59 protein-coding genes (2 of these 59 only partly in view) are annotated in these 56004 nt (G+C 47.6%); 31 read left to right on the top strand and 28 right to left on the bottom strand.

The window, feature by feature from the left end; translation table 11 throughout:
* The 3 genes in view from G4O42_RS04735 to G4O42_RS04745 are tightly spaced (each overlapping or abutting the next) and all read left to right on the top strand, a layout consistent with a single transcriptional unit that may run on beyond the window.
* Positions 1 to 214 carry the end of a GAF domain-containing sensor histidine kinase gene (locus G4O42_RS04735; RefSeq protein ID WP_032874255.1) on the top strand. 923 nt of this gene lie to the left of the window's left edge, so the window shows 214 of its 1137 coding nt (coding positions 924-1137); its start codon lies beyond the left edge, outside the window; its stop codon occupies positions 212 to 214.
* On the top strand, positions 214 to 861 hold the full coding sequence (locus tag G4O42_RS04740) for a response regulator (protein ID WP_032874257.1): 648 nt from the start codon (positions 214 to 216) through the stop codon (positions 859 to 861). The genes G4O42_RS04735 and G4O42_RS04740 overlap by 1 nt, the downstream gene beginning before the upstream one ends.
* A complete protein-coding gene (locus tag G4O42_RS04745) occupies positions 858 to 1382 on the top strand; it encodes an NADPH-dependent FMN reductase (protein ID WP_032874264.1) in 525 nt (174 codons plus the stop codon). Before G4O42_RS04740 ends, G4O42_RS04745 begins: the two co-directional genes overlap by 4 nt.
* A 14-nt stretch (positions 1383 to 1396) precedes the next feature.
* Here the strand turns inward: G4O42_RS04745 and G4O42_RS04750 are convergent, their stop codons facing one another.
* Positions 1397 to 1639, bottom strand: a complete 243-nt coding sequence (locus G4O42_RS04750) for a YhdB family protein (protein WP_032874267.1) — start codon at positions 1637 to 1639, stop codon at positions 1397 to 1399.
* Between the two features lie 191 nt (positions 1640 to 1830).
* On the opposite strand from G4O42_RS04750, the gene G4O42_RS04755 reads away from it, so the two are divergent.
* Complete coding sequence (locus G4O42_RS04755; protein ID WP_032874270.1) at positions 1831 to 2154, top strand: DUF3889 domain-containing protein; 324 nt, start codon at positions 1831 to 1833, stop codon at positions 2152 to 2154.
* A gap of 44 nt (positions 2155 to 2198) precedes the next feature.
* On the opposite strand, the gene lytF is transcribed toward G4O42_RS04755, so the two are convergent.
* From lytF to G4O42_RS04770, 3 genes are all read right to left on the bottom strand, one after another.
* Positions 2199 to 3653, bottom strand: coding sequence for a peptidoglycan endopeptidase LytF (gene lytF, locus G4O42_RS04760; protein WP_032874273.1), 1455 nt, complete (start codon positions 3651 to 3653; stop codon positions 2199 to 2201).
* Between the two features lie 179 nt (positions 3654 to 3832).
* On the bottom strand, positions 3833 to 4267 hold the full coding sequence (gene nsrR, locus G4O42_RS04765; protein ID WP_032874275.1) for a nitric oxide-sensing transcriptional repressor NsrR: 435 nt from the start codon (positions 4265 to 4267) through the stop codon (positions 3833 to 3835).
* 132 nt (positions 4268 to 4399) lie between these two features.
* Positions 4400 to 5914, bottom strand: a complete 1515-nt coding sequence (locus tag G4O42_RS04770; RefSeq protein WP_007610307.1) for a mechanosensitive ion channel — start codon at positions 5912 to 5914, stop codon at positions 4400 to 4402.
* 169 nt (positions 5915 to 6083) lie between these two features.
* Here G4O42_RS04770 and G4O42_RS04775 point away from each other — a divergent pair, with 169 nt between their 5' ends.
* A complete protein-coding gene (locus G4O42_RS04775; protein WP_007409274.1) occupies positions 6084 to 7490 on the top strand; it encodes a SpoVR family protein in 1407 nt (468 codons plus the stop codon).
* Positions 7491 to 7527: 37 nt separating this feature from the next.
* On the opposite strand, the gene G4O42_RS04780 is transcribed toward G4O42_RS04775, so the two are convergent.
* The gene (locus G4O42_RS04780; protein ID WP_032874278.1) at positions 7528 to 8907 is read right to left on the bottom strand and encodes an alkaline phosphatase PhoA; all 1380 of its coding nucleotides are present in this window, start codon (positions 8905 to 8907) and stop codon (positions 7528 to 7530) included.
* A 458-nt stretch (positions 8908 to 9365) separates the two neighbouring features.
* On the opposite strand from G4O42_RS04780, the gene G4O42_RS04785 reads away from it, so the two are divergent.
* Positions 9366 to 10190, top strand: coding sequence for a C40 family peptidase (locus G4O42_RS04785; RefSeq protein WP_024085067.1), 825 nt, complete (start codon positions 9366 to 9368; stop codon positions 10188 to 10190).
* A 68-nt stretch (positions 10191 to 10258) separates the two neighbouring features.
* Here G4O42_RS04785 and G4O42_RS04790 read toward each other — a convergent pair whose 3' ends face one another.
* A complete protein-coding gene (locus G4O42_RS04790; protein WP_032874282.1) occupies positions 10259 to 11134 on the bottom strand; it encodes a transcriptional regulator CitR in 876 nt (291 codons plus the stop codon).
* A 109-nt stretch (positions 11135 to 11243) separates the two neighbouring features.
* On the opposite strand from G4O42_RS04790, the gene G4O42_RS04795 reads away from it, so the two are divergent.
* The 4 genes from G4O42_RS04795 to G4O42_RS04810 all read left to right on the top strand — a co-directional run bounded on the left by G4O42_RS04795 (position 11244) and on the right by G4O42_RS04810 (position 16500).
* Positions 11244 to 12347: a citrate synthase/methylcitrate synthase gene (locus G4O42_RS04795; RefSeq protein WP_032875166.1), complete on the top strand. Its 1104-nt coding sequence runs from the start codon at positions 11244 to 11246 to the stop codon at positions 12345 to 12347.
* Positions 12348 to 12426: 79 nt separating this feature from the next.
* On the top strand, positions 12427 to 13296 hold the full coding sequence (locus G4O42_RS04800; RefSeq protein ID WP_014417296.1) for an SDR family oxidoreductase: 870 nt from the start codon (positions 12427 to 12429) through the stop codon (positions 13294 to 13296).
* Between the two features lie 330 nt (positions 13297 to 13626).
* Positions 13627 to 15030, top strand: a complete 1404-nt coding sequence (gene bcaP, locus G4O42_RS04805) for a branched-chain amino acid transporter BcaP (protein ID WP_032874288.1) — start codon at positions 13627 to 13629, stop codon at positions 15028 to 15030.
* 114 nt (positions 15031 to 15144) lie between these two features.
* The gene (locus G4O42_RS04810; protein ID WP_032874290.1) at positions 15145 to 16500 is read left to right on the top strand and encodes a sodium-dependent transporter; all 1356 of its coding nucleotides are present in this window, start codon (positions 15145 to 15147) and stop codon (positions 16498 to 16500) included.
* Positions 16501 to 16536: 36 nt separating this feature from the next.
* On the opposite strand, the gene G4O42_RS04815 is transcribed toward G4O42_RS04810, so the two are convergent.
* Genes G4O42_RS04815 through sigM form a run of 3 tightly spaced genes read right to left on the bottom strand, consistent with a single transcriptional unit; the run spans position 16537 to position 18372 of the window.
* Positions 16537 to 16827, bottom strand: coding sequence for an anti-sigma-M factor (locus G4O42_RS04815; RefSeq protein WP_003155315.1), 291 nt, complete (start codon positions 16825 to 16827; stop codon positions 16537 to 16539).
* Positions 16815 to 17891 carry an anti-sigma factor gene (locus G4O42_RS04820; RefSeq protein WP_087920756.1) on the bottom strand — a complete coding sequence of 359 codons (1077 nt, stop codon included), beginning with the start codon at positions 17889 to 17891 and terminating at the stop codon, positions 16815 to 16817. Before G4O42_RS04820 ends, G4O42_RS04815 begins: the two co-directional genes overlap by 13 nt.
* A complete protein-coding gene (gene sigM, locus G4O42_RS04825) occupies positions 17881 to 18372 on the bottom strand; it encodes an RNA polymerase sigma factor SigM (protein WP_003155312.1) in 492 nt (163 codons plus the stop codon). Before sigM ends, G4O42_RS04820 begins: the two co-directional genes overlap by 11 nt.
* A 238-nt stretch (positions 18373 to 18610) precedes the next feature.
* Here sigM and G4O42_RS04830 point away from each other — a divergent pair, with 238 nt between their 5' ends.
* Positions 18611 to 19210 carry a lysophospholipid acyltransferase family protein gene (locus G4O42_RS04830; protein WP_032874292.1) on the top strand — a complete coding sequence of 200 codons (600 nt, stop codon included), beginning with the start codon at positions 18611 to 18613 and terminating at the stop codon, positions 19208 to 19210.
* 45 nt (positions 19211 to 19255) lie between these two features.
* Here G4O42_RS04830 and G4O42_RS04835 read toward each other — a convergent pair whose 3' ends face one another.
* Positions 19256 to 20590 carry a hemolysin family protein gene (locus G4O42_RS04835; protein WP_007409264.1) on the bottom strand — a complete coding sequence of 445 codons (1335 nt, stop codon included), beginning with the start codon at positions 20588 to 20590 and terminating at the stop codon, positions 19256 to 19258.
* Positions 20591 to 20651: 61 nt separating this feature from the next.
* Positions 20652 to 21077: a Cu(I)-responsive transcriptional regulator gene (locus tag G4O42_RS04840; protein ID WP_007409263.1), complete on the bottom strand. Its 426-nt coding sequence runs from the start codon at positions 21075 to 21077 to the stop codon at positions 20652 to 20654.
* Positions 21078 to 21256: 179 nt separating this feature from the next.
* Here G4O42_RS04840 and G4O42_RS04845 point away from each other — a divergent pair, with 179 nt between their 5' ends.
* From G4O42_RS04845 to G4O42_RS04855, 3 genes are all read left to right on the top strand, one after another.
* Positions 21257 to 22441, top strand: coding sequence for a pyridoxal phosphate-dependent aminotransferase (locus G4O42_RS04845; protein WP_032875169.1), 1185 nt, complete (start codon positions 21257 to 21259; stop codon positions 22439 to 22441).
* Positions 22442 to 22473: 32 nt separating this feature from the next.
* Complete coding sequence (locus tag G4O42_RS04850; protein ID WP_032874294.1) at positions 22474 to 23718, top strand: beta-ketoacyl synthase N-terminal-like domain-containing protein; 1245 nt, start codon at positions 22474 to 22476, stop codon at positions 23716 to 23718.
* A 231-nt stretch (positions 23719 to 23949) separates the two neighbouring features.
* Positions 23950 to 25338 carry a hemolysin family protein gene (locus G4O42_RS04855; RefSeq protein ID WP_007610337.1) on the top strand — a complete coding sequence of 463 codons (1389 nt, stop codon included), beginning with the start codon at positions 23950 to 23952 and terminating at the stop codon, positions 25336 to 25338.
* A gap of 12 nt (positions 25339 to 25350) precedes the next feature.
* Here G4O42_RS04855 and crcB read toward each other — a convergent pair whose 3' ends face one another.
* Genes crcB through G4O42_RS04870 form a run of 3 tightly spaced genes read right to left on the bottom strand, consistent with a single transcriptional unit; the run spans position 25351 to position 26820 of the window.
* A complete protein-coding gene (gene crcB, locus G4O42_RS04860) occupies positions 25351 to 25710 on the bottom strand; it encodes a fluoride efflux transporter CrcB (protein ID WP_032874296.1) in 360 nt (119 codons plus the stop codon).
* Entirely contained in the window at positions 25707 to 26102 is a 396-nt protein-coding gene (locus G4O42_RS04865) for a fluoride efflux transporter FluC (RefSeq protein ID WP_032874298.1), read from the bottom strand. Before G4O42_RS04865 ends, crcB begins: the two co-directional genes overlap by 4 nt.
* Before the next feature lies 1 nt (position 26103).
* On the bottom strand, positions 26104 to 26820 hold the full coding sequence (locus tag G4O42_RS04870) for a glycerophosphodiester phosphodiesterase (protein WP_032874301.1): 717 nt from the start codon (positions 26818 to 26820) through the stop codon (positions 26104 to 26106).
* A 169-nt stretch (positions 26821 to 26989) separates the two neighbouring features.
* On the opposite strand from G4O42_RS04870, the gene G4O42_RS04875 reads away from it, so the two are divergent.
* The 3 genes from G4O42_RS04875 to G4O42_RS04885 all read left to right on the top strand — a co-directional run bounded on the left by G4O42_RS04875 (position 26990) and on the right by G4O42_RS04885 (position 29165).
* A complete protein-coding gene (locus G4O42_RS04875) occupies positions 26990 to 27094 on the top strand; it encodes a YhdX family protein (protein ID WP_003155299.1) in 105 nt (34 codons plus the stop codon).
* Positions 27095 to 27254: 160 nt separating this feature from the next.
* Complete coding sequence (locus G4O42_RS04880; RefSeq protein ID WP_032874303.1) at positions 27255 to 28370, top strand: mechanosensitive ion channel family protein; 1116 nt, start codon at positions 27255 to 27257, stop codon at positions 28368 to 28370.
* Between the two features lie 63 nt (positions 28371 to 28433).
* On the top strand, positions 28434 to 29165 hold the full coding sequence (locus G4O42_RS04885) for an NAD-dependent protein deacylase (protein ID WP_301294548.1): 732 nt from the start codon (positions 28434 to 28436) through the stop codon (positions 29163 to 29165).
* A gap of 32 nt (positions 29166 to 29197) precedes the next feature.
* Here the strand turns inward: G4O42_RS04885 and G4O42_RS04890 are convergent, their stop codons facing one another.
* Entirely contained in the window at positions 29198 to 30046 is an 849-nt protein-coding gene (locus G4O42_RS04890) for a polysaccharide deacetylase family protein (protein WP_032874305.1), read from the bottom strand.
* A gap of 256 nt (positions 30047 to 30302) precedes the next feature.
* Here G4O42_RS04890 and dat point away from each other — a divergent pair, with 256 nt between their 5' ends.
* The gene (dat, locus tag G4O42_RS04895; protein ID WP_032874307.1) at positions 30303 to 31154 is read left to right on the top strand and encodes a D-amino-acid transaminase; all 852 of its coding nucleotides are present in this window, start codon (positions 30303 to 30305) and stop codon (positions 31152 to 31154) included.
* A 41-nt stretch (positions 31155 to 31195) separates the two neighbouring features.
* Here the strand turns inward: dat and G4O42_RS04900 are convergent, their stop codons facing one another.
* Positions 31196 to 31780, bottom strand: a complete 585-nt coding sequence (locus G4O42_RS04900; RefSeq protein WP_014720932.1) for a TetR/AcrR family transcriptional regulator — start codon at positions 31778 to 31780, stop codon at positions 31196 to 31198.
* 108 nt (positions 31781 to 31888) lie between these two features.
* On the opposite strand from G4O42_RS04900, the gene G4O42_RS04905 reads away from it, so the two are divergent.
* Complete coding sequence (locus tag G4O42_RS04905; protein ID WP_032874309.1) at positions 31889 to 32440, top strand: hypothetical protein; 552 nt, start codon at positions 31889 to 31891, stop codon at positions 32438 to 32440.
* Positions 32441 to 32478: 38 nt separating this feature from the next.
* On the opposite strand, the gene G4O42_RS04910 is transcribed toward G4O42_RS04905, so the two are convergent.
* Entirely contained in the window at positions 32479 to 32979 is a 501-nt protein-coding gene (locus tag G4O42_RS04910) for a universal stress protein (RefSeq protein WP_007409250.1), read from the bottom strand.
* Positions 32980 to 33400: 421 nt separating this feature from the next.
* On the opposite strand from G4O42_RS04910, the gene bmrC reads away from it, so the two are divergent.
* Positions 33401 to 35158: a multidrug ABC transporter ATP-binding protein BmrC gene (gene bmrC / locus G4O42_RS04915; RefSeq protein ID WP_032874311.1), complete on the top strand. Its 1758-nt coding sequence runs from the start codon at positions 33401 to 33403 to the stop codon at positions 35156 to 35158.
* Complete coding sequence (gene bmrD / locus G4O42_RS04920; protein ID WP_032874312.1) at positions 35155 to 37176, top strand: multidrug resistance ABC transporter ATP-binding protein/permease BmrD; 2022 nt, start codon at positions 35155 to 35157, stop codon at positions 37174 to 37176. The genes bmrC and bmrD overlap by 4 nt, the downstream gene beginning before the upstream one ends.
* Positions 37177 to 37215: 39 nt before the next feature.
* On the opposite strand, the gene G4O42_RS04925 is transcribed toward bmrD, so the two are convergent.
* The 6 genes from G4O42_RS04925 to G4O42_RS04945 all read right to left on the bottom strand — a co-directional run bounded on the left by G4O42_RS04925 (position 37216) and on the right by G4O42_RS04945 (position 41263).
* A complete protein-coding gene (locus G4O42_RS04925) occupies positions 37216 to 37836 on the bottom strand; it encodes an NAD(P)-dependent oxidoreductase (RefSeq protein ID WP_032874314.1) in 621 nt (206 codons plus the stop codon).
* A 28-nt stretch (positions 37837 to 37864) separates the two neighbouring features.
* Positions 37865 to 37990: a hypothetical protein gene (locus G4O42_RS19925; protein ID WP_007610363.1), complete on the bottom strand. Its 126-nt coding sequence runs from the start codon at positions 37988 to 37990 to the stop codon at positions 37865 to 37867.
* 104 nt (positions 37991 to 38094) lie between these two features.
* Positions 38095 to 38301, bottom strand: a complete 207-nt coding sequence (locus G4O42_RS04930; protein ID WP_003155280.1) for an alpha/beta-type small acid-soluble spore protein — start codon at positions 38299 to 38301, stop codon at positions 38095 to 38097.
* A gap of 225 nt (positions 38302 to 38526) precedes the next feature.
* Entirely contained in the window at positions 38527 to 38742 is a 216-nt protein-coding gene (locus G4O42_RS04935) for a YheE family protein (protein WP_012117190.1), read from the bottom strand.
* A gap of 81 nt (positions 38743 to 38823) precedes the next feature.
* Entirely contained in the window at positions 38824 to 40182 is a 1359-nt protein-coding gene (locus G4O42_RS04940) for a YheC/YheD family endospore coat-associated protein (protein ID WP_032874317.1), read from the bottom strand.
* Positions 40172 to 41263: a YheC/YheD family endospore coat-associated protein gene (locus G4O42_RS04945; RefSeq protein ID WP_025284495.1), complete on the bottom strand. Its 1092-nt coding sequence runs from the start codon at positions 41261 to 41263 to the stop codon at positions 40172 to 40174. The genes G4O42_RS04940 and G4O42_RS04945 overlap by 11 nt, the downstream gene beginning before the upstream one ends.
* Positions 41264 to 41500: 237 nt before the next feature.
* On the opposite strand from G4O42_RS04945, the gene G4O42_RS04950 reads away from it, so the two are divergent.
* Together G4O42_RS04950 and G4O42_RS04955 are read left to right on the top strand one after the other, a co-directional pair.
* Positions 41501 to 42634, top strand: coding sequence for a DUF445 domain-containing protein (locus tag G4O42_RS04950; RefSeq protein ID WP_032874319.1), 1134 nt, complete (start codon positions 41501 to 41503; stop codon positions 42632 to 42634).
* Between the two features lie 85 nt (positions 42635 to 42719).
* The gene (locus G4O42_RS04955; protein WP_014720937.1) at positions 42720 to 43070 is read left to right on the top strand and encodes a YlbF/YmcA family competence regulator; all 351 of its coding nucleotides are present in this window, start codon (positions 42720 to 42722) and stop codon (positions 43068 to 43070) included.
* Between the two features lie 38 nt (positions 43071 to 43108).
* On the opposite strand, the gene G4O42_RS04960 is transcribed toward G4O42_RS04955, so the two are convergent.
* A complete protein-coding gene (locus G4O42_RS04960; protein WP_079891128.1) occupies positions 43109 to 44248 on the bottom strand; it encodes a DNA alkylation repair protein in 1140 nt (379 codons plus the stop codon).
* Positions 44249 to 44631: 383 nt separating this feature from the next.
* Between G4O42_RS04960 and G4O42_RS04965 the strand changes: the two genes are divergently transcribed.
* The 3 genes from G4O42_RS04965 to G4O42_RS04975 all read left to right on the top strand — a co-directional run bounded on the left by G4O42_RS04965 (position 44632) and on the right by G4O42_RS04975 (position 48503).
* Entirely contained in the window at positions 44632 to 45498 is an 867-nt protein-coding gene (locus G4O42_RS04965) for a Cof-type HAD-IIB family hydrolase (RefSeq protein ID WP_007409237.1), read from the top strand.
* Between the two features lie 111 nt (positions 45499 to 45609).
* The gene (locus G4O42_RS04970; protein ID WP_007409236.1) at positions 45610 to 47112 is read left to right on the top strand and encodes a coproporphyrinogen III oxidase; all 1503 of its coding nucleotides are present in this window, start codon (positions 45610 to 45612) and stop codon (positions 47110 to 47112) included.
* 101 nt (positions 47113 to 47213) lie between these two features.
* Positions 47214 to 48503, top strand: coding sequence for a lysine N(6)-hydroxylase/L-ornithine N(5)-oxygenase family protein (locus G4O42_RS04975; protein WP_015417143.1), 1290 nt, complete (start codon positions 47214 to 47216; stop codon positions 48501 to 48503).
* A gap of 26 nt (positions 48504 to 48529) precedes the next feature.
* Here G4O42_RS04975 and G4O42_RS04980 read toward each other — a convergent pair whose 3' ends face one another.
* Genes G4O42_RS04980 through G4O42_RS04990 form a run of 3 tightly spaced genes read right to left on the bottom strand, consistent with a single transcriptional unit; the run spans position 48530 to position 50630 of the window.
* Complete coding sequence (locus G4O42_RS04980; RefSeq protein WP_003155266.1) at positions 48530 to 49744, bottom strand: cation:proton antiporter; 1215 nt, start codon at positions 49742 to 49744, stop codon at positions 48530 to 48532.
* A gap of 7 nt (positions 49745 to 49751) precedes the next feature.
* Positions 49752 to 50249, bottom strand: a complete 498-nt coding sequence (locus tag G4O42_RS04985) for a cation:proton antiporter regulatory subunit (RefSeq protein WP_032874321.1) — start codon at positions 50247 to 50249, stop codon at positions 49752 to 49754.
* 27 nt (positions 50250 to 50276) lie between these two features.
* A complete protein-coding gene (locus G4O42_RS04990) occupies positions 50277 to 50630 on the bottom strand; it encodes a hypothetical protein (protein WP_007610381.1) in 354 nt (117 codons plus the stop codon).
* A 184-nt stretch (positions 50631 to 50814) separates the two neighbouring features.
* Between G4O42_RS04990 and G4O42_RS04995 the strand changes: the two genes are divergently transcribed.
* Positions 50815 to 51582 carry an enoyl-CoA hydratase gene (locus G4O42_RS04995; RefSeq protein ID WP_032874323.1) on the top strand — a complete coding sequence of 256 codons (768 nt, stop codon included), beginning with the start codon at positions 50815 to 50817 and terminating at the stop codon, positions 51580 to 51582.
* Between the two features lie 24 nt (positions 51583 to 51606).
* On the opposite strand, the gene G4O42_RS05000 is transcribed toward G4O42_RS04995, so the two are convergent.
* Positions 51607 to 51792, bottom strand: a complete 186-nt coding sequence (locus tag G4O42_RS05000; protein ID WP_015239502.1) for a YhzD family protein — start codon at positions 51790 to 51792, stop codon at positions 51607 to 51609.
* Between the two features lie 105 nt (positions 51793 to 51897).
* Here G4O42_RS05000 and G4O42_RS05005 point away from each other — a divergent pair, with 105 nt between their 5' ends.
* The 4 genes from G4O42_RS05005 to G4O42_RS05020 form a co-directional block, all read left to right on the top strand.
* Positions 51898 to 52794 (top strand): ABC transporter ATP-binding protein, encoded by an 897-nt coding sequence (locus G4O42_RS05005; RefSeq protein WP_007409231.1) that lies wholly within the window; start codon positions 51898 to 51900, stop codon positions 52792 to 52794.
* A complete protein-coding gene (locus G4O42_RS05010) occupies positions 52787 to 54046 on the top strand; it encodes an ABC transporter permease (protein WP_007610385.1) in 1260 nt (419 codons plus the stop codon). Before G4O42_RS05005 ends, G4O42_RS05010 begins: the two co-directional genes overlap by 8 nt.
* A 111-nt stretch (positions 54047 to 54157) precedes the next feature.
* Positions 54158 to 55381 (top strand): metallophosphoesterase family protein, encoded by a 1224-nt coding sequence (locus tag G4O42_RS05015; RefSeq protein WP_032874325.1) that lies wholly within the window; start codon positions 54158 to 54160, stop codon positions 55379 to 55381.
* Positions 55378 to 56004, top strand: the beginning of a protein-coding gene (locus G4O42_RS05020; RefSeq protein ID WP_032874327.1) for an ATP-binding protein. The gene runs 2256 nt beyond the window's last position; 627 of the gene's 2883 nt are visible here — the first part of the coding sequence; its start codon is at positions 55378 to 55380; its stop codon lies off the right edge, out of view. The genes G4O42_RS05015 and G4O42_RS05020 overlap by 4 nt, the downstream gene beginning before the upstream one ends.

The following is a 56004-nucleotide window of genomic DNA, read 5'->3' on the forward strand; positions in this document are numbered from 1 at the left end:
CGCCGTTAAAAAGCCGGATTGCGCCGAGCTTCACATTAGCGACCGCGGAGCAGGCTTCAGCGCTGATGCGCATGCTGTGCTCCCATCGCTCGGCGTGGCCGGCATGAAAGCGCGGGCTGAAGCGATCGGAGGCCGCTTTACATTGCAATCCGAGCTTGGCGCCGGAACGATTGTCTCCGTTCGGCTTCCGTTTCGGGACAGGAGGTCTGATTGATGAAAATTGTGATTGCTGATGATCATCACGTTGTCCGCAAAGGACTGCGCTATTTCTTCGCCACTCAGGAAGACATTGAAGTTGTCGGTGAGGCGTCCACCGGTGCTGAAGCGCTTCAGCAAGCTGAAAAGACGGAGCCGGACATCATTCTGATGGATTTATCAATGCCTGATACGGACGGCATAGAAGCGGCAAAAATTGCGGCTGAACGATTTCCGGACATCAGTATCGTCGTTTTGACGAGCTATTCTGATCAGGAGCATGTCATTCCCGCCCTTAAAGCCGGCGCAAAAGCGTATCAGCTGAAAGACGCCCAGCCCGATGATTTAGTGAAAACGCTCCGGGAAGTGTATTCCGGACGTTACCGGCTGTCGGCGGATATTGTGCCTCATGTGCTGACCCACATGGTTCAGGATGATCAGGATAAGGAAAAATATTATCACCTGACCCCTCGTGAAAAAGATGTTCTTCAAGAAATAGCCAAAGGAAAAAGCAATAAGGAAATTGCGGCGGCACTGTTTATTTCAGAAAAAACAGTGAAGACCCACGTGTCCAACCTGCTGTCAAAGCTGAATCTTTCCGATCGGACGCAGGCGGCATTGTATGCGGTAAAATATAATGTTTTTGGAAAGGCGGTAAAATCATGAGCATATTAGTGATCAGCGGCACACCGAGAAAAAACGGGCGGACGAGAATTGCCGCTTCTTATATCAGAGATCGGTTTCATACCGATTATATTGATTTGAGCGAAAGTGATCTGCCGCTTTATAACGGTGAAGAAGAACAGAACGAGCTGCCTTCAGTGCAAGAGTTAAGGCGGCAGGTGAAAAAGTCGGCGGCCGTCGTCTTATTATCTCCCGAGTATCACAGCGGCATGAGCGGCGCTTTAAAAAACGCCATCGATTTTTTAAGCAGCGATCACTGGGCATACAAACCGGTGGCAATCATTGCCGCGGCGGGCGGAGGAAAAGGAGGCATGAACGCGCTGGCGAATATGCGGACGGTCATGCGGGGCGTTTATGCAAATGTCATCCCGAAACAGCTGGTCTTAGACCCGATTCACATTGACATGGAGCGCCGGACCGTATCTGAGGATATGGCGGTCAGCCTGAAAGAGATGATCGAAGAGCTGAATATGTTCACAAATACAAGAAATCCCGGCGTCTGACGCCGGGATTGTTTTTATGTCAGCATGGCTAATTGATCTTCATAAACGAGCTCCGCCGCATGATCAATATACCCGAGAAGAGAATACAGCTCTTTTTCAAGCACCGCATGATCATATTCGAAATGATACGCGTGCAGAAAGTGCTCAATACGCTTTGATAATAAATCATCTTTTGTACGAACCATCAATATTAACAAATTGTCCCATTGAGACCGGTGTGTGTAATACAAGGCTTTGTCATAATCGGCATGATCCATCTAACGCTTCTCCTTTCAATGAGAAGTTCTCCGTTAGTTTATGCCGCTGAAGCCCGGATGCAACGGGGGAAAAGTTGGTGTCCTTATCACTGCGGCATAGCAATATGAGGGAGACATAAAATAAAACCGCATATCCGTCTCTTCTTTGGACACGCTAAGATTGACAAAAAACGACTCAGGAGAACATAAAGATGAAATCCCTTCCATTTGCGCTTGCCCTCTTGTTTTGCGGCATTCTCATTGCCTCTATCGCTGAAAAAGGGCATACAGAACACCTTGATCCATCAGTTGAAAAATGGGAGCAGCTCGCATGGAACCAGCTTGAACGTGAATACAAGGGGGCCGAGCTTACCGATTATTCGTACATGGGCCGTACAAAAGTGAACCGGGAACAGACGAAAGATGTGTTTCGCGTAACGGTGCAAACATCAAAAGAAACGTTTTCATCCCGTGCTGAAGTGTATTTCCATCCCGTAACAAAACACGTGATCAGCATTAATATTTTCAGACTGTAAAAAAAGCTGCACAGCCTAATTGAGGCCGTACAGCTTGTCAGATATCAGAAGAAACGTTTTGCGCCGAGGTAGCGCTGTTTCCAATAGGAATTGTTCATGCTGGAAATAACGACACCCGAATCGTTGGCATTAATAAACTGGCCGTTCCCGAGATAAATACCGACGTGGGAAGGTCCGGCTTTATAAGTTGAGAAAAAGACAAAGTCACCGACCGCCGGCTGGCTGACTGATGTCATCGTATTCCAGTAGCCTGCGGCTGAAAGTCTGGATACAGAAGTGACCTTATTGAGAACGTAATAAATGAAACCGCTGCAGTCAAAGCCTCTCGGCGTTGTCCCGCCCCATACATACGGTACGCCCAGTTGAGCTTTTGCGGCATCGATCATTACATTAATCTTCGCGCTTGTTGAACCTGTGCCGCCTGTGTTGCCGGACTGATTCGGTGTCGTGTTTGTCTGCTGCCCGGTAATCGTCAGCTTTTGTCCGATTTGAAGAACATCTGTTTTCAGATTGTTTTTCTCGCGGATCTGCTGGGCCGTCACATTGAACTTTTGGGCGATCACCCATAAAGAATCCCCGCTTTTCACGGTATATGTAGTGGTTTTCCCTGTATCTCCGGACTGGTTCGGAGTTGACGGTGAAGTCGAAGAGCCGGAAGATGACGTTTTTGTCAGCTTAAGCACTTGTCCGACCCGCAGCATGTCTGACGTCAGTTTGTTGATGCTTCTGATTTGCTGAACCGTCATGTTGTATGCGTTTGCGATTTTCCAGAGTGAGTCTCCGCTTTTTACTGTATAAGAGGACGTTTGCGTCTGGTTTTTATTTTGGTTTGAATTGTCTTTTGACGGCGTGTTTCCCGAAGAAGACGTTCCTTTTGTTTTCAGGACTTGGTTTACGTAGATCGTATCCGTTTTTAAGTTGTTTAATACTTTGAGTTCCGCAATGGTCATATTGACGCTGTTTGCGATCTTCCATAGTGAATCGCCGAGTTTGACTTTATACGTCCCGGAAGATGATGACTGCTTTTTGCTGCTGTTTGAGCTGCTGCCCGGTGTGTTTTTTTTCTGATCGGTGCTTGAGGAAACTTTCCCCGTCACTTGCAGCTTCTGTCCGGCGCGGATTAAGTCGCTTGTCAGACCGTTCATTTTTTTCAGTTCCTGTACAGACATTTTAAAATCAGATGCGATCAGCCACAGCGAGTCTCCGCTTTTCACTGTATAAACGCTTTTAGTCGTGCCGCTGTTCTTTGAAGATGGCTTTGAGCTGCCGGAATCTGATTTGCCGTTAGGAATGTTGAGCGTCTGCCCGATAGAAATAACGGTGGATTTTAGATGATTCGCTGATGTAATGGCATCCACGCTTGTATTGTAGTTTTGGGCAAGCTTCCATAATGAATCTCCGCTTTTAACCTTAATCGTTTGTGCTTCTGCCGGTGTTACAGCTAACGCAGACCCGACGATCGCAGATGCAGTCAAACCGACCGCTACCTTTTTTTTCATAATGAATCTCCCTTTTCCTGCGATGATTTTACTATCCCCATTCGTTGCAGCCGCAAGGTGAGGATATCAGTAATGATAATCTTTATATCGGCACTTGTCTGCAATCGTTTATCATATTAATAGAAATAGTCCTTTTTTCTTATGCCGGCATAAAAAAAAGAAGGAATGCGGACATTCCTTCAGCTTCTGAGCAGTCTCATAATCTCCTCTTTGTTTTTGACCAGATCCCTTAACGTATATTTGTCTAAAACGGCCAGGTAAGCTTGCAGGGCTTCATTCAGAAGGTTCTTTAAGTTGCAGGCGGGAGATATGATACAGAGATTTTTTTTGGAGTCAAAGCATTCTACGATGTTAAAGTCGTCTTCTGTATTTCGAACGACTTCTCCAATGTTTATGTCTTCCGGTGTCATTCCTAATCGGATTCCGCCTCCCCGGCCCCGGATCGTTTCGACATACCCGAGCTGGCCGAGGCGGTAAATGACTTTCATGAGGTGGTTTTTAGAGATGGAATAAGTATCTGCGATTTCTTTTATGTTGGAAAGTTCGTCGGAATGTTTGGAAGCCAAAAAAATCAAAACGCGTAAAGAATAATCGGTATAGTTCGTTAATTTCATAGAATGACCTCGGAAAAAGAGATTTTGCTTCTGTTACAGTCTATCATATATGAATCTAAAATGAAAAAAAAGGAATTTGCCCCTTTAACTCAAAAAAAAACGTGCGCTCCTTCTGAGCACACGTTTTTTTCGTTAAGACATCGGCGGCTTACGATCGTCAGCCGATTGATGTTTTTCAATTTTGCGATCCAATTTTGCGAGATAACGGGAGGCAAATTCTTTTCCGCCAAGACCGAATGAAAGTCCGAAGGCAAGCGCGAAACCGCCCAGAATCAGAATAAACGCGGCATTTACGATCGTGTCGGCGACACCGAGCTGATCCAGCGCCATAAAGATTGAGAGAGTGATAATGGTATATTTCGCAAGCGGCGCCAGGAATCTGAATTCCTTTCCGCTCAGCATGCCGGCAAGCAGCCTGCTGACGAGCTGTCCGGCCAAAAGCCCGATTCCGAGAATAAATACAGCGGCCAGAACATTAGGCAGGTAAGCGATAATACCTGTTGCGATAACGACGAGAAATTCGAGATGAACAAGCTGCAGCGCCTCTGCCGTAAAGAGCAGGACGATGATGATCTGAACAATCATGCCGACCGTCTGAGAAAGCGTCAGCTTCGGGGTACCCGCCTGTTCAAAGCCCATTTTACCGAGAAGAGAGTCGAAACCGGCCCGGTGCAAGAGCCCGGATACAATGCTGTTGACCCATTTTCCGATCCAGATGCCGGCGATGATCAGCACGATACCGATGATGATATTAGGAAGCATTGTAAAGACCGTGTGCAGCATGGCTGACGCCGGTTCAGAAATACCCGCCACATCAAGCCGGTCAAGCGCAGAAATGATCACCGGAATGAAAATCAGCACGTAGACAATCGTTCCGATGATTGCCGACAGGCTTGTATCCTTCAGATAAATAGAAAGCCCCATACGTGCGGCGAGCCTTTCCGTGCCGATACTCGCCAGAAAGTTTGTGACGATATCACGGACGAGACGGGCAACAAGCCAGCCGATTAAAACAATCAGCGCCGCGGCGAATACTTTCGGTATAAAGGACAAAACGCTTTGGATCATATTTGTAAACGGCCCTGATACTCCGCTGATTTGGAGAGCGGCCAAGACGCCGGGCAGGAACAAGAGCAAGACGAAGTAGAAAACGATTCGTGAAGCGGCCGTAACGGATCTGCTCATCTCCGCTTCTTCAGACACCATTGTCCATTTTCTGAACCGGCCGTTTTCAGCGAGTTTCATGCCCGCTTTTTTGACGAGATAGCTGAAAAGCGAAGCGGCCGCCCAGCCCAACAGCAGAATCAGGCCGGCTTTTAAAATGCTCGGCACAGCCGCCGTTATCGCTGACAGCATGCTGACAAAAGGCGAAGCCACGGTTGTCAGATGCAGAATGTTAAAGAATAGAATAAAAACGATAATTAATGCGATAAAATAAATGACTTTACTGATGACTTTTTCTGAGGAATAGCGCGCCGGCTTTTTTTCGGCGAACAGCCTGTCGTCAATTTTTGTTTTTTGCAGGCCTTTGTATACGGCTTTTTCAATGATTTTGGCAATGCCCCAGCCGATAAGCAGGACGAGCAGTGCAATGACCAGATTCGGGAGTTTGCTGAGATACGTCGTAAGCATGTCTGCTGTATTCAAGTAGAATCGCTCCTTTTCTTTTTGGGGTATGGTGTGTGTTTTACCCACTTACAGATAAAGCAAACGGCGCGGATGTGCCGAAAGTTTTCAGCCGGAAACCGATCTGTTATTTCATCTTTTGAGAGGAGGGGTCATACATTATAAATAAGTCCAAGTAGGGGGGATTCGGTTGAACGCGGAGGAGACAAAAGGTTTACAGCGGGCAATTGAGGAAATAACCGACATTGCGAAGGGTTTCGGCCTTGATTTCTACCCGATGAGATATGAAATTTGCCCGGCTGAAATTATTTATACATTCGGCGCGTACGGCATGCCGACGAGATTCAGCCACTGGAGTTTCGGCAAACAATTTCATAAGATGAAACTCCATTATGATCTCGGTTTGAGCAAAATTTATGAACTTGTCATTAATTCCAACCCTTGCTACGCTTTTTTGCTGGACAGCAATTCGCTGATCCAAAATAAATTAATTGTAGCCCATGTTCTTGCCCATTGTGATTTTTTCAAACATAACTGCCGCTTTCAAAATACGAACCGGGACATGGTTGAGAGTATGGCGGCTGCGGCGGAGCGGATTAAGCATTATGAAAGAATTCACGGGATAAAAGAGGTGGAGTCCTTTTTAGATGCCATTCTGGCGGTTCAGGAGCATATCGATCCGTCGCTCGTCAGGCCGAAGCTGCTGTGGAGCGTCGATGACGAAGAGGAGGACGAAGAAGAAACCGCGCCATCGCCTTACGATGATTTATGGGGAATGGATAAGCCGAAGCAGGTGAAAAAGAAAAAAGGGAAAAAACCGTTTCCGCCCCGGCCGGAAAAAGATATTCTGCTGTTTATCGAAGAACATTCGCGGGAGCTTGAACCGTGGCAGCGTGACATTTTAACCATGATGAGAGAAGAAATGCTGTATTTCTGGCCGCAGCTGGAAACGAAAATCATGAACGAAGGCTGGGCATCTTATTGGCATCAGCGGATTATCCGCGAGCTTGACCTGACTTCAGATGAAGCCATCGAATTTGCGAAGCTGAACGCAGGCGTCGTTCAGCCGTCAAAAACGGGAATCAACCCGTATTATTTAGGGCTGAAAATTTTTGAGGACATCGAAGAGCGTTATGACAACCCGACAGATGAAATGAAAAAAACAGGAGTAAAGCCCGGTTCCGGCCGCGAGAAAATGTTTGAGGTCAGGGAAATTGAATCGGATATATCATTTATCCGCAATTATTTGACGAAAGATCTCGTAATGCGTGAGGATTTGTATTTATTCCAAAAGCAGGGCAGGGACTATAAAGTGATCGACAAAGAATGGAAGGCCGTGCGAGATCAGCTCGTGAACATGCGGGTCAACGGGGGATTTCCTTATCTGACCGTCAATGACGGGGATTACCTGAAGAATAATGAGCTTTATATTAAACATTGGTATGAGGGAATTGAGCTTGATCTGAAATATTTGGAGAAAGTGCTGCCGTATCTGTACCAGCTGTGGGGCAGGAGCGTGCACATCGAATCTGTTCTTGAAGACAGAGAAGTGATGTTTTCTTATGACGGCAAAGGAGTGCACCGGAGATATCTGTAAAAGAAGAAAGGATGCGGGGAAACCCCCGCATCCTTTTTTATTTTCCGTGTTTCAGGATGTGAAAAATCTTTTTGGCCTGGTCCGTGTTGTTTAAAAGCCCCGTAAATGACTCTCTTCCCGGACCGTATGCGTAAACGGGAACTTCTTCGCCCGTATGATCGCCGGTTGTCCAGCCGCTGTTGGTTTTCGCATTAAAGAGCTTAATGATCGCTTTGTAGACGCTCTTGTCAGCATCCTGTTTTGAGGCCGTTTCGATCTGTTTGATTTCAGCTTTTGACCATTTCAGGTCTGTATAACGCGCAAGCACGGAAGATACGGATTTACCCGCTTTGATTTGGTCAGCCATAAACGCCGGGGTTTTTTTTGCGGCAAGAATCGGTTCAACATGCCAGTTTTTATCGTCATTCGCGCCGATCGTCAATCCGCCGGTGGTATGGTCAGCCGTGGCAACGACAAGCGTATGTTTGTCCTTTTTGGCAAATGCGATCGCTGCTTTATACGCTTTTTCAAAATCCTTCATTTCACTCATTGCGCCGACTATATCATTGTCATGGCCCGCCCAGTCAATTTGGCTGCCTTCGACCATTAAGAAAAACCCTTTTTTATTCTTGTTCAGCCTGTCGATCGCTGCCGTTGTCATGTCTTCTAATGAAGGGACGGCGTTTGAGCGGTCGATTGCTTTGTCGAGTCCGCCATCGGCAAACAGGCCGAGAATCTTCTTGTTACGATCCTTTTTGAGCTCCTGTTTTGATGTCACGTAGCTGTATCCCGCTTTTTTGAAATCCTTTGTTATATTGCGGTCTTTACGGATAAAGTTTGACTTGCCGCCTCCGAGGAGCACATCGACTTTCTGTTTTCCGTTGATGCGGTCATCAAAGTAGCTGCTTGCGATGTCATCCATGTTCTTTCGGGATTTGTTATGGGCTCCGAATGCCGCAGGGGTGGCGTGCGCAATCTCCGAAGTTGCGACAAGTCCGGTGGATTTCCCTCTTTGTTTCGCTTCTTCGAGGACGGATTTTACCCGCTTTCCTTTTTTATCGACTCCGATCGCCGCGTTATACGTTTTCACGCCTGTGGCCATTGCCGTGCCAGCCGCCGCGGAATCGGTAATATTGGAATCAGGATCGTCAGGATAAGTCATCATCATACCGGTGAGATTGGGATCGAATGCTGTCAGTTTCATACCATCCGAAGGCTTTCCTTTGTTAATGACCGAACGGTAGGCGTTCATATAGGGAGCGCCCATTCCGTCGCCGACCATGAAGATGACGTTTCTGATCTCGTTTTTGTCAGGCTGTTTTTTTGCCGCAGCCTGTTCGGAGTGCTGAAGCCCCGCACCCGCAATCAGACCGGCTGTCAGTACGGATACGGCTGCCGCCGGCAGAAGTTTTGATCGAACCTGTTTAAATAGACTCATTCTCACTCGTCCTCCTTTAATCGTGTCTGTATGTCTAATGGTAGGGGGTGTTTGTAAAGAGCGTCTGTTTCTCCTGTAAATTTCAGGTGAAACATTGTTAGAAATGTAAATTCCGGTGTAACTTATGTTTTCAAGAAAGAGTGAAAACCATTCACTTTTTTGAAAAAGATGAGGATTTTTTTAACAAGGAGTTATTTGGAAAGTAAACTGCTTTGTTTTTCCAAAATACGATGATCACAGGAAAAAAACATGACAAATTGACTCGTTTTTCGTCACGTTTGAAATCAAATTGAAATATTTAATACCCTTAAAAACTTTTTTCTAAAACGAATTAGTAAGAAATTTGTCACGGGAAGTCAAGTCTATTTCTAGTGGAAATTGAACCTTATAATAGGAAACAGATAAAAACTTTAAAAAAGAGACACATAAAATAGATAGAATCATTCAGGGAGGAAAATATGAAAAAGCAACTTGTTACAGCAACAACGGCAGTGGTTTTGGGGACGACTTTGTTTGCGGGTGCGGCATCTGCGCAAACGATTAAGGTAAAAAAAGGCGATACATTATGGGGACTTTCAAATCGGTATGGAACGTCAATTAATTCCATTAAATCTGAGAACAAATTAAAATCGGATATCATTTACATCGGTCAGACGCTTTCGATTAACGGTAAATCATCTTCAGGTTCAAATTCGGGCAGCAAGTCATCATCGTCTACATATAAAGTCGTAAAAGGCGACAGCCTTTGGAAAATTGCGAATAAATATAAAATGACGGTAAACCAATTAAAAAGTTTAAACGGTTTAAAAACGGACCTGATCCGCATCGGGCAAGTGCTTAAAGTAAAAGGATCAACTTCCGGTTCAGCGTCTTCAGGATCTTCGTCATCAAAGAAGCCTTCATCCAGCCATAATATTGCACAGACGAGCCTGAATGTAAACAAGCTGATTTCTGATGCGCAATCTTTAATCGGCACGCCGTATGTATGGGGCGGAACAACGACTTCCGGCTTTGACTGCAGCGGATTTATCTGGTACCTGTTAAACAAACAGACGAGTGTCGGCAGAACAAGCACTGCGGGATACTGGAGCTCAATGAAGAGCGTGTCCAGCCCGTCAAGAGGAGACTTCGTCTTCTTTACAACATATCAGGCCGGCCCTTCACACATGGGTGTGTACATCGGAAACAACAAGTTCATCCATGCCGGTTCTGACGGCGTCACAACAAGTGATCTGAATAACAGCTACTGGAAGCCGCGCTACCTGGGCGCGAAAAGATTCTAGCAGTGAGAGAAACCCGTTCATCCGAACGGGTTTTTTATTTAGACGGGGCAGAGCTCCATTTGTTTCACCTAAAAATGAAAATGTGATAAAAAATCTAAAAAGGTTTTCTTTTTTTCATTTTCATAGAGGGCGATGGCGTACGCGCCCGCGCTCGGCATCTGGGCGAATTCGCACGGAATTTCAATCATGCTGCCTGCGGCGAGTTCGGACCGTACCGCTGACAGCGGCAGAAATGAGACGCCCAGCCCCTCTTTAATAAATCGTTTCGTAATATGCGTCTGTGTCACCTTCATTGTTCTGACGAAAGGGAACTGTATTCTGACCTGGCGGAGCAAATCATCCCAATAGTCAGGATGGTTATGGGTCAAAAGCAGATATTGTCCGAACAGGTCTTTCACTTCATTCGCCTTCCCTGTCCCGGGTTTTCGGCCGGGTGGCGCGACGAGGACAACGGGGTCATTGTACAGGGGGCGGCAAGTGAGGGAAGATGATTGCACCTTTAAGCAGCTCAGTCCGATATCGGCTGAGCCGTTTCTGATTTGAGAGGCGATTTCTTCCGATTCGAAAATGGTGACTGTCATTTCGGTTTCTTTATTGTCCTCTGTATAACGCTTCATGACAGACGGAAGAACGGTGTCGGCGATAAGCGGCGAAACAGCGAGCGTCAGCGTGTGCGAGTAGCCCTGGCGCACCCTGTGCAGCTCCGCCATGCTGTTTTCATAGTCTTCCAAAAGTCTCATGGCAAACGGCACGTATGCTTTTCCTTCTTCCGTCAATTGTATTTTCCGGCCGCTCCGCTGAAACAGCTTGCAGCTGATTTCTTTCTCTAATAATTTTATATGAACGGTGACGGTCGGCTGAGATAAAAAAAGCGTTTCCGCCGTTTTTCTGAAATTCTCATATTTTGCCGCGGTGACGAAGGTGTGAAGCCATTTAAAATCCATAGATGCACTCCTCTGATTAAAAGTTTTAATTAATTCCCTTAAAAATATTCATTATTTTTTAAATATTATATTTACTATAATAACAGAAAGAGGATAAGGGGGAATGAAATTGATTTATCGTGGATTGAAAGGGATTACTTGTGCAGAAACGGCGATCAGCCACATTGACGGAGAAAAGGGGCATTTAATATATCGCGGCTATGACGCGAAGGATATCGCATTGCAATTCAGTTTTGAAGAAGCGGCGTATCTCATTTTGAACGGGGCGCTTCCTGATGAGCGGCAATTGCTTGCGTTTCAGGAAGAACTTGCAGCCGAGCGCGGGCTTCCGAAACATTTGATCGGCTTACTGGAAACGCTTCCGGATGAAATGGACGACATGGCGGTGCTGAGAACGGCTGTTTCGGGTTTGGGCACAGATTCATTTACATATCCGCCCAAGCGGGAAGAAGCGATTAAACTGATTGCCGTCACACCGACGATTATTGCGTACAGATACCGCCGTAAACAAGGGCAGGAAGCGCTGTCACCCGAGGCGCGATACGGACACGTTGAAAACTATTTGTATATGCTGACAGGCAGGCAGCCGTCCGCAGCCCAAAAGAAAGCGCTTGAGACGTATATGATTCTGGCGATGGAACACGGGATGAATGCATCGACTTTTTCGGCGAGAGTCACCGTTTCGACTGAATCGGACTTAGTGTCTGCCGTCACTGCCGCACTGGGTACGATGAAAGGGCCGCTGCACGGAGGTGCGCCTTCAGGCGTCACGAAAATGCTTGAAGACATCGGGGAAAAAGAAAATGCAGAAGCGTATTTGACAGCGAAGCTTATGAGGGGAGAACGCCTGATGGGCTTCGGGCACAGGGTGTACAAAACAAAAGACCCGCGGGCGGAAGCGCTGCGCATAAAGGCTGAAGAAGTGACGGGAAATGATCCGTCGCTTGACTTGGCGCTTTATGTGGAGAAGGAAGCCATCCGCTTGTTAGAGCAATATAAGCCCGGACGGAAGCTGTATACGAATGTGGAGTTTTACGCAGCGGCTGTGATGCAGGCCATTGATGTCGACAATGATTTATTTACGCCGACCTTTTCAGCAAGCAGAATGGCAGGCTGGTGCGCACATGTGCTTGAACAGTCCGCTGACAACATGATTTACAGGCCGTCTGCGAAATACACCGGCGCTTTTCCCGAAACGGCTCAGCAGCTTTAATTACCGGCATATTTGTCCGTTTAACTCCCCGCACTGCGTGGTATCGTCTCAGTAATACCAATTGCAGGAGTGTGAGAATATGAATCCGATGGACAGACAGACGGAAGGACAAAAGCCGCAGGTGCAAAACCGCCAGCCCGGCATTGAGTCAGACATGGAGCCAAAACCGCTCTTGGAGGACCCGGATGTAAAAGGATCGGGCAGATTAAAAGGAAAAGTCGCCGTCATCACGGGCGGAGACAGCGGCATCGGCGCAGCGGCTGCGATCGCTTACGCGAAGGAAGGGGCGGATCTTGCCATCCTGTACCTAGACGAACATGCCGATGCCGAGAGAACGAAAAAGCGTGCGGAAGAATACCAGGCCGAATGCCTGTTAATTCCGGGAGACGTCGGTGATGAGGCGCATTGTCAGAAGGCGGTCCGGCAAGTCTTAGATCACTACGGAAAAATAGATATTCTCGTTAATAATGCGGCTGAGCAGCATCCGCAAAACGGGATTCTTGATATTACGGCTGAACAGCTGGAGAAGACATTCCGTACAAACATGTTTTCTATGTTTCATATGACTAAAGCCGTGCTGCCTCATCTCAAAAGAGGGAGCGCCATCATTAATACAACGTCGATTACCGCTTATCAGGGAGACACATCATTGATCGACTATTCGTGCACGAAAGGCGGCATCGTTTCCTTTACGCGTTCAATGGCGATGTCATTGGCCGATCAGGGGATCAGAGTAAATGCGGTGGCCCCCGGGCCGATCTGGACCGCCCTGATTCCGGCAACGTTTACTGAAGAAAAGGTGGAAAAGCACGGTCTGGACACTCCGATGGGAAGACCGGGACAGCCTGCGGAACACGCCGGAGCTTACGTGCTTCTGGCTTCAGACGAATCTTCCTATATGACGGGGCAGACCATTCACGTAAATGGCGGCAGGTTTATTTCAACATAATACGCAAGTCTTATCCCGCACTTTTAAAAAGTGCGGGATTTTTATTTGATTACATATGAATACGATTTTTAAAAAATGGAAGTCTCCAGCCGAATCACTAATGTTAATATTTCACAGCAGAGAATCCGCTGAGTTCTGTTTTATGAAAACTGAAATAATATATAGAATTTTCAAAAAAGTTATTTTCATTTTTATATTTTTCGCTATAATATGATGTAGGAGAAAGGAATGATGTGCTGAAACATTTCATGCGAAAAATAAGAATTTAGTCATTATCGCTATTGTTATCTGAATATTCTAACATATATTGATTTACAAGGAGTGAAGCAGATGAAGGGGAGCATATTCAGAAAGAAAAGCATTCAGGACCTGCTTGCCGCAACGGGCGGGGAAAAGTCGCTGAAAAGAGAGTTAGGGGCCTTTGATCTGACCCTTCTGGGGATAGGGGCCATCATCGGAACGGGAATTTTTGTATTAACCGGAACAGGCGCTGTCACGGCGGGGCCGGGGCTGACTGTTTCATTTGTCATCGCCGCTCTTGCGTGTTTATTTGCGGCTTTATCATATGCGGAATTTGCTTCAAGCGTCCCGGTTTCCGGTTCCGTCTACACGTTTACTTATGCGACACTGGGTGAACTTCTCGCATTTATCATCGGATGGGATTTAATCTTGGAATATATGCTCGCCGTCAGCGCGGTTTCGGTCGGCTGGTCCGGCTATTTTCAATCATTCTTGGCGGGCTTCGGCGTTCATCTTCCGACTGCATTAACGGCCGCGCCGGGATCCATTAAAGGCACGGTCACATTCTTTAATCTCCCCGCATTTGTTATCGTGCTTGCGATTACATTCCTCCTCTACTTAGGCATTAAGGAATCGAAGCGGGTCAATAATATTATGGTCATTTTGAAGGTTCTGGTTGTTCTATTGTTTATCGCCGTTGCGGCCGTATATGTCAAACCTCACAACTGGCAGCCGTTTATACCGATGGGGTTCGGCGGTGTTTTCAGTGCCGCGGCGCTCGTTTTCTTCTCTTTTATCGGTTTTGACGCCGTCTCTTCCGCCGCTGAAGAAACGAAAAATCCGGCGAAGGATCTGCCGAAAGGAATTATCTTTTCATTAATCGTCTGCACTGTGCTGTATGTGACCGTATCGGCGATTATGACGGGCGTCGTTCCGTTTGCCCGCTTTGAAGGCGTTGACCATCCCGTGTCTCTCGTCCTGCAGATGGCCGGACAGAATTGGGTGGCCGGGATTATTGATATCGGCGCAGTGTTGGGAATGACAACGGTGATGCTCGTCATGCTGTACGGCCAGACGAGGGTGATGTTTGCCATGTCCCGTGACGGTTTGGTGCCGGGGGCGCTTTCAAAAGTCCATCCGAAGCATAAAACGCCGCACGTGGTGACATGGGTGTTCGGCATCCTGTCGGCATTACTCGGCTCACTCGTCCCGCTTGATGAGCTGGCGAAGCTGGTGAACATCGGCACGCTTGCCGCATTTGTCCTGATTTCAGTAGCGGTTATCGTATTGAGAAAGAAACAGCCTGATCTGCCAAGAGCTTTTAAATGTCCGGGGGTTCCCTTTATTCCGATATTATCCATTCTGTTCTGCGTATTTTTGATTATTAACCTTGGCGCCACCACCATATTCCGTTTCTTTATCTGGCTGATCATCGGTCTGGTGATTTATTTCTTATATTCGAGAAAGCATTCGAAATTAAACGGGGATTTGTAAGGAGCGGCACCCGCCGCTCCTTTTTATTTTTCGGAATAATGAAACATATTGAAATGGGCTTAAGTTATCGCAGCGAATAAGGGATAATATAGGGCGGAAGGGAAGTGGAAAGTCGTGTCTGACCAAAAAAGGGTTCAATGGGCCTCAAAAATAGGATTTATTATGGCCGCTGCCGGTTCGGCGATCGGCCTGGGAGCCATTTGGAAGTTCCCTTACGTAGCGGGTACGAACGGAGGAGGCGCTTTTTTTCTTGTATTCGTCCTCTTTACCGTACTTTTAGGCTATCCGCTTTTGCTCGGTGAATTTATTTTCGGAAGACGGAGCCAGACAAATGCGATTGATGCCTACAAACAAGCCGCGCCGAAGTCGGTATGGCACCTCACGGGTTATGTGGGTGTGGCGGCCTGTTTTTTAGTTTTGTCTTTTTACAGTGTTGTCGGCGGGTGGATTTTGCTTTATGTGTTAAAAGCTGTTACGGGTTCTTTATCCGGGCTCACTCAGGAGCAGTACGGAACGGTGTTCGGGACGGTCATTGAAAATCCGATCCAGACTCTCGCCGCGCAGCTTGTATTTATGATCATGACCGTGGCGGTCGTCGCAAAAGGCGTGCAGAAAGGGATTGAACGTGTCAGTGCGGTGCTGATGCCGGTTTTATTCGTGCTGTTTCTATTGCTTGTGCTGCGATCAGTCACGCTCGATCATGCCGTTGAGGGGATTAGATTTTTATTGGTTCCGCACTTTGAAGATTTGACGCCGGAATCCATCCTATATGCTTTAGGACAGGCGTTCTTTACATTAACGCTCGGCGTTTCGGTCATGGTGACATACAGTTCGTATCTGCCGAAAACCCAAAACCTTCCGGGATCGGCGGGTTCCATTGTTGTGATGAATGTGCTCGTCACGCTGTTTGCGGGACTGGCCATTTTTCCGGCGGTTTTTTCGTTCGGCTTTAAACCGGATGAAGGGCCTACACTGCTGTTTACCGTACTGCCGGCTGTGTTTGACCGGCTGCCGTTCGGCTCGCTGTTTTTTATCAGCTTTCTGGCGGTCTTTTTCTTCGCCGCGCTGACTTCGGCCTTTTCGATGGTGGAAATTATCGTAGCGACTGTCGGGAAAGGTGATGAAACGAAAAGGAAGAAGCTGTCGTGGACAAGCGGTCTGCTCATTTTCTTAGTCGGAATTCCGTCCTGTTTATCATACGGTGTTCTCGGTGATGTTCATTTGTTCGGAAAAACGTTTTTTGATCTAGCGGATTTCACAGTGAGCAATGTGCTGATTCCGCTCGGCGCTTTATTAATATCAATCTTCATCCCGCTGAAAATACCGAAGCGGGAGCTGTTCGCCGAGATGAAAAGCGGTTCCGCCATCGGCTATCGTTTCTTTCAGGTGTGGTATTTCCTTCTGAAATATCTCGTGCCGCTGGCTATCATCGTCGTATTGCTGCATTTAATCGGCGTTCTTCCATTTTAAAAAAACAGGCCCCCGTAAAAGGGCCTGTTTTTATGTTTAAAAACCGAATTGCAGATTCGTATCAACGGCAACGATCGTATATACACAGACAATGACGAAAAGGTTGAGGATGACACCGAGCAGTCCCGGGCCCGTCCGTCCTTTTTTAATAAACAGCTCAATGATGCCGAACGGCACGGCGGCCATCGCAAACGGCAGCATCTGATAAGAATAGAAAGTCACATTGCTGATGATTGCCACGTTCAAAAGCAGCAGCGACAAAATCGCGGTACCGACTGATATCCAGCCGAAAACATTATGCTCTTTAAAAATTCTTACCAATTCCATAATTCCACCTCACCGATGTTTGCTGCTTTTACTGTTTTGTTTTTCAGCAGACGTTCGATTTCTTTTGTCGGCCCCGTCACGACAGAGCCGTATACGTTCATTCCGTGATGTTCAACATAGTCGATTCGGCTGCCAAGATTCATGTCTTTGCGTTTCGATATTGCATGAGCCCATTTTTTATGGCGGGACATAAATTCAAGGGCATTGATAAATTGTTCACGGTCTGTCTGTCCTTGCGTTTCGAAAGAGGACACCATCTTGGAATCTTTCCCGGGAAATCCTAACGGCTCGGCATAAGGACTGTCTTTCAGATTTTTCTCCGTTTCGACCGCGTTCCATAAAAACTTCACATCGTATTTTTTAAAAGTCGAATATACTTGAGAAGAAGGGTAGGCCCGGTCATAAGAAAGATAGACCTCCGCCACGCTTCCTTCAGGCAATTTTTTTAAGGTCTGTCCGGCTTTTTCAATCGTGCGTTCCTTTAAGCCGGAAGGATGGGCGAAATAATGCTTTGCCTGTGCCGCGTCTAGATCATAGTAGTTAACGGCAGGCGATTTGACAGTATCTAAAAACATTTCAATTCGTTCTCCGCCGACGGATTTCGTTTTTGTGCCGATCTGCTTTTGCAGCGGAAATTCCGTATTCATTCCAAACAGCTTCACCTGGCTTTTCAGTCCGGAGGTATCGACGAGGACGTTCGGCATTGTGGTCGCCACCGTCACTGCCGCGGTCTCCATTAATTGATTGCCGGTGCTTTCTTTTCCTCCCAGACCGTAATAGAGGTAGCTTCCTAAAGTGCAAAGCGGCAAAATCATCAAAGTGGAGATGACGGCGAGAACTGAAATCCGCAAATACGATTTGCGTTTTCCGTATGATAAAATGGCCTTCTGTTTTTCCGGGCTGATGCCGACGTCCCATTCCCGGTCGTCCTGCATTTCGCTTTCAATCAACTCCTGATAGACTTCCAGCTTTTCCAGCTCTTCTTCAAAGGCGGCCATTTCCCGGTCGCTCATTTCTCCATTTTTGTATTGGTAAAAACGCTTTTTAAATTCTTCATTCATCATTAACACCTCTATTATAAAGTGCTTTCAGCCGCTGTCTGGCACGAAATAAAACACTTTTAAAATTAGCCTCTGAAATATTCATAATATGGGATGCTTCTTTGTAATTCAGTTCTTTTAAATAATACAGTGTTAAGGCCTCCCGATAATTGTCGGGAAGTTCGGACATATACCCTGTCAGCACTTCCTTGATTTCAATCTGATGAGCCGGGCTTTGAACAGCCGTCTGAAAAAGGCTCCCAATTAAGTCATCGGAAATGGTCACTTCCTTTTTATGTTTTCTGACATAATCTATAAACGCATTTCTCGCCACTTGAAAAAGCCATGGCTTTACTTTGCTGTGGTCATAGGAGTGAATGTGTATGTATGCCCTCATAAAGGTTTCCTGCAGCAAATCTTCAGCGAGATGCTTGTCTTTTGTCATGGAGAGCAGGAACCGGTAAACATCATTCATATACATTTGGTAAATTTCATCGATCGTCACTGCCTTTTCTCCCCTCTATGTTATACACGCATAAGAAAGGTTTAAAGTTGCACGTTCCATGCAAACGGCTTAAATTCATTTTCACCTCATCAAACACCATTTCTCTATAGTACCCAAAATCCGTCATAAAAGATAGAGATCGGCGGAGGAAAAATATAATTATTAGTACCAGGTAATAAAAAATATTGTTATAATAGAGAGAGAACACTTTTGATCATTACAACAAAGGAAGTGCGTTATGTATAAGTTTTGTGCAAATGCCATCAAATGCATTCTATCTCTGCGCGGAGGAGTGAAAGTGTACAATAAAGAGAATCTTCCGTCTGATAAAGGATTCGTTATCGCGTGCACGCATGCGGGCTGGGTGGACGTCCTCACGCTCGGTGTCGGAATACTGCCCCATCAGATTCATTATATGGCGAAAAAAGAGCTGTTTCAGAAAAAGTGGATCGGACATTTTTTGAAGAAGATTCACGCGTTCCCGGTTGACCGTGAAAATCCGGGCCCGAGCAGCATTAAAACGCCGATTAAGCTTCTGAAGGAAGGAAAGATTGTCGGGATTTTTCCGAGCGGTACGAGAACATCAGAAGACGTCCCGCTGAAAAGAGGGGCCGTGACCATCGCCCAAATGGGAAAAGCGCCGCTCGTTCCGGCCGCATATAAAGGGCCGTCTACGGGAAAAGCGCTGTTTAAAAAGGGAAAAATGCGGCTTATCATCGGCGAGCCGATTTTTTTGGAGGACTTTTCCGATCTTGCGCCGAAGGAGAGGCTTGCGGCCATGACAGAAGAGCTGAATGCCAGAATTAAAGAGCTTGAGAAAAAACTTGAACAATTGTAAATGAAAAAAAGCTTGCCGTCTGTATCAGACGCGCAAGCTTTTTTGTTATGCTTCTTTTTGTTCGGCGGTTTCCAGCAGTTCATCAAACGCCAGTTTTTTCACTTCGATATATGCGACGTGGTGGCCGTCAATTTCATTAATGATAAATTCACAGCCTTCTTCGATAATCGAGTCGTATTGTTCGACGTCGTATTTCTGGGTAAGGAACCAGCCGCCGATGGTGTCGACCTCGTCATTTTCTAAATGGATGCCGAGGAGTTCGTTCACTTGATCAATCAGGACCTTGCCGTCAAGCATGTAATGGCCGTCGCCGAGTTTGCGGATTTCGTTGATTTCATCGATATCAAATTCATCACGGATTTCCCCGACGATTTCTTCAATAATGTCTTCAACGGTGACAAGCCCCGCGGTTCCGCCGTATTCATCCGACAGAATCGCCATATGAACCCGTTCCTTCTGCATTTTTACAAGCAGATCGTGAATCGGTGCCGACTCAATCACATGGATGATCGGATTGACAAAATCGGTAATCGGCGAGTCGACTGATACTTCGCCGCTTATGCAGGCGGTCAGCACTTCTTTAATGTTAATAACGCCGATAATATTATCTTTGTCACCCTCTTCGACAGGGTACCGGGTATATTTTTCAATCTGAATGATGTCCATCATTTCAGAGATTTTGATATCATGCGGCAGACTGACGATTTCCGTACGCGGAATCATGATTTCTTTTGCAAGTCTGTCGTCAAATTCAAAGATTTTGTTCACATATTTAAATTCAGACTGGTTGATTTCACCGCTTTTATAGCTTTCCGATAAAATAATGCGCAGCTCTTCTTCAGAGTGGGCAAGCTCATTTTCAGACACCGTCTCCAGACCGAACGCCTTCGTTAAAAGACGGGCGGAGTTGTTCAGAAGCCAGATAAACGGGAACATGATGCGGTAAAACCAAATGAGCGGTTTCGAAAACAGCATTGAAACGGCTTCCGCTTTCTGGATGGCGACTGTTTTCGGCGCCAATTCTCCCACGACCACGTGTAAGAATGTAATGATCGCATAGGCGAGAATAAATGAAATAATATGCGATAATGAGCTTGGTACGTTTATCTTTGTGAAAAGCGGATGAAGCAAGCGTTCAATCGTTGATTCGCCTAAGACACCAAGACCGATGGAAGTCAATGTTATGCCGAGCTGGCACGCCGATAAATACTCATCTAAATGCGTGGTCACTTTTTTGACACCGATTGCGGCTTTATTTCCTTCTGCTATAAGCTGGTCAACCCGTGAGCCTCTGATTCTGATTATCGCAAACTCAGATGCTACGAAAAATGCCGTCAGCGCGATTAAAACCGCGACTAAAATCAAATTCACAATGTCCAATTAGAACCTTCACTTCTTTTGGGAAGATGAAGGTAACACCTCCTGTTAGTAAGATAATGGTTTAACTTAACAGCAGCATAAATGATTGAAGCACTGCAAGCTTTTCAGGAGCCAGCCTTTTTTTCAGCTGGGCGCGCTCCTCTGGTTCAAGCTTTTCAAACCGATTCAAGATCACGGAGATGTTTTGATTCATGTGATCAATTTCCGATGCCAGATTTCCAATATCGTCAGGCAGGGCTGAAGAGGGAAACTGGTTCTCCAGTCGATCTTTTATATCAGACAGGGCCAATCGCTGCTTTTTACAAGCGACTATAAACTTTAACCGATTAAGTGCAAGTGTATCGTAGTAACGATAGTTCGAACAAGACCTGTCAGGCTTTAAAAGCCCGAGGTTTGTGTAGTAATCCACCGTGCGTTTCGTTACACCGGCAAGCTCTGCTAATTCACTGATGCGATAAGTCTCAGCCCCATCTAAATCCCTCCCCAACCATCACGTTATAGTTATGAGAATAGTTTAATATATGAAGGGGAGTTTGCACAAGTTTATTGTTTTCCGTCTTTCTCCTGAAACGGCGCGGCGGGCTGTCTGAAAAAGCGTTGACTGCGCCATGTAAATCTTTCATAATCATTGTAAATAGAAACGGAAGAAAAAGACAGAAGGGACAGATGACAGTGGCCGGTTTATCACGGGAAGTGACACAGAATCTGGAGAAAGGTTCATGGATACGCAAACTATTTGATGAAGGCGCTCGGCTGAAAAAAGAGTTCGGCGCCGATAAGGTATTTGACTTTTCGATAGGAAATCCGGTTGCGGAGCCGCCTGAAACATTTAAAAAAGCGCTTTGCGAAGCGGCTGAAACAGGGCGGCACGGGTACATACAAAACCAGGGGCTTCCGGAGGCGAGAGAAAAGGTTGCGCGCTTTTTGTCAGAGCGGTTCCAGACAGAAATTTCGGCCAGGCATACAGTCATGACGGTCGGAGCCGGCGGGGCGCTGAATGTCGCGCTGAAGAGCATTTTAAACCCGGAGGAAGAAGTCATCCTTCTTTCGCCTTATTTTGCGGAATATAAAGCGTATGTTGAAAATTACCGCGGCAGACCCGTCATCTGCCCGCTGACTGACTCATTTGAGATTGATATTGAAGCGGTTAAAGGTGCGATCACCCCCCGTACGAAAGGACTGATCGTTAATACGCCGCATAATCCGACGGGGACTGTGCTCAGCCAGAAAAACCTTAACGAATTAGGCGCCTTATTAAAAGAAGCCGAAGAGCGGAACGGCCAAAGCATATTTATTTTATTTGATGAACCGTACAGCCAGCTGATCTACGGAGAAGAACAGGCGAATCCGTTTCAGGCGTATCACCGCGTGATTTTAGTCAGTTCGTTCAGTAAAGATCTCGGCATTGCGGGGGAAAGGCTCGGGTATATCGCGGCAGACGCCCAAATGCCTGAGGGCGATCTTCTGACGGATGCGTTCGTTTTCTGCAACCGGACGCTCGGCTTTGTGAACGCTCCGGTCATGATGCAGCGCACCGTGGCGAAAATGGATGATCTTTCGATTGATGCTGAACCTTACAGAAAGCGGAGAGACCTTATGGTGGACATCCTCACAGAAGCCGGCTTCGAATTTGAAATGCCGAAAGGAGGCTTTTTCGTCTTTCCGAAATCACCGATTGAAGACGAGGTGGCGTTCTGCATGCATGCCGCACAGAAATACAAACTATTGATCGTACCCGGCAGCGGATTTGGAAAAAGCGGCTATTTCCGATTATCTTTCAGCGTGCCTTCAGAACAGATCAGACAGTCGCGCGATGTTTTCAAAGCACTGTATCAAGATTTTTCTTCATAGCTTCCAATACAAAAAGATGGGAGAACGGACAAATGTCGAGGAGAAATAATGGCACGTCAGACATCAGCATTACAGGAATCGGAGTCTTAACCGCGGTCGGACAAGGCAAGGAGGCGCTTCTCGATGCGCTCATGGAGGGGCGGCACGCCTTTGATGTGATGAAACGGCCCGGCCGGCAGAAAGGCAGTTCGTTTATCGGCGCGGAGCTTAGCGAATTAACGCCGCCGGACGCGCTGTCCAAGCGCTTGTACCGAAGGGCCGCATTATCAGGAAAGACGGCACTTATCGCTCTATATGAAGCGTGGCATGACGCACAATTAGACGGCGCTGACCACAGCCGCACCGGTCTGATCATCGGCGGCTCGAATATGACGCAGCGCGAATTGCTGCAGACCTTTGAGAAAAACGGTGAAACGCCGCAATTTGTAAATCCGACATACGGGCTTTCTTTTATGGATAGTGATTTGTCGGGGCTTTGTACGGAGCAATTCGGGATAAAAGGGCCGGCCTTTACGGTCGGCGGCGCGTCGGCAAGCGGCCAGGCGGCGGTTATCCAGGCTGCTCAAGGAATCAAAGGTGGCCTGTTTGACCGATGTATCGTGATCGGGGCGCTGGCCGATCTGTCGTACATGGAGTGTCATGCTCTCCGTTCTTTGGGAGCGATGGGCACTGATACATACGCTGAACGGCCTGAAGCCGCCTGCCGCCCGTTTGACCGGCATACGGACGGGTTTATATTCGGAGAGGCGTGCGGGGCGATTGTGCTGGAACGGGCTGAATCTGCCGAAGAGAGGGGCGCACGTTCGTGGGCCGGCTTAAAGGGCTGGGGGATGGCTTCCGATGCGAACCGCAACCCGAATCCTTCAGCAGAGGGCGAAATGACGGTGATCCGCCAGGCGCTGGAGCGGGCCGGTCTTTCAGCAAAAGAGATCGATTACATCAACCCGCACGGCACCGGTTCACCGATCGGTGATAAGACTGAATGCCGGGCGCTTTCTGAAAGCGGCCTGTCGCACGCGCGGATTAATGCGACAAAATCGATTACCGGACACGGTCTGAGTGCGGCCGGAACGGTGGAAATCATTGCTGCTCTCTTGCAAATGCGGGAAAACAAGCTTCATCCGATCCGAAATTTAACGGAGCCGATTGACGATTCATTTCAGTGGGTGACCGACGGGCCGAGCGCCCATACCGTACACCATGCGTTAAGCTTAAGCATGGGATTCGGGGGGATTAATACGGCGCTTTGTTTAGAAAATCATTTTCGAAGCAGATAACGGCAGCCTTCTTTTTGAAGGCTGTTTTTTATATGATAAAAAAATCTGAAAATGATGAAAGAATGGAGTTGTGATACAATAAAATATACAAATGACAATCATGCTTTGACTTAGGAGGTGGCAGGATGGGGCCCTCTGTGTAGTCAATCACCCATTTCGTTCCTCTCGCTTAAGAAAAAACGATGAAATCAGGAGGTGACGTCCTTATCCTTCAATTCGGGATAAGGTGAAATGGACGATATTGACAGTTTGATTTTAATCGGTGTGCTCATTGCGTTAACGGCATTTTTCGTGGCGAGTGAATTTGCGATCGTCAGAGTGAGGAGATCCAGAATCGATCAGCTCATCTCAGAAGGGAACAGACGGGCGGTGCTCGCAAAGCGTATCATTACGGATCTTGATGAGTATTTATCCGCCTCGCAGCTTGGCATTACACTCACATCCATCGGGCTCGGCGTACTGGGAGAGCCTGCATTTGAGCGGATGCTTCATCCTGTGTTTCAGGGCATGGGGCTGCCGGATTCTGCTGAGCATGTGATTGCTTTTGCTGCGGCGTACGGACTGATTACGTTTCTACATGTCGTCGTCGGTGAGCTTGCGCCTAAAACGGTTGCGATTCAAAAAGCGGAAAAGCTGACGTTATGGATTGCCGGACCGCTTCGGTTATTTTACGTGTTCATGTTCCCGTTTATTTGGGTGCTGAACGGCTCCGCGAGAATTCTGACCGGTTTGGCCGGATTAAAGCCGGCATCTGAGCATGAAGGCTCCCACTCTGAAGAAGAGCTGCGGATCCTGCTGTCAGAAAGTTTAAAAAACGGAGAAATCAATCCGTCTGAATATACGTTTGTGAATAAAATTTTTGATTTTGATAATCGGATCGCCAAGGAAATCATGATCCCGAGAAAAGAAATCGCGGCTGTTTCCACTGATATGGACGTGCCGGAAATGCTTGATATGATGCTGAAAGACAAATATACGCGCTGGCCCGTAACGGACGGGGACAAAGACAGTGTCATCGGCATGATCAATACGAAGCATCTCTTTTCAGATCTGCTGTTTATGACAGAAGATGAAAAAGCGGAAGTATCCATCACGTCTTACGTCCGCCCGGTGATTGAAGTCATCGAGACGATCCCGATACACGACCTGCTGATAAAAATGCAGAGAGAACGGATTCATTTGGCGATATTGTCTGATGAATACGGCGGAACGTCCGGTCTTGTGACGACCGAAGACATCCTTGAAGAAATCGTCGGCGATATCAGAGACGAATTTGATGAGGACGAACAGCCGCAGATTCAAAAGCTGTCCGAACGCCATTATGTGCTGGACGGAAAGGTTCGGATTGATCAGGTGAATCATCTTCTCGGCGCAGGGATTGAAGAGGAAGTCGACACGATCGGCGGTCTTGTGCTGAAACGGAATATTGACATCTGTGCGGGTGAGTCGATACAAATCGGGGGATACACTGCCCTCATATTAGAAATGGACGGCCGGTTTATTAAACAGCTTGAACTCAAAGAAGAACAGGGCCGCCCGGGCGGTCAGGGAACAATAAACCGCCAGCTGCCTGTACCTGAAACGGTCATGCTTCATAACGCAACCTTGAGCGAAAAATAAGCTCAAGGTTTTTTAAATGGACATGATAATGAAGCCGCACCAGAACGCCAAAAGGCTTCCGGCTGCTGAAACAGCGATGTAGAGCAGGCTTTCCTTTATGCGGTTGTTCATCATCAGCTGCACGGCTTCAATACTGAACGTGGAAAAGGTCGTAAACGCACCGAAAAAGCCGGTCGCGATGATGATGCCGGCGGAAGGATTATCCAGGCCCAGTCCGGTGAACATGCCGAGGCCGAAGGAGCCGAGCAGGTTGACCGCAGCCATTCCAAGCGGAATCGGAAAACTTTTTGTTCTTTCTGAAATTGTTTTACCCAGCAGAGACCGTAATACCGCTCCGATACCCGCTGCGATAAGCATCAGGACAATCGTCATGGCGTATCATGCCCCCTTCCCGCTGCGTGAAGGGCAATCCGCCGTCCCCAAAAAATGCCGGCGTATGCAAGGGCAAGACCAGCGAATAAAGTCGCGGCAGCATAACAAAAAGCCGCTGCGGGAGACGATTGCAGCAGAAAAATGGTTTCTTTTGCGAAGGTTGACATCGTCGTGAAACCTCCGCAAAAACCGGTTCCTAAAAAGGCGGTCAAAAGAGGGCGTTTAGCCCGAATGATGAAATAACCCGTAATAAGACCGAGTAAAAGGCTTCCCGCCGCGTTTTCGAGGAAAGTGGCCGCCGGGAAAGAACCGCTGTGAATGTGCGCGCTCATTTCAAAGCGGAGCAAAGCGCCAAGCGCGCCTCCGATAAAAATTGCGATGTATTGTTTCATATCAGCCATCCTTAGAAATAAAATCCGGAAAATCAGTTACAATGCCGTCAACTGCCATCATTTGCAGCTTTTCGGCGGTCTTTTGATTTCTGACCGTCCAAGCAAATACTTTCAGGCCGTGTCTGTGAGCGGTGGAAATCAAGAACCGATTCAGACGGGTATATTTAATATTGACATAATGTACGGCTGATTTGTAGGCGGCCAGCTGGCTTTTGGAAAACATCCCAAAGCTGGGTCTTGCAATAATTGCAGTCGGAACGGACGGATACATGCCGTGAAAGGTCTGAATCGACTTGAGGCTGAATGATTGAACGATAGGGTGGATGGAAAAGGAAAACCTGCTTAACAGCTGGCCGACTGCTTTTTCAAGGCCGACTTGAGAAACGTGCCCCTTCAGTTCAATTAAAAATCCGATTTCAGAATGATAACGCTTCAGAACCTCTTCGAGCAGGGGAATCCGCTCCCCTTTAAACTCAGCCCCATACCAGCTGCCGGCATCCAGGGACTGCAGCTTCTTCAGCGTAAAATCTTTTACAAAACCGGAGCCGTCCGTCGTCCGGTCGACTTTGTCATCATGGATGACGACAATCTGACCGTCTTTTGTGAGCTGGACGTCAAGCTCAATGAAATCAGCGTTCATTTCGGCAGCGATATCAAATGCCGCAAATGTATTTTCGGGCGCGTAACCGGATGCGCCGCGATGAGCGATGGTATACAAGCTTGTCAGCTCCCCTCATGGGCATTTCTGTTATTATATCAGATTCGTATATGCACAGCGATTCAAACTGGTGAATGTGCAAAACAGTATTTTTTTGGAATAAAGTTAGTGCTTTTTTCGGTTTACAATCCGCATTGATGATTTATAATGGCAAAAAGGAGGCGAGATCATGGGAAAAGGGAGATTGAAAGTGGAAGAAAGAATTAAGGCCGAAACCGATGCTGAAATCCAAAAAGCGACTCTCCTGAAACAGACACAATCAAAGAAGAAATAGTGCCTGACCCTGTTGTATCTGGCTGAAAGATGAACGAATGTGTGAAAACCCCGGCTATGCTCTGATGCCGGGGTTTTTCAGGCTGCCTAAAGACATTAAAAGAAGCTGATGTCCGAATGTTTTAGTATAATAGATTTTCGACAAGACAAAGGAGCATGCCATGATGACACAATTTCAGAGCTTTTTTACGCTTGACCATATTTCGCAGATCAGTATCAGCATCGGAATTTTAGCGGCTTTTCTCGTTTTGAGAAAACTGTTTGTCAAATACTTTTTTCAGCTCATTTACAAATTGGCGAACAAGCCGAAAACCGACATATTCAAGCAGATTGCCGTAGCGTTTGACAAGCCGGCCAGATGGTTTTTCGCGGCGCTGGGTCTGTTTTTGGCGATTGAGTATTCGCCGTTTTTAGACGGGCAGATGGACATTGTCAAAAAATTGTACCGCTCTCTGATCGTTGCGCTGATCGCCTGGGGGCTTTGCAATCTGACATCGGCGTCTTCGTTTTTATTTCATAAAGTCAATCAGCGCTTTGAGCTTGATATGGATGACATTTTGGCGCCGTTTTTATCCAAGGTGCTGCGCTTTGTCATTCTCGCGCTCAGCGTCAGTGTGATCGCGCAGGAATTCAATTATGATGTAAACGGGTTCGTGGCCGGACTCGGACTTGGCGGATTGGCCTTCGCGCTTGCGGCTAAAGATACGATCAGCAATTTTTTCGGCGGCATTATCATCATTACGGAAAAGCCGTTTACGATCGGCGACTGGGTCGAGACGTCATCTGTGACGGGGGGCGTCGAAGATATCACATTCCGAAGCACAAGGTTCCGGACGGCGCAGGGGGCGCTTGTTACCGTGCCCAATTCAACGCTGTCCATGGAAGCCATCACAAACTGGACGAGGATGACGAAGCGCCAGGTCACGTTTTCCGTTCGTGTTTCTTATGCGACGCCGATTGATCGTCTAGAGCGGTGCATCACAAGGCTCAGAGAAATGCTTCGTGAACATGAAGGCGTGCATGATGATACGATTATGGTTAACTTTGACGTGTTTGCGGACAGCTATTACAATCTGTTTTTCAACTTTTACACAAAGACCATCGTCTGGGCGGAAAGCCTGGACGTGCGGCAGGATATCAACCGCCGGATTATTGATATTTTTGCTGAGGAAGGCGTGGAGTTCGCCTATCCGGGCCAGAATGTATTCGTAAAACAGAAAAGCCACGATGATCCGGTTCATGTGAAGGATCATTCCGGAGAAAAAGAACGGGCATAACAGGCGCCGTTCTTTTTTCATGATATGATAAAAAGAAAAGGCGGTGGAAGAGTGGAAGCGTTTATGACATTGATCAATCAGGCGGAACGTATCGTGGTGCTGACGGGAGCGGGAATGAGCACGGAATCCGGCATTCCTGATTTTCGTTCGGCGGGCGGTATATGGACCGAAGACACCTCCAGAATGGAAGCGATGAGCAGGGAATACTTTGAACGCCGTCCGCGTGAATTCTGGCCTAAATTCAAACAGCTCTTTCAGATGAAAATGAGCGGAAGTTATGAGCCGAATGCCGGCCATACGTATTTGGCGGATCTTGAAAAGCGGGGAAAGCAGGTAGACATTTTCACGCAGAATATTGACGGGCTGCATAAGAAAGCGGGAAGCAGCAGTGTCTATGAGCTTCACGGTTCAATTCAGACCGCCGCATGCCCCCGCTGCGGAGCGCGCTACGGGCTTTCTCATCTGCTGAAGGACGAAGTGCCGGAATGTACGGCGGAAATCGGTGATCATGCGGTATGCGGCACCGTATTAAAAACGGATGTCGTGCTGTTCGGCGATCTCGTTCAGCATTTTGAAACCCTTTATGAAAAGCTTGATAAAGCTGATCTTCTTCTTGTGATCGGCACTTCGCTTGAAGTGGCGCCGGCAAGGTTTGTCCCTGAGGATGCGGGCCGGATTCCCGGTTTGAAGCAGGTGATTATTAACCTTGAGCCGACATATTGCGACCATTTATTTGACCTTGTCATCCATGAGAAGATCGGTGAATTTGCAAAACGAATCAGCGCCGCGACATAAAAAAGCCGGATCATATACAGATCCGGCTTTTCTTATTCATGGACGGGAATCATTTGATCCGTCAGAACATCAAAGGAGTAGCCCTGGGCTTTCAGTTTTTGGATCAGGCTAGGCAAAGCGTGCACCGTCGCAGGCAGATCGTGCATTAAAATGACATGCGGCCTGCTCGTATGAACGCTTTCCAAATATGCGAGCTGATTCAATACTTCCGGCACGTACCGTGCGTTTTTGTACTTCCAGTCTTCACTGTCTATCGTCCAGTCCCAGTACACGAATCCGCCTTTTTCGAGATTCTTAATCTGGGCATCCGTCAATGACGGTTTACTGCCGTAAGGCGTGCGGACAAGATCCGTTTTTACTCCGGTGATTGCCTCGAGTGTATCGCGTCCCTGCTGCATTTCGTTCAGCGGTGATATCGGTGTTTGATAAAACAGGTGATTATCGTGCGTCACGCCGTGCAGGCCGAGCGCGATTCCTTCCTGCTTCGCTCTTTGCACGGAATGCTGATAGGCTTTCATCCGCGGTTCAAGCATAAAAAAAGTGGCCTTTGCGCCATTTGCCTTCAATACATTCAACAGCTGTTCAGTATATGGAGACGGCCCGTCGTCGAAGGTTAAATATACCGTTTTTTTCCCTGGGTCACGCTCTCTCTGCAAATGTTTCATTAAGACGTCGGGAGAATCATTTTTCAGCCGCAGGCTTTCTGCTTCATCCCGAAGCTGCCCGTTTGCAGTCACGGTGACCTGTTTGTTTTTTGCGGCGGAAGCGGAATATCCCATTATGACGATTACCAGAAGCAGTCCGCACAAAACTGCTAAACTCGTAAGTTTAAAAGCCAATGAAAACAGAGAAGGGGAAGCACCTTCTTTTGTGTTGCGCATAACAATCTCTCCAGTAGCATAAGTTTCTGCATAATGCCGATAACAGCGGAGGCTTGCGAAGTGCCATAAGTTAACAGCATATGTATGTCGAATCAAGTATACAGGAACAAAACTGGAAAAGACATAGAAAAGGTGTCGAATAATAAGATTTTAAGAAAAAAATAAACTCCGCAGCCGGCTCGTTCAGTATGATAGAATAGTTGACAATAACAGCTGAGAATGCACATCACGGCAGATAACGATGAGGAGGGTTTACATGAAGACATTAGTAAACGGCCAGTTGATTGATCGTGAAGAAGCGGCAGTTGATATTGAGGACCGCGGATATCAATTCGGTGACGGTGTGTATGAGGTCATCAGAGTGTATAACGGCGCCTTATTCGGTCTGCGCGAGCATATTGACCGTCTTTTCAGAAGCGCCTCAGAAATCGGCATCACCCTGCCGTTCTCCGCAGAGGACATAGAATGGGATCTGCAAAAGCTCGTACAGGAAAACAAACTCATTGACGGCGGGGTCTATATACAGACGACGAGAGGGAAGGCGCCGCGGAAGCACCAGTATGACGAAGGATTGGAACCGCAGACGACGGCATACACCTTTTCAGTGAAAAAACCGGAAAATGAACAAAAAGCCGGAGCGCAGGCCATAACGGCGGAAGACAAACGCTGGCTGAGGTGTGACATTAAGAGTCTGAATTTACTGTATAATGTGATGATTAAACAAAAAGCCTATGAAGCAGGCGCTTATGAAGCGGTGCTGATAAGGGACGGAGCTGTCACGGAAGGAACCTCTTCCAATGTATACGCCGTCATAAACGGCACTGTCCGGACGCATCCTGCAAATGAGCTGATTTTAAACGGCATTACGCGGATGAAACTGTTAGAGCTGATGAAAGAAAACGGGATTGAGGTGCGTGAGCAGGCTCTTACCGAAGACGAACTCAGGGATGCGGATGAAATTTTCATCTCGTCAACGACGGCTGAATTAATCCCGATCGTAACCCTTGACGGAAAACCGGTCGGAAGCGGAGCGCCGGGACCTGTAGCCAAAACGATTCAGGAGGCTTTTCAGTCGCACATTCAGCAGGAGCTCGGCGTTCAGTCATAAGCTGAAAAAAGGCCGGAACACATCCGGCCTTTTTGCTTCAGTCAGATAAAAAGAGATTCGATATGCTGAACGAGCACACGGGAGATCTTCTCTTTTGAAAGACGATCAGGTTCAAGCATGGCATGCAGCGCCAATCCGTCGGCGATGGCATACATTTTCTCCGCTTCGATCTCTTTATCAAGATTCGGTTTCAGAAGCTTATTTTCATCCAGCCAGTCAATCAGGCCGCGGATATATGCCAAGATCCCGTCCTGCTGGGGATGAAACTCTTCTCCCTTATGTCTGGCATAAGCTGTGAAAGCGAACCATACCTCCATTTCAGCCATCGTTTCTTCATCTGTCGGGATGATTTCAAGCATCAGACGCACCGCTTTTTCTTTCGGCGGCAGATCTTTCATGGCAACTTCGTTAATTCTGGCGGCCGCTTTTTCTTTTACGAGTGTCATCGCATACCCTAAAAGCTCATCCTGGGTGGTGAAATAGTGCCTCAGCGCGCCTAAAGAAAGACCCGCTTCCTGGGCGATGTTTCTCACTGTCGCTCCTTCCATTCCCCGCTCCAAAATCGTCCGCCAAGTGGCTTCGGCTATTTGTTTTCTTCTTTTTTCATGATCGATTATTTTAGGCATGGTTCCAGTGTAACAGGAAATATTTTTTCTTGCAATTTTGTAATACAGTTGTATTAAATAAAGAGCAGTGATACAATGCATTTTAGAAAACGATAAGGGGGAACCGGATTGAACGCGATTGCTTGGTTGATTGTCATTTGTGAGGCTGCTTTTTGGGCGGCTGTCATCTTTGGATTGGCGGCGCGCTATATATTCAGGCGGCAAAAGCTCGGAATGTTTTTTTTCGCTCTCATTCCTTTATTGGATGCCGTACTGTTTCTGGCGGCTGCAGCTGATTTATACAGAGGGGCGGCGGCGACTATGGCGCATGCGGTGGCGGCCATTTATATCGGAGTGTCTGTCGCCTTCGGAAAAAGCATGATTCAATGGGCGGATGAGCGATTCCGCTATTATGTGGTCAAGGAAGGGGCAAAACCGGTCAAACGGTACGGACTGGATTATGCCAAACATTATGCGAAAGGGTGGGGAAGACATGTATTAGCATTTATCATCGGCGGCGTTCTTTTAGCCGGAACGGTATTTCTCATTCAGGACGCTTCCCGCACCGAAGCGCTCAGCGTACTGTTAAAGGGCTGGTCTGTCGTATTGTGCATCGATTTTTTGATCATGGCGAGTTTTTTTGTGATGCCGAAAAAAAGAAGAAACAGCCGGGAGCTGTAAAAAAAGCAGCTTTTGATTAAGCTGCTTTACAGAAAGAATTATTTTACGATCAGCACGGGAATATCGGATTTCGATGACAGTTTTTCACTGACACTTCCGAATAAAAGTTTTTTCAGTCTGTTCTGGTCCCGGCTCCCCATGACGATCAAATCCGCCGATATACGGTCGGCATGCTCGATAATGGCATCAGCGGGATCACCTTCTAAAATGTCGATATCCCCGTCAATCTGGCTGTCGTTCATCAGCATTCTCGCTTCCGCAACGATTTCTTCCGTACGGTCTTCATAAATCATCGGATCAGGGGAGATTCTTTCCGCCTGGAGCGGGTCAGGAACGCTTGCAATCCCGCCGCCGATATACGTTGCCCCGGCTCCCGGCCTCGGGGGATCAACAATCGTCCGGGTATCTTTTGCATTGTGGGAATGTACGACCGTTAAATCCGCGTGAAACGTTTTTGAAAGGTCTATGGCTTTTTGGAGCGCTTTTTTACTATCATCACTTCCGTCAAAAGCTGCTATCAACCGGTCCGCGTGAAACATCGGCCTCATCCTTTCAGTAAAAAAGGTTTGTTTTACAATACCCGAATGGCAGAAATGTAAAACCTGCGTTGACAAAAAAAGGATTTGTTTATATGATGAAGGAACAATATAGGGAAAAAGGAGGTATGGATCATGTCAAAACTAAAGCTTGTCAACTCATCTTCAGCTGAATACCGGCGTGACTCCCATACAGCTTCCGTTTTCTGAACATTTGCTTAAAAACGAGGCAGTCGCGCATAAACGGCGGGTCTGTACCTTATTTATAATAATAAGAGGCATGGAGCTGAGGCTTCATGTCTTTTTTTATACAAAAAAATGAAAGAAAGACAGGTGTGATGCATGTGGCGGTATTAGCGAAAACAATGAAAAACAATCCGGAAAAGCTTGAGGGCGGCTGATTGATGAAAGGGGATGACGGTATTTGTTTACTGTATTAAAAAAGCTCGCGTGGTTTTTTAAAGCCTATTGGCTGCGCTATACGACAGCGATTGTTCTGTTATTGATTGTGAATGTCATTGAAATGTTTCCGCCTAAACTTCTCGGTAACGCGATAGACGATATGAAGGCGGGCGTGTTTACAAAAAGCGGGATGCTGTTTTACATATGTGTTTTTCTCGCATTAACGGCAGCCGTCTATTTACTGTCTTATTTTTGGATGTATCAGCTTTTCGGCGGGGCGAATGTCATGGAGAAGATTCTCCGTTCAAAGCTGATGGGAAGGCTTCTTCAAATGTCACCGCCGTTTTACGAGAAATACAGAACGGGCGATTTAATGGCGCGGGGGACAAATGACTTGCAGGCCGTCAGTATGACGACGGGCTTCGGGGTCTTAACGCTCGTTGATTCGACGATGTATATGCTGACGATATTTTTGACAATGGGGCTTCTCATCAGCTGGAAGCTGACATTTGCCGCGATTATTCCGCTGCCGATAATGGCGGCTGCGGTCAGCCTGTACGGAAAAAAGATCCATGAGCGGTTTACGGAAGCGCAGGATGCTTTCGGATCATTAAATGACAAGGTGCTGGAGTCGGTATCCGGCGTCCGGGTCATCCGGGCTTTCGTACAGGAAAAAAATGATGTCAGCCGGTTCGGTGATATGACGGCGGATGTATATGAGAAAAATATGAAGGTGGCGTTTATCGATTCACTTTTTGAACCGACTGTGAAACTTCTCGTCGGCCTCAGCTATCTCATCGGTCTCGGCTACGGCGCTTATCTCGTTTTTCAAAACCGGCTGACGCTGGGAGAGCTGGTATCGTTTAACGTGTACCTCGGAATGATGATCTGGCCGATGTTTGCGATCGGAGAATTAATCAATATCATGCAGCGCGGAAATGCTTCCTTGGATCGTGTGAATGAGACGCTTTCCTATGAGCCTGACGTGACGGCACCAAAGCACCCCGCCGGCATCAAGGAGCCCGGGCGTCTTGTTTTTGAACAAGTGACTTTCACGTATCCGAGCGGAGCGGGACCGGCGGTTTCTGATGTATCTTTTTCCGTTGAAAAAGGGCAGACACTCGGCATCGTCGGGAAGACGGGAAGCGGAAAGACGACGATCATTAAGCAGCTGTTGCGTGAATATCCGCCCGGGGCGGGTGCAATCACGTTTACAGGCGTACCGATTCAGGAGATTCCGCTCGAGGAGCTCCGCGGGTGGATCGGCTATGTGCCGCAGGATCATATTTTATTTTCAAAGACTGTAAAAGAGAATCTGCTTTACGGACGGCAGGATGCAAACGAAGAGGAAATCGGCAGCGCGCTGAAAGATGCGCATTTTGAAAACGATATCGGTATGCTTTCCGACGGGCTTGAGACGCTTGTCGGCGAGAAGGGCGTAGCGCTCTCTGGCGGACAAAAGCAGCGCATCTCAATTGCGAGAGCGCTTTTGACTGATCCTGACATTCTCATATTAGATGATTCGCTTTCTGCCGTAGACGCGAAAACGGAAGCCGCCATCATTGACAGCATCCGTAAAAAACGGCGGCATAAAACAACGATTATCACCACCCACCGGCTCTCGGCAGTTGAACACGCAGATCTCATTCTCGTCATGGATGAAGGCCGGGTGTCTGAAAGAGGCACGCACCGGGAGCTATTGGCGCAGAACGGCTGGTATCGAAAACAATATGAGAGGCAGCAGCTGTCCTCTCTTGAAGAAGGGGGGACGGGCGCATGAAGACCGGAAGAAGATTATGGAATTACGCGCTTCAATATAAGAAGCTGCTGATATGGGCGGTCGTCCTGCTCATTATTGCGGTCGGCACTGAGCTGACCGGCCCGTTTATCGGAAAAAAAATGATTGACGACCACATTCTCGGCATTGAAAAAACATGGGTTAAAGCCTCTGCGGACGATCCGGGCGCCGTCAGGTTCCGGGGGCATGATTATGTCAGGGAGGACCGGCTCAAACCGGGGGCGGACAAAACCGGAGAGGCGCACATTTATCAAGTCGGTGCGGGCTACTATTTTGTTGACCGTCCCGTCAGTTTTGACGGAAACCGTTCGGTGTCTGACGGCCGGCTGACGATATCAAACGGTAAAGAAAGCAGGTCATATCCCGCCATTACGTTATCAAGACAGGAGATTTTTCAATTTTACCGTCCGGAAATAAAAGGATTGCTGACGCTGACCGCCATTTACGCGGGACTGCTCATGTTTTCCGTATGTTTTCATTACGGCCAGCATTATCTGCTGCAGATGGGAGCGAACCGGATCATACAGCGCATGAGGCAGGATGTATTTTCACACATTCAGAAAATGCCGATCCGCTACTTTGATAATCTGCCTGCCGGAAAAGTCGTGGCCCGCATTACGAATGACACAGAAGCGGTCAGGGATTTATATGTAACGGTGCTGTCGACATTTATCACAAGCGGCGTTTATATGCTCGGCATTTTTACGGCGCTGTTTATGCTTGACGTCAGGCTGGCCGCCGTTTGCCTGCTGATTATTCCGATTTTAATGATCTGGTCGGTTGTCTACCGCAAATACGCATCCGTCTTCAACCAAAAAATCCGTTCCATTAACAGTGACATCAATGCGAAAATGAACGAGTCCATTCAAGGGATGCCGATTATTCAGGCGTTCCGCCGAGAGAAGGAAACGATGAAGGAATTTGAAGAATTGAATGAAGCTCATTTCCGCTACAAAAACAAAATGCTGTCCTTAAATTCCCTCATGTCCCACAGTCTTGTCAATGTGTTGCGCAATCTGGCGTTTGTCGGGCTGATCTGGTATTTCGGGGGCGCGAGTCTGAGTGCGGCCGGAATTGTTTCAATCGGTGTTTTATATGCATTTGTTGATTATTTAAACCGTTTGTTCCAGCCGGTTACGGGGATTGTCAACCAATTTTCAAAGCTTGAATTGGCCCGTGTCTCTGCCGCCAGGGTATTCGAGCTTTTACAGGAGGAGGAAACGGAAGAAGAAGGCGCTCCCGCAGACAGAAAGGCGAAAGGAACTGTGGAATTCCGCGATGTTTCTTTTGGATATCGAAAGGGAGAAGAGGTGCTGAAACACATCAGCTTTACAGCTGAAAAAGGGGAGACGGTCGCCCTCGTCGGCCATACGGGGTCCGGCAAAAGCTCCATCCTGAATCTTCTGTTCCGTTTTTATGATGCTCAAAAAGGGGATATTCTGCTGGATGGTCAGAGCATATACGGCATGTCAAGGCAGGAGCTGAGGTCGCATATGGGCATTGTGCTGCAAGACCCGTATCTTTTCTCGGGCACGATCGGCTCCAATGTGACGCTCGATGATCAGCGTATTTCTCTGGAGCAGGCGGAAGAAGCGCTTCGCCAAGTCGGTGCCGCAAGTCTTCTGCAATCTTTGCCGAAGGGCATCAGAGAGCCCGTCACCGAAAAAGGCGGCACCCTGTCCTCAGGCCAGCGTCAGCTGATTTCTTTTGCAAGAGCGCTTGTGTTCGATCCGGCCATTTTAATTTTGGATGAGGCGACGGCGCACATTGACACCGAAACAGAAGCAGTCATTCAAAAAGCGCTGCAAGTGGTTCAAGAAGGGCGCACGACATTTATTATCGCCCATCGGCTTTCCACGATCAGACACGCCGACCAGATTCTCGTGCTGGAAAAGGGCCGCATCATTGAAAAGGGAAGCCATGACGAATTAATGGCGCAAAAGGGGCAGTACCGCCAAATGTATGAATTGCAGAAAGGAACGGCGAAGTCCGCGGTGTAATCGGAAAGGGTGAATCTAAAGGTTCGCCCTTTTTTTCATTCAGTAAGCCAGTCCCACCCGTTTTCTGACAAACTGAGGGCTGATCAGCTCACGGTACAGAAAATGCGCCGTGTCTCCGACGGTGATTTCAGCGCCGTCTTCAGGAAGGCGATCCTGTTCGAACCGGTAAACTCCGGCAGCATCTCCGTCAGGAAGGTAGGTGGGACAGATGATCGTCCAGTCAAGATCCTCTGCCAGCAGCATCTCGTATACGCGGGCGTGTTCCTTTGCGGCTCTTGTTGATTTTCGTTTTGATTCTGCCGATTCAAAACGGTATTGATCAGGCATAAGCCGTGATTGAAGGATACCCGCGGTGCCGATCGTAATCAGACGCTGAACACGATGCCGTTTCATGCTGTCTATTATATGGGTTATAGCGGCTGAAAGGGTATCGTCACCGTCCGTGCCGAGACAGCTCACGACTGTGTCCGCTTTGGAAATCAATCGGCTTACATCTTCCCGCCGCCTCGCATTCCCTGTTATGATTTGTTTTTCAGGAATGGGAAGGACTGTACCGGCTGATCTGACAAGAGCGAATATCTCCATGTGTCCATGTTTCTGCGCTTCTTTTATAAAAGCCTGTCCGACTCTTCCCGTTGCTCCGAGTAAAGCGATGTTCATGTAAAAAACCTCCTCGCCGCTCATTATATCATTCAAAGCAGCGGGGAAAAGAATACCTGTGAATAAACGGGAAATGGTGGGCAACATATTCATTGACCAAAGAAACACTTACGAACTGAAACAGCTCCCAATTGACTGAGGCAATGAATGACATGTTTTCCCTCCTTTTTTCCTAGGGTATGTGGAATAGGAAAAAAGGGTGACGGCATAAAAGAAGACGCGGTATCCCGCGCCTTCTGTAAGCCATTTATTGAGTTGTTATTGTACGCCTTGGCCGCCCATGTTCTGCTGTGCGAAAGATACTAGACGTTTAGTGATTTCTCCTCCGACAGAACCGTTTGCACGAGAAGTTGTTTCTCCGCCAAGGTTTACGCCGAACTCAGAAGCAATTTCGTATTTCATTTGGTCGATTGCTTGAGCAGCGCCGGGTACTAATAGTTGGTTTGAAGAGTTGTTGTTTGCCATTTGTATGATCTCCTTTATTAAGTAGTATGGTTGGGTTTGCTGGAATTGCACCAGCCGATGGTTTTCGGAATGAAAACCATTGCCAGCTCGGCTTCACCCAATGCTGTTTGCCGCTTTGTACTACGTATTATGGTGAATCAAACGGCATCTCATTCGGAAAACGGTGTGGTAAATAGCGGAAGGAAAAAAGAAAAGCCCAGCCTGGTGCGGCTGAGCTTTTAGCTTTCAGTCATATATGTGATAAAGCATTAATTCATGCAGCTCTTTTACGAGAGCCGGCTCTTCTTTTCCCGGATGTGTGTGTCCCCATTCAATGTCTCCGGACTTATGGTAAATCCCTTCATAATGCGTACCCTGCCAGTAAAATGAAATCCGCCATCCGGGCAGTTTCTCTTTTTTGAATAACGGTTTCCAGCTGAAGTGCGAAATCATGACGTTCACGCTCCTTATGGGAAATGTTGATCTTGTTCATTGTAGCTCATCGTTCATTGCCTGTCCCGGGTAAACCAAAAAAAGACAGCCTCACCGCCAAAGTTTTTCCGGGGCGGTGATGGACCGTTCTGATAAATACGACGCGTATTCAAAATTTCTCCGTTTTGTCAGGTAATCGACCGATCTCAGCTTCGGATGGGAAAAAATGCTGCGCCCGGGGCGGGAATTGGCTTCAAACATCCAAACTTTCCCTGAATGATCGACGCCGAGGTCAAAACCGATTTCGCCGATAAAACCTTCAATGTGCTCATTTAACACGCGGCTGACCGCCAAGGCGGCTTTTGAAAGTTTCCGCATCATGCCGACTCTCTCGCGCGGATCGCCGTATAATTCAGCTAACGTCCTGACTTCTCCACCGGTTGCCAGATGCGTCGTGATGCTGTTTTCACCGGAAATTTTTGCCGCAATGGCCGTCACTGTCCATTTCCCCTCGGCGTTTTTATTCGTGTGCACCCTGAAATCGACGGGGCGCCCATCCAGCCGGATCAGGTCAATGCCTTGCTGAATTAAAAATGCGGACGGGTCATTGTTTTCTTTAAATGCTGTCATGAAGGATGCCGCATCTGAATACTCTGCCGTCACCACCGTTTTTTCCTCATTCGTGTGTTTGACAGATAAGCCGGCATCTGTTTTTTCCACCTTGTAAATCCCCGTTCCGAGTGCACCGTCTGCAGGTTTGATATAGACGGTGCCAAATGTGCTGCATAACGTCTCTAACGCTTCCGCATTCGGGTGCAGGACAGATTTTGGCAGAAGTGAAGCGGTGAGACTGTTTTTTTCCAGAAGCTTATGAATGTCCCATTTATTAAAGAATTGCGGATTAAACCACGGAATCTGATAGTCATTCATCAGCCTCTGTTTTGTCTGCTGTAAAAGCGGAACTTCTTCCGTTTTTCGGCTCGGGAGCCTGTCATATACGACATTCGGAAGCGGGACGGCCGTCCGTTTCCAGCTGTTTTCTTTATAAATCAGCGCTTGGACGGTGCCTTCTTCCCAGTTGATCTGATGGGCCCCGAAAACGAAACAATATCCGTTCGCCTGTTCATGAAGAGAGAGCATCTTGGAAAAGAAGGCTGTACGGTCTCTTAACGGGCGGGACGGCGATGATGTGAACCCAGCTGTGAAAACGCCGATCAGCGGTCCGATGTGCACCGTCTGGCCGTGTATGAGAAAGTCAGCCCGGCTTTTATGCGGTATCAACAGCTCCTCAAACAAATCTTCAGAAAGGAGCGCGCTTTTTTCAAGTGATTGAGAAAAGGCTACACGGCATTTGACAACCTTGGTCCCGAAGGCAGCGGATAAAAGCCCTTCCCGTTTCATGGAGGAGGGGAGAAACAGCGTATTTTTGCTTTTTTTATCGATGCCGACAATCATCCCTTTATGATTCACGCGGTAATACCCCTTTCCGGCTTTCCTGTGACTGAAGCTCACGGAAGCGTCTCAGCGGACTCGTATACAAATCCTCTTTCGCCTCCGGAGCCACGCTTAAAATAGCTTTTCGTCCCGGCTTTGAGTTGACATCCAAAAGCCAGATGCGTCCGTCTTTGGCATAACAAATATCGAGCCCCAGCTCAAACAGCGGCCCGAACCGTTCGTCAAGGAAATAAGGGACGGATTGGGTGATCGAAAAGACATCATCCAATAAAACGGCCTGCTGCTTTCTCGGAATTTCCTCAAACCATGTGTCAAACTTAATCGGTTCTGATCCTCCGGGCAAATGAGATAAAAGACCGTTCTGATAGCCCCTTCTGACCGCTTTTCCGACCGTTTCCCAAACGCCTGACTCAGTTTTACGCATGAAAATGCGGATGTCGCACGGATGCCGCTCTTTATCCTGGATATTTAAGTAGGATTGAAGCAAATAGCGGTGCTGCAGCACTTTTTTGCACCAAGACTTAAAAGACACGTGATTGGAAAATGATTTTGTTTGTTTGTTTTTTCCGATATAGTAAGTGGCCGTAATTGATTTTTTGCCTGTTTCAAGCAGGATGATGCCTCTGCCTCCCGCGCCGAAAGCGGGCTTAAGTATACATGCTTTTTCCTTGGCTAAGTATGATTGCACCTGTTCATAGCGGCTGACTTCGGCCGTTTCAGGAATATAGGGACTGATCAGATGATGCTTTTGGAGCGCATCCGTGATCGTCCATTTATCAGGAAGCCCCCGGCCGATAAATTCCGTTTTCGGATATTTTTTCAGCCATTCGACGATCGGTTTGGCTTTTTGCGCTTCAGCGGATTTTCCGTAAAAACAGCGGTCGTAAATATATTCGGGAATATCGATTTCCGTTTCGTTCCACTTTCCGCTTTGCGGGTGATAGACGAGCGCTTTCACGCGCAAAGAATCCGGAAATATATCAAACGGTGTAAAGCGGGCTAAGCGCACATTATATTGAGGCGCTCTTTCAGCCAATTCCCCGGCGTAATCTTCTTCGTGCCGGCGGGATACAGACATAAAACCGAGTGTTGTCATATTATTACTCCCCCTTTATTCAAAAAGCCGCTGATGGAACGGCCCTTCCATCCAATAAATATGCTAAGCGCATCATAAAAGATGATCTACTGTAAAGAGTACGAAACAGCATCTTGCCTTATTCCTCACAAACAACAATTCAGGTTCTTCATTTGCCCGCATGCCCGCCAGCCTCTATAATACGAATAGATATATCATCAAGAAAATAGAACATAAGATGGAGGCAGAAGAAAAGGAATGGGCATAGCAGGAACGTTTCTATTTATGATTGTGATCGGAGCCGCGATCGGTGCGGTGACGAATCATCTTGCCATTCAGATGTTATTTCGTCCGTACCGGCCGTATTACCTGTTCGGAAAACGGGTTCCGTTTACGCCGGGGCTGATCCCGAAAAGACGGGATGAATTGGCAAAACAAATGGGGCTCATGGTGACGAACCACCTTTTAACCCCGGAAGGAATAAAAAAGCGGCTTTTATCAGATACCGTTAAAAACCAGGCGCTTCTTTTCGCCGAACAATTCACGCAAAAAATGGCCGCTTCCGAGATGACGGTGCACGAAGCTTTGGCCGCCGCGGGCATCGGGAATCCGCAGGAAAAGACGGATGCCTGGATTGACCGTTTTACCGATGAAAAGCTTTCGGAACTGTACCGGAAATATGAGCACCGCGCCATAAAAGACTGGCTTCCTGATGAGCTTCAGGAAAAGCTGGATGAAAAAGTCCCGCTGGCCGCAGATTATATTCTGAAGCGGAGCATTGATTATTTTGAGAGCGAAGAAGGGAAAGAAAGGCTCGGAAATATGATTGACGACTTTTTGAATTCCCGGGGGATGCTCGGCAGCATGGTGCAGATGTTCCTCGGCAATTCAAGCTTGGCAGACCGTGTGCTGCCTGAGCTGTTAAAGTTTTTGCGCAATGAGGAAACGAAAAAGCTTCTGGCTGATCTGCTTTCTCAAGAATGGGGCAAGCTCAAATCTTATACACTTTATGAGGCCGATGAAAAGTGGAATGCGAAAGATCTGCTGTTCAGCATGAAAAAGCGGGCTTTGGCCGCACTTCAAACCGCGCCCTTTTTCGAATGCCGGCTCGGTGACATCATCTCCCGTTATGAAGGGGAGATTACGGGAACGTACGCGCCGAAGCTGCTTGATGCGGCACTCGGCAGTATTGCCGCTCATTTGGAGGATGTGCTGAAACGGCTGCGTCTTGAGGAAGTGGTCAAAGAGCAGGTTGATCAGTTTCCCGTTGAACGGCTGGAGGAAATGGTGCTGTCGATTTCCAAGAGAGAATTTAAGATGATAACGTATTTAGGCGGTCTGCTCGGCGGGATAATCGGAGCAATTCAGGCTTTGTTTGTCATTCTTTTCTAAGGAAAACATACGCCGATGATGAAAGTCGCTCCGCAGTCTGTTATAGTGGAGTGGTATGTCCGAAAGGAAGAAAGGAGCGGTTATTATGGCAGTTCATTTTTATGATGCAGCATATGATCTTGAAAAAGCTTTGCGAAACAGTGATGAATACAGCCGTCTGAGAGGGCTTTATGATCAAGTAAACGCAGATGAATCCGCAAAACGCATGTTTGATAACTTCCGCAATGTACAGCTGCAGCTTCAGCAGAAACAGATGTCAGGTGAAGAAATCACTCAGGAAGAGGTAGAGCAGGCACAAAAAACGGTTGCTCTCGTACAGCAGCATGAATTGATTTCTCAGCTGATGGAAGCGGAACAGCGCATGAGCATGCTGATCGGCGAGTTAAACAAAATCATTATGAAACCTCTTGAAGAGCTTTACGGCAGCCCGGAATAAGCTCCACACCCCTCCATCTATGAAATGGAGGGGTTTTTTTATTCAACAGAAAAATCAAGCGAACCTTTTACCGTTCCGTTAATGATGACAGACAGAGTGTGAATTCCCCGATAATGCTTGCGGGTGGTTAAATCTTTAAGGGAATGATGTTTGCTGAAGGCTTTTACGTCTCCGTTATCCATGGCGGACTCCGACATCTTAAACACCTTGCGGCTGCGGTGCCCCCTTTTCTTTACAAAATCAATCGCGTATTCAACCCTGACTTTTTGCCGGGCGGATGAGCGGATCTGAAAAGAAAAATGTATGCTTGTTCCGATGGCGGCCGTTTCCGAATTCAGTGTAAAACGTTCCAATGAAATCCGGGTGGCGTCTTCAAACCCGAAAACCGCAAGTGCCTGTTTGTCTCCTCTTTTTAACAGTGTCCTGCAGGCGTGCTTCAAAATCCAGTCCGTGTGCGGACAGCTTCCGAACCGCTCGGCTGCGATCTGTACCAGAAGATCCGGATGTGTTTTGGAGATGTCATTCAGGTTATTCGCCACGCTTTTTCTGACATATAACGAGTCATCCTGCATCAAGCGGTCCAGAACAGGGAGAATCGGGGAAGGATCGTCAAGAAGAGCCGGAATGGAGATTCCCCACGGCAGGCGCGGTCTTGAGCCTTCGCTGGCAAGCCTTCTGACATGTTCGTCCGGATGCTCCGTCCAGGAAAGGAACTCTTTGAACATCCGCTCCCGGTCAAGCCTGATATACGGGCGGACCGCAAATTCGGAAGTGGAAAAACGAGTGAAATACTGAAGCGCCTTCATTGATTCGTCCCAGTGATCCGTTCCGTACTGTTGGACATAATCGGGAAAAATAATCCCGGCGAGCCCTGAGAAGCGGGGAGCTGTCTCATATAAGACGTCAAGCGCCCGTATGTAATCCTTCGGCAGTGTTTCATATAAAGAGTCTGTGATCCGGCGCATCCGCTGTTTTAACGTCAGTCCGGGCCAATCTTCCTGAAACATCAGCGCCCGGCACTTGTCCCGCTCAAAAGCCGGATACGCCGATTTGATTCTGTTCAGAAGTGCTTCTGCAAATTCTTCGTTATAAATATCTTTTAATAGAGACATGACAGTCACCGCTTTTTTTCTTTTATTATATGAGAATGTATGTTCCCTTTCAACTTTATCATACATTCAGCATAGATATTTCCTCTGATTTTTTTAGTTAAAAAAACCCTTGTTTTTTAATAATATAATTGAGATAATAACTCTGAAAGCGCCTACACTTACAGATGATCTAAGGATACGGTCGCCTATACTGCCTGGTATGTTAAGGGGTAGCAACAGAGAGTAAGTGAAACGAGCGCATCAACGGTCAAATAAGGGGTTCCTGATATATTTCGTAAATAGAAATACACATTGGGGAGAAGGCAGCAAATCGATCGTATCCCAACAAAACGACAGTTCAAAGTCTGCTTGAGGCAGGCTTTTTTGCTGCGGAGAAAAGGTTGTTCTAAACAAAGAGACAGGGTCATATCCTAATGACAAGTACAGTCATCAAGGAGGGGGACTTCTCTGTGTCAAAACAAATGCTGGCGTTAAATATAGACGGAGCGCTTCTTCGCTCCAACGGCAAACTTCATCAGACGACAAAGGATGCCATCGAATACGTCAAGAAAAAAGGAATTTACGTCACACTGGTCACAAACCGCCATTTTCGCTCCGCTCAAAAAGTGGCGAAAATATTAAAGCTGAATGCGAAATTGATTACCCACAGCGGCGCATACATTTCTGAAAAAATAGATGAGCCGTTTTTTGAAAAGAAAATATCAGAAGATCACACGTTTAATATTGTTCAGGTGCTGGAAAGCTATCCATGCAATATCCGGCTTCTTCACGAAAAATATTCGATCGGAAACAAGAAGAAAGTGAACTCCAATCTGGTCGGGAAAACGATGATTCATCCGTCTGACCCGATTTTTTATCCGGTGCAGTTTGTCGAATCATTAAGTGACCTGCTCCTTGATGAGCCGGTTTCAGCGCCCGTCATTGAAGTGCATGCCGAAGATGGCCTGCAGGCTGATATAACGGATACGATAATGAAAGCATTCCCGGCCGTCGATGTGATCCGCGTCAACGGAGAAAAACTGAACATCGTGCCTAAAGGGGTTTCAAAAGAAAGCGGACTTTCGATGGTCGCCGCTGATCTCGGGCTTTCAATGGAAGAGGTTGTGGCTATCGGCCATCAGGAAGATGATCTGCCGATGATCGAGCTGGCCGGTCTCGGCGTCGCGATGGGGAATGCCTCAAATGAATTAAAAAGAAAAGCGGACTGGGTGACAAGGTCAAATGATGAACAGGGAGTCGCCTATATGATTAAGGAATATTTCCGCATGCAGCACCGCAAAGGCTTTCTCGATAAGTTCCATATGAAACGGCCGTAATCAGAGCCGCAGACGCGAACCGCCGGTCTGCGGCTTTTTCGCGGATTGATTTTAGCCTGTTCTTTCTGTACACTAAAGAAAGTTTTGAATCTGAAAAATAAGGTGATCACATTGCAAATAAAAATAGACGGCATCACGGATGACAGGCTGCATCGTCCGCTGCAAAACATCGCGAATTTGTTTTTTGAAGAGTGTGTTCTTGCGTACGGCGAAACGGAGGAGCCCTCTGATCTCGTCATCTCACTTGCCATTTCTCAAGATGCAGACAGCGTGTCGGTATCCGGAGAAATCAAAGGAACCGGCGAAAAGGAACATCATACGAAACCGCTTCTTGCCGGATGGAGCGAAAAAGAAGTATTTAAACAGGTGAAAAACACGCTGTCGTACGTCTACTTAAATCTTCTTCAATCGCATACGGGCATGACACAAAAATGGGGCATCTTAACCGGCATCAGGCCTACTAAACTTCTTCATAAAAAGCTGCAGAGCGGCCTGACAAAAGAAGAGGCGCACGCCGATCTGAAAAAAGATTATCTGATCCATGATGAAAAAATCAATCTGATGCAGGAGATCGTCGACCGTCAGCTCGCTGCGGTTCCCGATCTGTACCGGGTCAAAGATGAAGTCAGCATATATATCGGCATCCCGTTCTGCCCGACAAAATGCGCCTACTGCACGTTTCCGGCTTATGCCATTCAAGGACAGGCGGGAAGAGTCGGCTCCTTTTTATGGGGGCTTCACTATGAAATGCAGAAAATCGGAGAATGGCTGAAGCGGCATGATATCAAAGTGACGACCATTTATTTCGGCGGCGGCACGCCGACAAGCATTACCGCTGAGGAAATGGATCTTTTATATGAAGAAATGGTCCGCTCTTTCCCGGATGTCGCGAATATCAGGGAGATTACCGTTGAAGCGGGCCGTCCCGACACGATTACGGAGGAAAAGCTGGCCGTTTTAAATAAGTATAAGATTGACAGAATCAGCATTAACCCGCAATCTTATGAAAACGAAACGCTTAAGGCCATCGGCAGACACCATACAGTTGAAGAAACCATCGAAAAATATCATCTTTCCCGCAAACACGGCATGAATAACATCAACATGGACCTGATCATCGGCCTGCCGGGAGAAGGGACGGCTGAGTTCAGGCACAGTCTTGAGGAAACGGAAAAGCTGATGCCTGAATCTTTGACCGTTCATACGCTTTCTTTTAAACGGGCGTCAGAAATGACGAGAAACAAGCATAAGTATAAAGTTGCCGACAGACAGGAAGTGTCCCGCATGATGGATGACGCCGTCCGCTGGACAAAAGAGCACGGCTATACGCCGTACTACTTGTACCGGCAGAAAAACATTCTCGGAAACCTTGAAAATGTCGGCTACTCCTTCCCTGGTCAGGAAAGCATCTACAACATTATGATTATGGAAGAAGTGCAGACGATTATCGGTATCGGCTGCGGCGCGGCAAGCAAATTCATTCATCCGGAAACCGGAAAAATCACGCACTTCGCCAATCCGAAAGATCCGAAATCATATAATGACCGATTCGAGCATTATACAGAAGAGAAAATCAAATACTTAGATGAGATGTTCGTCAAATCTGCATTATAATATCAAAAACGGCACGGAATCAGCGTGCCGTTTTTTTTATGTTTAACCGTCTGCAAAAACGGGAAAAGACCATCAGACTGTTATTCGTAAGAGGTGTAATTATGTATGATGTCATAGGAGCGGGAATCGGGCCGTTTAATTTAGGGCTTGCCGCATTGTTAGAGGATATACCCGGAACAGACGCTCTTTTTTTCGATAAAAAGAAAGAATTTGCGTGGCATCCCGGTCTATTAATTAAAGGGACGGATTTACAGGTGGCGTTTCTGGCGGACCTGGTCACGCTCGCCGATCCGAAAAGCCGCTACACGTTTTTAAACTTTCTCCATGAACATGACCGGCTGTACCGGTTTTATACGTTTAATGAATTTGATATTCCGAGACGGGAATTTAACGACTATTTGAGCTGGGCGGCTTCAGAAATCAAATCATGCCGTTTCGGCTCAGAGGTAATCGGTGTGAAAAATGCCGGCGGACATTATGACGTCAGCGTCAAGAACATTGAGGACGGAAGCATCAGTGTCTATCAAACGAAGCATTTCGTCATGGGGACGGGGTCTGAGCCGCTTATTCCCGCAGAGATTGCTGACGAAGCGCGTCAGGACACGATGGTCAGCACGGAATATTTGTTTCGGAAAGACGAGCTCGCCGGCGCCGAATCAATTACAGTGGTCGGCTCCGGACAGAGCGCCGCGGAGATCTTTTCTGACTTATTGCACGATGAACAATACCGCCGCAGCCGGCTGCAATGGGTGACACGCTCCGCCGGATTTCGAGAATTGGAAACCGCCAAGCTCGGGCAGGAAATGTTTACACCTGATTATGTGGAATATTTTAACCGCCTGCCTTTTAAAGAACGGCTGAACACACTCCCTGAGCTGGACGGACTGCGCCACGGCATTGATTCTGACACACTTGCCGCCATTTACGATGCCCTGTATCACAGATCGATCAGCGGAGGTTCGCCTGACGTGTATATTCAGCCGATGGCGGAGCTTGAAAAAATTGAAAAGCAAAACGGGCGCTGCGTACTGAGCTTTCATCAATGGCAGATGGATGAAACCTTTACGGCCGATTCAGAAAAAGTGATATTGGCGACCGGTTTTAAACCTCATATTCCGGAATGGTTTACGGCAATTGCCCCTGATATCGAATGGGAGGATGAGAAACGGTTTAAAGTGACGGCAGATTCCCGTCTTGTCTTTAAGGACGACAGGCGGCATCATTTTTTCACATTAACGAATCTTGATCATGCTCACGGAACGGGCGCTACGAATTTGAAGCTGTCTGTTTACAGAAATCAAAAAATCATCAATACCATTCTGGGAAAAGAGCATTTCTCCATTAATAAAAAAACGGCTTTTCAGCAATTTCTTCCTGCTCAAAAAAACTGACCTCTTATGAAGAGGTCAGCTTTTTTTTATGATTTCTGCGGCTTCTTTTCAGGCGTCTTCCATTTGAACACGCTGTTCAACAGGAGATATATCCGCTTCGATTCTTTCGTGAGCAAAGGGCCGAAGATGGCCAGTATCAGAACATATAAGGCGGCGAAAGGTTTAAGTGAAGCGGACAGGCCGCCGGCGATGCCGAGATTTGCGACGATAATGGAGAATTCGCCGCGGGACACAATGGTCAGCCCGATATTGGACGATGCTTTATGAGAAAGCCCCGCCCGGCGCCCGGCGATCATGCCGGCGATAAAGTTTCCGGCAATCGTCAGCAGAACGGCGCCGAGGGCGAGCCATACCGCATCTCCGAGTGAAAACGGATCAATGCTGAGACCGAAGCTGAAGAAAAACATGGCCCCGAAAAAGTCACGGAACGGCACGACAAGGTGCTCAATCCTGTCAGAATGGGCCGTCTCCGAAAACACGAGTCCGAGCAAGAGCGCGCCGATCGCTTCAGCGACATGAATCGTTTCGGAAAAGCCGGCAATGAAAAAGAGCGCGGCGAAAATGACGATGACAAATACCTCGTTTGAACGGATATCAAGCAGCTTGTTCAGCAGAGGCGGCAATTTTCGAGCGGCAATGAAAAACAGCAGCATATATCCGAAAGCGATCACGATTGACATCAGCGCGCCTCCGACAGACGTCGCGTCTCCCAGAACAAGCCCGGAAACGACGGATAAGTAAACCGCCAGAAAGATATCCTCAAACATAATGATGCCGAGAATCAGCTCTGTTTCCGGATTGGCCGTGCGCTTTAAGTCGACAAGCACCTTTGCGACAATGGCGCTTGATGATATCGTGATGACGCCCGCCAATACAAGCACTTCCAAAAAGGAAAAGCCCGTAATAAAGCCGTAGATCAGCCCTAAACTGAAATTAATCAGAATATAAATCGTTCCGCCGGCGGCGATTGAACGTCCGGATTTGACTAATTTTCCGACCGAGAATTCAAGCCCGAGGTAAAAGAGGAGGAACAGGACGCCCATCCGCCCGAAAAATTCAATCACTTCCCGGCTTTCGATAAACGTCAGGTCAATGATGCCCGCTTGGGGCGCGTGCGGCCCGACGAGCATTCCTAAAATGATCAGGAAGGGGATGATCGAGAATTTAATTTTATTGGCGATGACACTCGCAATGGCCACAAGAACTAATGCCGTACCGACTTCAAATACGAGATGGTCCATAAACAGATCACACTCCGTCTCTGGAGAGGAAGTCTTGGATCAGCTTTTTCAGATGCTTTCTTTCACCTGAGAGGACGAGTGTATCGTTTGTTTCAAGGAGCGAATCAGCGCCCGGGTTTAAAAACTTTTTCTGGTCATGCTTAATGATGGCGATGACCGTCACGTCATAGTTTTGGCGCACATCCAGTTCGCCGAGCGTACGCCCTGCCGCTTTTGCCCCTTTTTCAACTTTAAACCATTCGATAATCAGATCGCTGAACGCCATTTCAATCGATTCAAGCGCCTGCGGTTTGTACACCATCCCGCCGATAATCGCGGCAATCTGTCTTGCTTCCGCATCATCAAGTGAAATGCTTGCCAGAAGCTCATCAGGGTCGCGGTCATCGAATCTGTAAATTTCCCGCCTGCCGTCATCATGAATGATGATCGTCATTTTTTCATGATTTCTCGTTTCGATTTCGAATTTTTTCCCGATGCCGGGCAGATCGTTTTCTTTAATATTCATAAAAAATCCCTCCGGAATATACTGTTTTTACACCGTAAATACAGATTGGCAATGAGAAATGGTCTGATGCCGGAGGTAATTTGACTGGTATTGTATCGGAATGGCGCATGTCCTTTCCATTGTGGAATCAATGAATTGATCAAGAGGTTTGACAGATAACAGGGAGATCATCCGGGATAACGCACCGTATCCTTTTGACAGGCCTTGCGGAGCGGTTTTGGTTTGAACCGGCGTCTTTGCCGATTCCGTTTCCTGCGGGTAAACCGAAATTTGTACATGGCTGTCTGTTTCTGTCACCAATTGGGAAGGAAGAGCGACATCCGAAGGGGGGAACAGCACCATAAAAAAGCTCAGTAACAAGCTGAGTATCACATATTTCATTATCGGTGTTTTTCCCCCCTTTTGTTTTGTATATCAATTTCACTATATAAAAATGTATGTTCAGTTTCAAATGATATGCATTTTTCGGTATCTGTTGACCTTGAAAAATAAAGGAGTTTCGCTTCGGAGAAAGGAATATATCATTTGAACAAAATATGTAAGCGGATTCAAGGGGGATGTAAACATGCAGTATATTCGTTATGAAGAAAAGGGAAAGATCGCAGAGATTGTGCTGAACCGGCCTGACAGTTACAACGCGCTGAATGAACAAATGCTCCGGGAATTGGAAAATGCATGCGTGATGGCAGCCGACAGCGAAGCGCTTATCGTGCTTTTACGGGGGGAAGGCCGGGGATTTTCCGCGGGCGGTGATATTCAGATGATGACGTCGGATCATGATTCAGGAGAATATGAACGGCTCATGAAAATGATCGAATCCATTACGCTGACCCTCTATGATATGAAAAAAATTGTGATTGCCGCCATCCACGGAGCCGCGGCGGGGCTCGGGCTGAGTTTCGCGCTGTGCGCCGATATGGTGCTCGCCGAAGAAAACGCCCGCCTCGCGATGAATTTCATCGGCATCGGATTGGTTCCCGACGGAGGAGGCCATTATTTATTAATGAGACGCGTCGGTGAGATCGAAGCGAAAAAACTGATTTGGAGCGGTGAAAAATTGCCTGCTGAAAAAGCTGTGCGGCTCAAGCTGGCCGACGGGCTGTTCAGCGGAGGTCCTGCGGAGGGGGCACAACCGTATATCGACCGATTGCTGCATGCGCCGCTGTCAGCGATGATTGAAACGAAGGCTATTTATCAGAGCCTCCATATCAGCCGGTTAAAAGACGTTTTGTCTCTTGAACGAAAGGCCCAGGAAAATATGAGAAGAACGGATGATCATAAAGAGGGCATCCGCGCCTTTTTAGAAAAACGGACGCCGCAATTTAACCGGTAAAATACAGAAGCCGGAAAGCTTCTGTTATCTGTGGAATAAAATCAGCTTTCCGGCTTCATTTACCAAGCGATGAGTACTGTTCTCAAGCTTTTTTTCCTTTAATAAAGCCTCTCCGGCGGCCTTCGCCTCCGCCTCATTATCCGCTTCGATTCGTTCATTCAGCAGCGTTTCTCCCGACGCATGGAATGCGGTCAATACATATTGTCCCATCATGTCACCCCCTTTATAGAATGATATTCTGATAAAGAATTTAAAATCCTCCATTAATTTTTACCCATTATTAGTATATAATGGGTCAAGGAAGGAGTTGGATTCGTGCTTACAATTGAAAACGTAACGAAAACATTCGGCAGCTTTACCGCTGTTGACAATTTGAACCTGCAAATACCTGAAAGGGAAATGTTCGGGCTGCTCGGCGCAAACGGCGCGGGAAAAACGACGACCTTTCGGATGATTTTAGGTCTTTTAAGCCTGACTGACGGGCATATCACCTGGAAAGGGCAGCCGGTCAATTATTCCATCAGTGAAAAAATCGGCTATCTCCCGGAAGAGCGGGGGCTGTACCCGAAAGTGAAGGTGAGTGACCAGCTTGTCTATCTGGCGAGATTAAAAGGAATGGGCAAAAAAGAGGCGGAAAAAGAGCTCATGACATGGCTCGAGCGGTTCGGCATTACAGATTACAAGAATAAGAAAGTCGAAGAGCTGTCGAAAGGAAACCAGCAGAAAATCCAGTTCATTTCGGCCGTCCTGCATAAGCCTGAACTGCTGATTCTCGATGAACCTTTCAGCGGTCTTGATCCGGTGAATGTCGAGCTGCTGAAAGAAGCGGTTATTTCTTTGAAAAACAGCGGCGTTTCCATCGTTTTTTCAAGCCACCGAATGGAGCATGTGGAAGAGCTTTGCGAGAATTTGTGCATTCTCCAGAAGGGAAAACCCGTCGTCCAAGGCAATCTGAAAGACATTAAGCGGTCTTTCGGCAAAAAAAATGTCACCGTTCATTCAGATGATGACCTCAGCTTTTTAAAAACGCATGAAGGCGTCGTGAAATGGAAGGAAACAAATGACGGGATCAGACTGCAGGTCGCGAATGAACCGGTTTCTCAGGATATTTTCCGGGCGCTGCAAGGGAAAGGTTTTATACGGAAGTTCGAATTGGAAGAGCCGTCACTGCATGATATTTTTATAGAAAAGGTGGGGGCCGTTTATGAGTAAATTTTGGATTATGCTGTTTCATACATATAAAAACAAAATCACGACAAAGTCATTCATTATTTCGACCGCCATTACCGTTTTATTAGTATTAGCGGTGACCAACCTGCAATCGATTATATCCGTGTTTCAATCGGATGACGGCAAGCAGCAAATCGCAGTGATTGATGAAACGGGCGGGCTGTACCCGGCGTTTGCAAAACAGCTTAAAGCGGCGGATACAGACAATGATCTGCAGGCAATGGAGACGAAGGAGTCCGAAAAAGATGCCGTAAAGCGTGTCAAAGACGGTGAATGGGACGGACTGTTTATCATCAGACAAGATCAAAAAGGTACGATAACAGGAGCATACAAGGCGCTGACCATTTCCGATGAATCAGCGTATAAACTGCTCAAGCAGGCTTTAACCCAGACAAAAACCGCTGTCGAAACCGCCAAGCTTGGCATTTCGGCAGAAAAAGTCAGCAGCCTCTACACTCCGCCGGAAGTCAGCAAAGACGCGCTGGAAAAAGGGGCGAAGTCTGAGGAAGAGCTCGGTCAGGTAATGGGGCTTGTATACATCATGCTGTTTGTCATCTACTTCTCAGTTATCATGTACGCAAGCATGATTGCGATGGAAGTGGCGACGGAAAAATCGTCCCGCGTCATGGAAATTTTAATTTCAAGCATGCCGCCGATTCAGCAGATGTTTGCCAAACTGTTCGGTATCGCGCTCGTGGGGATCACACAGTTTGCGGTGCTGATTGCAGCGGGTTATCTCTCACTGAAGCTGAACCCTCAAAATGATGCGTCGTCGCCGATCAGTGCATTTCTCAATTTTACGGATGTTCCCGTCTCGACGATAGTCTATGCCGTCATTTTCTATTTGCTCGGCTATTTTCTTTACGCGACGCTTGCCGCGTTTCTAGGCAGTGTTGTCAGCCGGATAGAGGACGTACAGCAGACGATTCAGCCGATGGTTTTTTTAGTCGTGGCAGGTTTTATGATCGCCATGTTCGGCATCGGCAATCCTGACGCCGGTTTTATTACCGTTACATCTTACATTCCGTTTTTCACGCCGATGATTATGTTTTTACGCGTCGGGATGCTCGATATCCCGTTTTGGCAGGCTGCGGCCGGAATCGCCCTGACACTGCTCACTATCGTGATCTTTGCAGCGGTCGGCGCGAAAATTTACAAAGGCGGCGTTTTGATTTACGGAAACGCCAGCGGATTCAAAGCGATCAAACAAGCGCTGCGTATCTCCAAGAAATAAGTGAAACAGCCCGGAACAGCCGGGCTGTTTTTTTTATTTTACAGAACGTGCATTCGTATAAAAACGGTGCTAAAATAAGGGTAATTCAATTTGCAGAAAGGGGAGGGCGAGATGGCTGATCTGACGTTTATTCATGCCGCTGACCTGCATCTGGACAGCCCGTTTTACGGCATTTCGAATCTGCCTGAACCGGTATATGCGCGTATTAAAGAAAGCACATTTCACAGCGTCCGCCGACTGACGGACGGGGCACTCCGGGAGCAGGCAGATTTCGTGCTGCTTTCGGGGGATCTGTTTGACGAAGCCAACAGAAGTTTAAAAGCCCAGCTGTTTTTGAGAAAACAGTTTGCGAGATTACAGGAAGCGGATATCCAAGTGTTCGTCATATTCGGCAACCATGATCATTTGGGCGGTAAGTGGACGCCGATTGAATGGCCGGAAAATGTACATATCTTCACCTCGGATACACCGGAGGAAAAATCTTTCTTTAAAAACGGAGAGCTTGCGGCAAGCATATACGGATGCAGCTATCAGGAAAGAAGCGTAACGGTCAATCAGGCGGCCCGTTACCGGAAAATGACCGGCGCGCCTTATCATATCGGCATGCTCCACGGCATGTTATCAGGAGCGGAAGGGCATGACCCGTACTGCCCGTTTACGAAAGAAGACCTTGAAAAAAGCGGCATGGATTACTGGGCTCTCGGACACATTCATAAACGGCAGGTTCTGTCCGCCCAGCATCCCGCCGCCATTTACCCCGGGAATATTCAAGCCCGGCATTTAAAAGAAACCGGGCCTAAGGGATATTATCTCGTCCGGGCGGCAAACGGTGAGATGTCTTGGGAATTCAAAGAAGCGCATGATGTGTTATGGGAGGAGATTGATCTTGATATCTCCGGAGCTGAACATATGACTTCACTTCTGAAAACCGCATCGGATACATTCTCCGGCTTGCGCGCGGCGGGCCGCCCGGCATGTGTCAGGCTGGTGCTTCGCGGCGCGGCGCCCCGCTTTTGGACGGAGGCGCCCGCAGGCATTGCGGAGGAGCTTCTTTCCGCTTTACAGGAGGAAGAGGCCGAAGAGGAATGTTTCGTCTGGCCGCTTGCGCTTGAGGATCGGACGGACGAAACAGACAGCGGGCCGCCCGATCCGTTTTTTAAAGGGCTGCTTCAGGACATAGAACAATGCGCGGACATGAGCGGTGTATTTGAAGCCCTTGAGCGTCATCCCGTATACCGGCGTCAGATGGCTTCATTTACAGATGAAGAGATACTGGATATTAAGCGGCAGGCTCAAGCCGTTTTAAGACGCCAAATGAAGGAGCTTCAGCGATGAAAATAACGGCGATGCATATTTACCAATATGGAAAATTTTCTGACCGGAGTTTTCAGCTGTCAGATTCTCCCGTGCAAGTGATCTACGGATTAAATGAAGCGGGTAAAACGACATTGATGTCCTTCATCAAAAGCGTGCTGTTCGGTTTTCCGAAATCAAAAAAATACGAACCGAAAAACGGCGGGGTTTACGGCGGCACTGTGGAATTGAAGCATGGCGATCACGGTGCTGTCAAAATCGAACGGACAAAAGGCGCCGCCGAAAAAGTCAGAGTGTATACGGCTTCAGGCGAAATCAAGGACGGAGAATGGCTCAAACAGCTTCTCTCCGATACAGACCGGGCGCTGTACGAAGCGATCTATTCGTTCGATGTATTCGGACTGCAGGAGATTCAAGCTTTTAACCGGGACAAAATCGGCGAGTTTCTCCTGTATTCGAGCTTATTCGGGTCGGAAGCGGCGGCAAAGCTTGACGGACGACTGGCAAAAGAACTTGACAGGATGTATAAGCCGAACGGGCGGAACCCCCGCTTAAATCAGGAGTTGGATACATTAAAGCGGCTCAGCGCCCAGCTGAAACAGGCGGAAGCTGCGGAAGCGGGCTATCACAGCCTTCTGGAAGAG

This window comes from Bacillus sp. LUNF1 (genome assembly GCF_011008975.1).
GTDB classification, from domain to species: domain Bacteria; phylum Bacillota; class Bacilli; order Bacillales; family Bacillaceae; genus Bacillus; species Bacillus velezensis.

What these genes read in the sequence shown, in the direction of transcription:
- G4O42_RS04815 (WP_003155315.1), bottom strand. Translation starts at nt 16,827, where the DNA reads ATGGAATTGGTAAGAATTTTTAAAGAGCATAATGTTTTCGGCTGGATA.
- G4O42_RS04890 (WP_032874305.1), bottom strand. Translation starts at nt 30,046, where the DNA reads ATGCGCAACACAAAAGAAGGTGCTTCCCCTTCTCTGTTTTCATTGGCT.
- G4O42_RS04925 (WP_032874314.1), bottom strand. Translation starts at nt 37,836, where the DNA reads ATGAACATCGCTTTACTCGGAGCAACGGGAAGAGTCGGACAGGCTTTT.
- G4O42_RS04900 (WP_014720932.1), bottom strand. Translation starts at nt 31,780, where the DNA reads ATGCCTAAAATAATCGATCATGAAAAAAGAAGAAAACAAATAGCCGAA.
- nsrR (WP_032874275.1), bottom strand. Translation starts at nt 4,267, where the DNA reads ATGAAATTAACGAACTATACCGATTATTCTTTACGCGTTTTGATTTTT.
- G4O42_RS04980 (WP_003155266.1), bottom strand. Translation starts at nt 49,744, where the DNA reads ATGGACCATCTCGTATTTGAAGTCGGTACGGCATTAGTTCTTGTGGCC.
- G4O42_RS05010 (WP_007610385.1), top strand. Translation starts at nt 52,787, where the DNA reads ATGAGTAAATTTTGGATTATGCTGTTTCATACATATAAAAACAAAATC.
- bcaP (WP_032874288.1), top strand. Translation starts at nt 13,627, where the DNA reads ATGAAGGGGAGCATATTCAGAAAGAAAAGCATTCAGGACCTGCTTGCC.
- G4O42_RS04880 (WP_032874303.1), top strand. Translation starts at nt 27,255, where the DNA reads ATGATGACACAATTTCAGAGCTTTTTTACGCTTGACCATATTTCGCAG.
- G4O42_RS04990 (WP_007610381.1), bottom strand. Translation starts at nt 50,630, where the DNA reads ATGAAATATGTGATACTCAGCTTGTTACTGAGCTTTTTTATGGTGCTG.
- G4O42_RS04950 (WP_032874319.1), top strand. Translation starts at nt 41,501, where the DNA reads ATGGGCATAGCAGGAACGTTTCTATTTATGATTGTGATCGGAGCCGCG.
- G4O42_RS04930 (WP_003155280.1), bottom strand. Translation starts at nt 38,301, where the DNA reads ATGGCAAACAACAACTCTTCAAACCAACTATTAGTACCCGGCGCTGCT.
- G4O42_RS04780 (WP_032874278.1), bottom strand. Translation starts at nt 8,907, where the DNA reads ATGAGTCTATTTAAACAGGTTCGATCAAAACTTCTGCCGGCGGCAGCC.
- G4O42_RS04845 (WP_032875169.1), top strand. Translation starts at nt 21,257, where the DNA reads ATGACAGTGGCCGGTTTATCACGGGAAGTGACACAGAATCTGGAGAAA.
- G4O42_RS04850 (WP_032874294.1), top strand. Translation starts at nt 22,474, where the DNA reads ATGTCGAGGAGAAATAATGGCACGTCAGACATCAGCATTACAGGAATC.
- G4O42_RS04885 (WP_301294548.1), top strand. Translation starts at nt 28,434, where the DNA reads ATGACATTGATCAATCAGGCGGAACGTATCGTGGTGCTGACGGGAGCG.
- G4O42_RS04745 (WP_032874264.1), top strand. Translation starts at nt 858, where the DNA reads ATGAGCATATTAGTGATCAGCGGCACACCGAGAAAAAACGGGCGGACG.
- G4O42_RS04875 (WP_003155299.1), top strand. Translation starts at nt 26,990, where the DNA reads ATGGGAAAAGGGAGATTGAAAGTGGAAGAAAGAATTAAGGCCGAAACC.
- bmrD (WP_032874312.1), top strand. Translation starts at nt 35,155, where the DNA reads ATGAAGACCGGAAGAAGATTATGGAATTACGCGCTTCAATATAAGAAG.
- G4O42_RS04975 (WP_015417143.1), top strand. Translation starts at nt 47,214, where the DNA reads ATGTATGATGTCATAGGAGCGGGAATCGGGCCGTTTAATTTAGGGCTT.
- crcB (WP_032874296.1), bottom strand. Translation starts at nt 25,710, where the DNA reads ATGACGATTGTCCTGATGCTTATCGCAGCGGGTATCGGAGCGGTATTA.
- G4O42_RS04855 (WP_007610337.1), top strand. Translation starts at nt 23,950, where the DNA reads ATGGACGATATTGACAGTTTGATTTTAATCGGTGTGCTCATTGCGTTA.
- G4O42_RS04740 (WP_032874257.1), top strand. Translation starts at nt 214, where the DNA reads ATGAAAATTGTGATTGCTGATGATCATCACGTTGTCCGCAAAGGACTG.
- G4O42_RS19925 (WP_007610363.1), bottom strand. Translation starts at nt 37,990, where the DNA reads ATGTCATTCATTGCCTCAGTCAATTGGGAGCTGTTTCAGTTCGTAAGT.
- G4O42_RS04865 (WP_032874298.1), bottom strand. Translation starts at nt 26,102, where the DNA reads ATGAAACAATACATCGCAATTTTTATCGGAGGCGCGCTTGGCGCTTTG.
- G4O42_RS04790 (WP_032874282.1), bottom strand. Translation starts at nt 11,134, where the DNA reads ATGGATTTTAAATGGCTTCACACCTTCGTCACCGCGGCAAAATATGAG.
- G4O42_RS04960 (WP_079891128.1), bottom strand. Translation starts at nt 44,248, where the DNA reads ATGTATGATAAAGTTGAAAGGGAACATACATTCTCATATAATAAAAGA.
- G4O42_RS04830 (WP_032874292.1), top strand. Translation starts at nt 18,611, where the DNA reads ATGTATAAGTTTTGTGCAAATGCCATCAAATGCATTCTATCTCTGCGC.
- G4O42_RS04800 (WP_014417296.1), top strand. Translation starts at nt 12,427, where the DNA reads ATGAATCCGATGGACAGACAGACGGAAGGACAAAAGCCGCAGGTGCAA.
- G4O42_RS05015 (WP_032874325.1), top strand. Translation starts at nt 54,158, where the DNA reads ATGGCTGATCTGACGTTTATTCATGCCGCTGACCTGCATCTGGACAGC.
- G4O42_RS04995 (WP_032874323.1), top strand. Translation starts at nt 50,815, where the DNA reads ATGCAGTATATTCGTTATGAAGAAAAGGGAAAGATCGCAGAGATTGTG.
- G4O42_RS04755 (WP_032874270.1), top strand. Translation starts at nt 1,831, where the DNA reads ATGAAATCCCTTCCATTTGCGCTTGCCCTCTTGTTTTGCGGCATTCTC.
- G4O42_RS04750 (WP_032874267.1), bottom strand. Translation starts at nt 1,639, where the DNA reads ATGGATCATGCCGATTATGACAAAGCCTTGTATTACACACACCGGTCT.
- G4O42_RS04785 (WP_024085067.1), top strand. Translation starts at nt 9,366, where the DNA reads ATGAAAAAGCAACTTGTTACAGCAACAACGGCAGTGGTTTTGGGGACG.
- G4O42_RS04945 (WP_025284495.1), bottom strand. Translation starts at nt 41,263, where the DNA reads ATGACAACACTCGGTTTTATGTCTGTATCCCGCCGGCACGAAGAAGAT.
- G4O42_RS04820 (WP_087920756.1), bottom strand. Translation starts at nt 17,891, where the DNA reads ATGATGAATGAAGAATTTAAAAAGCGTTTTTACCAATACAAAAATGGA.
- G4O42_RS04910 (WP_007409250.1), bottom strand. Translation starts at nt 32,979, where the DNA reads ATGTTTCACGCGGACCGGTTGATAGCAGCTTTTGACGGAAGTGATGAT.
- dat (WP_032874307.1), top strand. Translation starts at nt 30,303, where the DNA reads ATGAAGACATTAGTAAACGGCCAGTTGATTGATCGTGAAGAAGCGGCA.
- lytF (WP_032874273.1), bottom strand. Translation starts at nt 3,653, where the DNA reads ATGAAAAAAAAGGTAGCGGTCGGTTTGACTGCATCTGCGATCGTCGGG.
- G4O42_RS04955 (WP_014720937.1), top strand. Translation starts at nt 42,720, where the DNA reads ATGGCAGTTCATTTTTATGATGCAGCATATGATCTTGAAAAAGCTTTG.
- G4O42_RS04985 (WP_032874321.1), bottom strand. Translation starts at nt 50,249, where the DNA reads ATGAATATTAAAGAAAACGATCTGCCCGGCATCGGGAAAAAATTCGAA.
- G4O42_RS05000 (WP_015239502.1), bottom strand. Translation starts at nt 51,792, where the DNA reads ATGGGACAATATGTATTGACCGCATTCCATGCGTCGGGAGAAACGCTG.